At 74.5% G+C, this 55,849-nt stretch carries 53 protein-coding genes (2 of these 53 only partly in view); 31 read left to right on the top strand and 22 right to left on the bottom strand.

What is annotated here, in order from left to right; genetic code table 11:
* From qcrA to ctaE, 3 genes are all read right to left on the bottom strand, one after another.
* Nucleotides 1–58, bottom strand: partial view of a cytochrome bc1 complex Rieske iron-sulfur subunit gene (gene qcrA, locus ACQP60_RS07235; protein WP_429729931.1) — the 5' end (the start) only. The gene continues 989 nt to the left of window position 1, outside the view; 58 of the gene's 1,047 nt are visible here — the first part of the coding sequence; the start codon lies at nt 56–58; the stop codon falls past the left edge of the window.
* Nucleotides 55–834: a cytochrome bc1 complex diheme cytochrome c subunit gene (gene qcrC / locus ACQP60_RS07230; RefSeq protein ID WP_429729928.1), complete on the bottom strand. Its 780-nt coding sequence runs from the start codon at nt 832–834 to the stop codon at nt 55–57. The genes qcrA and qcrC overlap by 4 nt, the downstream gene beginning before the upstream one ends.
* A 67-nt stretch (nt 835–901) precedes the next feature.
* Nucleotides 902–1,555: an aa3-type cytochrome oxidase subunit III gene (ctaE, locus tag ACQP60_RS07225; RefSeq protein WP_429729926.1), complete on the bottom strand. Its 654-nt coding sequence runs from the start codon at nt 1,553–1,555 to the stop codon at nt 902–904.
* Nucleotides 1,556–1,886: 331 nt separating this feature from the next.
* Here ctaE and ACQP60_RS07220 point away from each other — a divergent pair, with 331 nt between their 5' ends.
* Both ACQP60_RS07220 and trpD read left to right on the top strand, forming a co-directional pair.
* On the top strand, nt 1,887–2,303 hold the full coding sequence (locus ACQP60_RS07220) for a response regulator (protein ID WP_429730006.1): 417 nt from the start codon (nt 1,887–1,889) through the stop codon (nt 2,301–2,303).
* A gap of 129 nt (nt 2,304–2,432) precedes the next feature.
* A complete protein-coding gene (trpD, locus tag ACQP60_RS07215) occupies nt 2,433–3,482 on the top strand; it encodes an anthranilate phosphoribosyltransferase (protein ID WP_429730003.1) in 1,050 nt (349 codons plus the stop codon).
* Nucleotides 3,483–3,515: 33 nt separating this feature from the next.
* Here trpD and ACQP60_RS07210 read toward each other — a convergent pair whose 3' ends face one another.
* From ACQP60_RS07210 to ACQP60_RS07200, 3 genes are all read right to left on the bottom strand, one after another.
* Nucleotides 3,516–3,797, bottom strand: a complete 282-nt coding sequence (locus ACQP60_RS07210) for an Lrp/AsnC family transcriptional regulator (protein ID WP_344250490.1) — start codon at nt 3,795–3,797, stop codon at nt 3,516–3,518.
* Nucleotides 3,791–5,611, bottom strand: coding sequence for a DEDD exonuclease domain-containing protein (locus ACQP60_RS07205; RefSeq protein ID WP_429729923.1), 1,821 nt, complete (start codon nt 5,609–5,611; stop codon nt 3,791–3,793). Before ACQP60_RS07205 ends, ACQP60_RS07210 begins: the two co-directional genes overlap by 7 nt.
* Before the next feature lie 119 nt (nt 5,612–5,730).
* Entirely contained in the window at nt 5,731–7,542 is a 1,812-nt protein-coding gene (locus tag ACQP60_RS07200) for an AMP-dependent synthetase/ligase (RefSeq protein WP_429729920.1), read from the bottom strand.
* A gap of 288 nt (nt 7,543–7,830) precedes the next feature.
* Between ACQP60_RS07200 and ACQP60_RS07195 the strand changes: the two genes are divergently transcribed.
* Nucleotides 7,831–8,775, top strand: a complete 945-nt coding sequence (locus ACQP60_RS07195; RefSeq protein WP_429729917.1) for an ROK family glucokinase — start codon at nt 7,831–7,833, stop codon at nt 8,773–8,775.
* Nucleotides 8,776–8,836: 61 nt separating this feature from the next.
* On the opposite strand, the gene ACQP60_RS07190 is transcribed toward ACQP60_RS07195, so the two are convergent.
* Entirely contained in the window at nt 8,837–9,391 is a 555-nt protein-coding gene (locus ACQP60_RS07190; protein WP_429729914.1) for a hypothetical protein, read from the bottom strand.
* A gap of 116 nt (nt 9,392–9,507) precedes the next feature.
* Here ACQP60_RS07190 and ACQP60_RS07185 point away from each other — a divergent pair, with 116 nt between their 5' ends.
* Nucleotides 9,508–10,230, top strand: a complete 723-nt coding sequence (locus ACQP60_RS07185) for a lysophospholipid acyltransferase family protein (protein ID WP_429729911.1) — start codon at nt 9,508–9,510, stop codon at nt 10,228–10,230.
* 21 nt (nt 10,231–10,251) lie between these two features.
* Here the strand turns inward: ACQP60_RS07185 and ACQP60_RS07180 are convergent, their stop codons facing one another.
* A complete protein-coding gene (locus ACQP60_RS07180; protein ID WP_429729908.1) occupies nt 10,252–10,896 on the bottom strand; it encodes a GNAT family N-acetyltransferase in 645 nt (214 codons plus the stop codon).
* Between the two features lie 169 nt (nt 10,897–11,065).
* Between ACQP60_RS07180 and ACQP60_RS07175 the strand changes: the two genes are divergently transcribed.
* Together ACQP60_RS07175 and ACQP60_RS07170 are read left to right on the top strand one after the other, a co-directional pair.
* Complete coding sequence (locus ACQP60_RS07175; RefSeq protein WP_429729905.1) at nt 11,066–12,292, top strand: pyrophosphate--fructose-6-phosphate 1-phosphotransferase; 1,227 nt, start codon at nt 11,066–11,068, stop codon at nt 12,290–12,292.
* A 44-nt stretch (nt 12,293–12,336) separates the two neighbouring features.
* Nucleotides 12,337–13,701, top strand: a complete 1,365-nt coding sequence (locus ACQP60_RS07170) for a class II 3-deoxy-7-phosphoheptulonate synthase (protein WP_429729902.1) — start codon at nt 12,337–12,339, stop codon at nt 13,699–13,701.
* Between the two features lie 15 nt (nt 13,702–13,716).
* On the opposite strand, the gene pknB is transcribed toward ACQP60_RS07170, so the two are convergent.
* Nucleotides 13,717–15,723, bottom strand: a complete 2,007-nt coding sequence (pknB, locus tag ACQP60_RS07165; RefSeq protein WP_429729899.1) for a Stk1 family PASTA domain-containing Ser/Thr kinase — start codon at nt 15,721–15,723, stop codon at nt 13,717–13,719.
* A 48-nt stretch (nt 15,724–15,771) separates the two neighbouring features.
* On the opposite strand from pknB, the gene ACQP60_RS07160 reads away from it, so the two are divergent.
* The gene (locus ACQP60_RS07160) at nt 15,772–16,203 is read left to right on the top strand and encodes an Rv2175c family DNA-binding protein (protein ID WP_429729897.1); all 432 of its coding nucleotides are present in this window, start codon (nt 15,772–15,774) and stop codon (nt 16,201–16,203) included.
* A 58-nt stretch (nt 16,204–16,261) separates the two neighbouring features.
* Here the strand turns inward: ACQP60_RS07160 and ACQP60_RS07155 are convergent, their stop codons facing one another.
* Together ACQP60_RS07155 and ACQP60_RS07150 are read right to left on the bottom strand one after the other, a co-directional pair.
* Nucleotides 16,262–17,368, bottom strand: coding sequence for a polyprenyl synthetase family protein (locus ACQP60_RS07155; RefSeq protein ID WP_429729894.1), 1,107 nt, complete (start codon nt 17,366–17,368; stop codon nt 16,262–16,264).
* Between the two features lie 49 nt (nt 17,369–17,417).
* Nucleotides 17,418–18,056: a hypothetical protein gene (locus tag ACQP60_RS07150; RefSeq protein WP_429729891.1), complete on the bottom strand. Its 639-nt coding sequence runs from the start codon at nt 18,054–18,056 to the stop codon at nt 17,418–17,420.
* Nucleotides 18,057–18,226: 170 nt separating this feature from the next.
* On the opposite strand from ACQP60_RS07150, the gene ACQP60_RS07145 reads away from it, so the two are divergent.
* The 3 genes from ACQP60_RS07145 to ACQP60_RS07135 all read left to right on the top strand — a co-directional run bounded on the left by ACQP60_RS07145 (nt 18,227) and on the right by ACQP60_RS07135 (nt 22,070).
* The gene (locus tag ACQP60_RS07145; protein ID WP_429729888.1) at nt 18,227–19,774 is read left to right on the top strand and encodes a DUF4192 family protein; all 1,548 of its coding nucleotides are present in this window, start codon (nt 18,227–18,229) and stop codon (nt 19,772–19,774) included.
* Nucleotides 19,750–20,106 carry a universal stress protein gene (locus ACQP60_RS07140; RefSeq protein ID WP_429729886.1) on the top strand — a complete coding sequence of 119 codons (357 nt, stop codon included), beginning with the start codon at nt 19,750–19,752 and terminating at the stop codon, nt 20,104–20,106. The genes ACQP60_RS07145 and ACQP60_RS07140 overlap by 25 nt, the downstream gene beginning before the upstream one ends.
* Nucleotides 20,107–20,438: 332 nt before the next feature.
* Nucleotides 20,439–22,070 carry an RNA polymerase sigma factor gene (locus tag ACQP60_RS07135; RefSeq protein ID WP_429729883.1) on the top strand — a complete coding sequence of 544 codons (1,632 nt, stop codon included), beginning with the start codon at nt 20,439–20,441 and terminating at the stop codon, nt 22,068–22,070.
* A gap of 75 nt (nt 22,071–22,145) precedes the next feature.
* Here ACQP60_RS07135 and ACQP60_RS07130 read toward each other — a convergent pair whose 3' ends face one another.
* Complete coding sequence (locus ACQP60_RS07130) at nt 22,146–23,618, bottom strand: FAD-binding oxidoreductase (RefSeq protein ID WP_429729880.1); 1,473 nt, start codon at nt 23,616–23,618, stop codon at nt 22,146–22,148.
* A gap of 132 nt (nt 23,619–23,750) precedes the next feature.
* Between ACQP60_RS07130 and ACQP60_RS07125 the strand changes: the two genes are divergently transcribed.
* Nucleotides 23,751–25,346: a SpoIID/LytB domain-containing protein gene (locus tag ACQP60_RS07125; protein WP_429729877.1), complete on the top strand. Its 1,596-nt coding sequence runs from the start codon at nt 23,751–23,753 to the stop codon at nt 25,344–25,346.
* A gap of 81 nt (nt 25,347–25,427) precedes the next feature.
* Here ACQP60_RS07125 and ACQP60_RS07120 read toward each other — a convergent pair whose 3' ends face one another.
* Nucleotides 25,428–25,643 (bottom strand): DUF7455 domain-containing protein, encoded by a 216-nt coding sequence (locus ACQP60_RS07120; RefSeq protein ID WP_429729875.1) that lies wholly within the window; start codon nt 25,641–25,643, stop codon nt 25,428–25,430.
* A gap of 136 nt (nt 25,644–25,779) precedes the next feature.
* Between ACQP60_RS07120 and ACQP60_RS07115 the strand changes: the two genes are divergently transcribed.
* The 4 genes from ACQP60_RS07115 to ACQP60_RS07100 all read left to right on the top strand — a co-directional run bounded on the left by ACQP60_RS07115 (nt 25,780) and on the right by ACQP60_RS07100 (nt 29,456).
* Nucleotides 25,780–27,906 (top strand): DNA gyrase/topoisomerase IV subunit B, encoded by a 2,127-nt coding sequence (locus tag ACQP60_RS07115; RefSeq protein ID WP_429729872.1) that lies wholly within the window; start codon nt 25,780–25,782, stop codon nt 27,904–27,906.
* An 81-nt stretch (nt 27,907–27,987) separates the two neighbouring features.
* Nucleotides 27,988–28,443: a DUF4430 domain-containing protein gene (locus tag ACQP60_RS07110; RefSeq protein ID WP_429729869.1), complete on the top strand. Its 456-nt coding sequence runs from the start codon at nt 27,988–27,990 to the stop codon at nt 28,441–28,443.
* Nucleotides 28,440–29,054 (top strand): DUF6580 family putative transport protein, encoded by a 615-nt coding sequence (locus ACQP60_RS07105; protein WP_429729866.1) that lies wholly within the window; start codon nt 28,440–28,442, stop codon nt 29,052–29,054. Before ACQP60_RS07110 ends, ACQP60_RS07105 begins: the two co-directional genes overlap by 4 nt.
* A 39-nt stretch (nt 29,055–29,093) precedes the next feature.
* The gene (locus ACQP60_RS07100; protein ID WP_429729863.1) at nt 29,094–29,456 is read left to right on the top strand and encodes a DUF2200 domain-containing protein; all 363 of its coding nucleotides are present in this window, start codon (nt 29,094–29,096) and stop codon (nt 29,454–29,456) included.
* A 26-nt stretch (nt 29,457–29,482) separates the two neighbouring features.
* Here ACQP60_RS07100 and ACQP60_RS07095 read toward each other — a convergent pair whose 3' ends face one another.
* The 3 genes from ACQP60_RS07095 to ACQP60_RS07085 form a co-directional block, all read right to left on the bottom strand.
* Nucleotides 29,483–30,142, bottom strand: coding sequence for a GNAT family N-acetyltransferase (locus ACQP60_RS07095; RefSeq protein ID WP_429729860.1), 660 nt, complete (start codon nt 30,140–30,142; stop codon nt 29,483–29,485).
* 36 nt (nt 30,143–30,178) lie between these two features.
* Nucleotides 30,179–33,754 (bottom strand): methionine synthase, encoded by a 3,576-nt coding sequence (gene metH, locus ACQP60_RS07090; RefSeq protein WP_429729857.1) that lies wholly within the window; start codon nt 33,752–33,754, stop codon nt 30,179–30,181.
* 88 nt (nt 33,755–33,842) lie between these two features.
* Entirely contained in the window at nt 33,843–34,736 is an 894-nt protein-coding gene (locus ACQP60_RS07085; protein ID WP_429729854.1) for an SMP-30/gluconolactonase/LRE family protein, read from the bottom strand.
* Between the two features lie 149 nt (nt 34,737–34,885).
* Here ACQP60_RS07085 and ACQP60_RS07080 point away from each other — a divergent pair, with 149 nt between their 5' ends.
* Nucleotides 34,886–36,001, top strand: a complete 1,116-nt coding sequence (locus ACQP60_RS07080) for a GNAT family N-acetyltransferase (RefSeq protein ID WP_429729850.1) — start codon at nt 34,886–34,888, stop codon at nt 35,999–36,001.
* A 54-nt stretch (nt 36,002–36,055) separates the two neighbouring features.
* Nucleotides 36,056–36,805: a lysoplasmalogenase gene (locus ACQP60_RS07075; protein ID WP_429729847.1), complete on the top strand. Its 750-nt coding sequence runs from the start codon at nt 36,056–36,058 to the stop codon at nt 36,803–36,805.
* Here ACQP60_RS07075 and ACQP60_RS07070 read toward each other — a convergent pair.
* Complete coding sequence (locus tag ACQP60_RS07070; RefSeq protein ID WP_429729844.1) at nt 36,718–37,182, bottom strand: GNAT family N-acetyltransferase; 465 nt, start codon at nt 37,180–37,182, stop codon at nt 36,718–36,720. The two genes, ACQP60_RS07075 and ACQP60_RS07070, sit on opposite strands and share 88 nt — an antisense overlap.
* Before the next feature lie 51 nt (nt 37,183–37,233).
* On the opposite strand from ACQP60_RS07070, the gene ACQP60_RS07065 reads away from it, so the two are divergent.
* A complete protein-coding gene (locus ACQP60_RS07065; protein ID WP_429729842.1) occupies nt 37,234–37,941 on the top strand; it encodes an alpha/beta fold hydrolase in 708 nt (235 codons plus the stop codon).
* Nucleotides 37,942–37,976: 35 nt separating this feature from the next.
* Here the strand turns inward: ACQP60_RS07065 and ACQP60_RS07060 are convergent, their stop codons facing one another.
* A complete protein-coding gene (locus tag ACQP60_RS07060; RefSeq protein WP_429729840.1) occupies nt 37,977–40,460 on the bottom strand; it encodes a DNA gyrase/topoisomerase IV subunit A in 2,484 nt (827 codons plus the stop codon).
* A gap of 156 nt (nt 40,461–40,616) precedes the next feature.
* Here ACQP60_RS07060 and ACQP60_RS07055 point away from each other — a divergent pair, with 156 nt between their 5' ends.
* From ACQP60_RS07055 to ACQP60_RS07030, 6 genes are all read left to right on the top strand, one after another.
* Complete coding sequence (locus tag ACQP60_RS07055; RefSeq protein ID WP_429729836.1) at nt 40,617–43,433, top strand: GNAT family N-acetyltransferase; 2,817 nt, start codon at nt 40,617–40,619, stop codon at nt 43,431–43,433.
* Nucleotides 43,434–43,589: 156 nt separating this feature from the next.
* Complete coding sequence (locus ACQP60_RS07050) at nt 43,590–44,390, top strand: DUF899 family protein (protein ID WP_429729833.1); 801 nt, start codon at nt 43,590–43,592, stop codon at nt 44,388–44,390.
* A gap of 358 nt (nt 44,391–44,748) precedes the next feature.
* Nucleotides 44,749–45,348, top strand: coding sequence for a DUF5998 family protein (locus ACQP60_RS07045; protein ID WP_429729830.1), 600 nt, complete (start codon nt 44,749–44,751; stop codon nt 45,346–45,348).
* Nucleotides 45,345–46,562, top strand: coding sequence for an alkaline phosphatase family protein (locus tag ACQP60_RS07040; protein WP_429729827.1), 1,218 nt, complete (start codon nt 45,345–45,347; stop codon nt 46,560–46,562). Before ACQP60_RS07045 ends, ACQP60_RS07040 begins: the two co-directional genes overlap by 4 nt.
* Nucleotides 46,563–46,613: 51 nt before the next feature.
* Complete coding sequence (locus tag ACQP60_RS07035; protein WP_429729824.1) at nt 46,614–47,234, top strand: DinB family protein; 621 nt, start codon at nt 46,614–46,616, stop codon at nt 47,232–47,234.
* A gap of 41 nt (nt 47,235–47,275) precedes the next feature.
* A complete protein-coding gene (locus ACQP60_RS07030; protein ID WP_429729821.1) occupies nt 47,276–47,935 on the top strand; it encodes a thymidine kinase in 660 nt (219 codons plus the stop codon).
* A gap of 6 nt (nt 47,936–47,941) precedes the next feature.
* On the opposite strand, the gene sepH is transcribed toward ACQP60_RS07030, so the two are convergent.
* Nucleotides 47,942–49,141 carry a septation protein SepH gene (sepH, locus tag ACQP60_RS07025; protein ID WP_429729818.1) on the bottom strand — a complete coding sequence of 400 codons (1,200 nt, stop codon included), beginning with the start codon at nt 49,139–49,141 and terminating at the stop codon, nt 47,942–47,944.
* Nucleotides 49,142–49,305: 164 nt separating this feature from the next.
* On the opposite strand from sepH, the gene ACQP60_RS07020 reads away from it, so the two are divergent.
* The 3 genes from ACQP60_RS07020 (at nt 49,306) to ACQP60_RS07010 (ending at nt 51,454) form a co-directional block, all read left to right on the top strand.
* Nucleotides 49,306–49,968, top strand: a complete 663-nt coding sequence (locus ACQP60_RS07020) for a trimeric intracellular cation channel family protein (RefSeq protein ID WP_429729814.1) — start codon at nt 49,306–49,308, stop codon at nt 49,966–49,968.
* A gap of 86 nt (nt 49,969–50,054) precedes the next feature.
* A complete protein-coding gene (locus ACQP60_RS07015; protein WP_429730001.1) occupies nt 50,055–50,891 on the top strand; it encodes an inositol monophosphatase family protein in 837 nt (278 codons plus the stop codon).
* Nucleotides 50,892–51,154: 263 nt separating this feature from the next.
* Nucleotides 51,155–51,454, top strand: coding sequence for a DUF4193 domain-containing protein (locus tag ACQP60_RS07010; protein ID WP_429729811.1), 300 nt, complete (start codon nt 51,155–51,157; stop codon nt 51,452–51,454).
* 107 nt (nt 51,455–51,561) lie between these two features.
* On the opposite strand, the gene ACQP60_RS07005 is transcribed toward ACQP60_RS07010, so the two are convergent.
* Nucleotides 51,562–52,032, bottom strand: a complete 471-nt coding sequence (locus ACQP60_RS07005) for a DUF3093 domain-containing protein (protein ID WP_429729808.1) — start codon at nt 52,030–52,032, stop codon at nt 51,562–51,564.
* Between the two features lie 51 nt (nt 52,033–52,083).
* On the opposite strand from ACQP60_RS07005, the gene dut reads away from it, so the two are divergent.
* From dut to ACQP60_RS06985, 4 genes are all read left to right on the top strand, one after another.
* Complete coding sequence (dut, locus tag ACQP60_RS07000; protein WP_429729805.1) at nt 52,084–52,578, top strand: dUTP diphosphatase; 495 nt, start codon at nt 52,084–52,086, stop codon at nt 52,576–52,578.
* Between the two features lie 106 nt (nt 52,579–52,684).
* Nucleotides 52,685–53,455 (top strand): DUF3710 domain-containing protein, encoded by a 771-nt coding sequence (locus ACQP60_RS06995; protein ID WP_429729803.1) that lies wholly within the window; start codon nt 52,685–52,687, stop codon nt 53,453–53,455.
* A 46-nt stretch (nt 53,456–53,501) separates the two neighbouring features.
* Nucleotides 53,502–53,870, top strand: coding sequence for an OB-fold nucleic acid binding domain-containing protein (locus ACQP60_RS06990; RefSeq protein WP_429729800.1), 369 nt, complete (start codon nt 53,502–53,504; stop codon nt 53,868–53,870).
* Complete coding sequence (locus ACQP60_RS06985; RefSeq protein ID WP_429729798.1) at nt 53,867–54,691, top strand: DUF3159 domain-containing protein; 825 nt, start codon at nt 53,867–53,869, stop codon at nt 54,689–54,691. Before ACQP60_RS06990 ends, ACQP60_RS06985 begins: the two co-directional genes overlap by 4 nt.
* On the opposite strand, the gene ACQP60_RS06980 is transcribed toward ACQP60_RS06985, so the two are convergent.
* Nucleotides 54,688–55,461 (bottom strand): potassium channel family protein, encoded by a 774-nt coding sequence (locus ACQP60_RS06980; RefSeq protein ID WP_429729795.1) that lies wholly within the window; start codon nt 55,459–55,461, stop codon nt 54,688–54,690. The genes ACQP60_RS06985 and ACQP60_RS06980 overlap by 4 nt on opposite strands.
* A protein-coding gene (locus ACQP60_RS06975; protein ID WP_429729998.1) for a potassium channel family protein crosses the window boundary here: on the bottom strand, nt 55,461–55,849 show its 3' portion. It continues 265 nt past the right edge of the window; 389 of the gene's 654 nt are visible here — the last part of the coding sequence; its start codon lies off the right edge, out of view — the gene reads right to left on this strand; the stop codon is at nt 55,461–55,463. The genes ACQP60_RS06980 and ACQP60_RS06975 overlap by 1 nt, the downstream gene beginning before the upstream one ends.

The raw sequence follows: 55,849 nt of genomic DNA, 5'->3' as shown, positions 1-55,849 counted from the left end.
TCCCGTCGCCGTCGTGCCGGGTCAGGTCCCGACCCTGGGGGTTCTGGTTCTCGCTCACGAGGACTTCGCTCCGATCCACACCGCGCCGCCGATGATCAGCCCGATGCCGATGATCCAGGCCCAGAGGCCCTCGCTGACCGGCCCGAGCGAACCGAGGGTGAGGCCGCCGGCCGAGCCCTGGTCCTGCTCGTCGAGGAAGGCGATGATGTCGCGCTTCTCCTCGGGGGTGATGTTGGCGTCGTTGAACACCGGCATCGACTGCGGGCCGGTGAGCATCGCCTGGTAGACGTTCCGCTCCGAGGTGTCGAAGAGCGGCGGCGCGAACTTGCCCTCCGACAGCGCGCCACCGGCGCCGACGGCGTTGTGGCACATCGCGCAGTTGGTGCGGAAGAGGGCCATGCCGTTGGCGGGGTCGCCCTTGCTCCCGTCCACCTGCTCGTCGGTGGGGATGGCCGGGCCGGCGCCGAGGGACGCGACGTACGCGGCGAGCGCGGCGGTCTGCTCCTCGTCCATCTGCCGAGGCTTGGCCTCCGCCTGGGGGCCGTTCATCTGCATCGGCATCCGGCCGGTGGAGACCTGGAAGTCGACCGCGGCCGCGCCGACGCCGACGAGCGACGGCGCCTCGGTGGTGCCCTCCGCGTTCGGGCCGTGGCAGGTGGCGCAGTTGGCCTGGAAGAGCTTCTTCCCGGTCTCGATGTCCGCGGTGCTGGCGGTGTCGGCCTGGGCCGGGCTCGGGGCCAGGGCGGCGTAGACGCCGCCCGTGACCAGCAGCGCCAGCAGCAACAGCACGACCGGCGCGAACCGGTGGTGCCTGCGGGCGGCGAGTGCCTTCACGAAATGATCCTCGTCTCGCAGATCGAAGGTGCAGGGTCATGGCCGGCGGCGACGCCGGCCGGGGGGTTCAGCGCAGGAGGTAGATGACGGCGAAGAGGGCGATCCACACCACGTCGACGAAGTGCCAGTAGTAGGACGTGACGATGGCGGTGGTGGCCTCGTGGTGGCCGAAGTTCTTGGCGGCGAAGGAGCGCCCCAGCAGGAACAGGAAGGCGACGAGACCGCCCAGCACGTGGAGACCGTGGAAGCCGGTGGTCAGGTAGAAGACCGAGCCGTACGGGCTGGACGAGATGGTCAGGCCCTCGTGCACCAGCTCGGTGTACTCGAAGATCTGGCCGCCGATGAAGAACGCGCCCATGAGGTAGGTGAGGGTCATCCACTCGTGCATGCCCCACTTGTTCACCTGCAGCAGGGAGCCGGAGCGCACCGGCTTGAACCGCTCGGCGGCCCACACGCCCATCTGGCAGGTGACGGACGACAGCACCAGCACGGTGGTGTTGATCGTCGAGAAGGTGATGTTGAGCTTGTCCGCCTGCGCGGCCCACTCCGCCTCGGGCATCACCGACCTGACGGTGAAGTACATCGCGAAGAGGCCGGCGAAGAACATGAGCTCGCTCGCGAGCCAGACGATCGTCCCGACCGACACGGGGTTCGGACGGTTGACGCTCACGTGCTGGTGGGCATGGGGGGCAGCAGCCGTTGCGGTCGACACGTCAGCCATTATGGCCGACATACGGCCGGTTCGAGCCACTCGGGCGGGCCTGGCGCGAAGTCGATGTGCACAGAATCTGCGGAAACTCGCCACTCTGCCCCCATGAGGTGACGGATCGCCGGAGAGTGCCAGTAAAAGACCACGTTCGGCACCTGCCCGAGGTGACGCGAGTGTGCCACGATGCCAGCAAACGTCGACGTCCGACGGCCGCGCTGCGGGGGCCGGGCGTCGCCTCCGTGCCCGAAGCCGTGCACGTCCGCGAAGGGGAGCCAGACAGTTGAAGGATCAGACCGACCAGACGGACCCGACGACGACCAGCCCGACCAGCCCGACAGGCGCGATCGCCCCGACGGCCCGGACGGGTCCCGCGGCCCGCGGACCGCGCATCCTGCTCTACAGCGACGACCGGACCGTGCGCGCCCACGTCCGCACCGCGGTCGGCCCCCGCCTGCGAGCACACGCCCCGGAGATCGCCTGGGCCGAGGTGGCGACGCCGGCCGCGCTCGTCGCGGCGGCCGACCGCGGCGGGTGGGACCTGCTCGTCCTGGACGGCGAGGCGGACAAGTCCGGTGGCATGGGACTGTGCCGTCAGCTCAAGAACGAGGTCTACCGGTGTCCGCCCGTCGTGGTCCTCACCGGCAGGGCGGACGACGGATGGCTAGCATCGTGGTCGCTCGCCGACGCCGTGGTGCCGAGGCCGCTCGACGCGATCGAGCTGCAGCGCACCGTGGCAGGCCAGCTCGCCGCGACGGTCTGAGGGGCGCACCCGCCAGGGGACGTGCCCGGGGCGTCCGGACCGAGCGTCCACCGAACCGGAGGGAACCTGGTGTCCACGAACGACAGCCCCGCGCCCGCGCAGCCCGTGCAGGAGTCACCCGAGCAGGCCCTGCCCGAGCAGACGTGGCCCGGGCTGCTCACGCAGCTCATCGCCGGCCACGACCTGACCGCGCAGGACACCGCCTGGGCCATGGACGCGGTGATGTCGGGCGAGGTCTCCCCGGCCCGGCTCGCGGCCTTCCTCGTGGGGCTGCGTGCCAAGGGCGAGACGGTCCAGGAGCTGACGGGGCTCGCGGACACGATGCTCGCGCACGCCCGCCGGTTCACCGTCCCGGGACCGAGCGTCGACATCGTCGGCAGCGGCGGGGACCGTGCGCACACCGTGAACATCTCGACCATGGCGGCGGTCGTCGTGGCCGGCACCGGGGTGAAGGTGGTCAAGCACGGCAACCGTGCCGCGTCCTCGTCGTCGGGCTCGGCCGACGTGCTCGAGGCGCTCGGCGTGCGCCTCGACCACGGCCCCGAGCGGGTCGCGGAGCTCGCCGACCAGGTGGGCATCACGTTCTGCTTCGCGATGGTCTTCCACCCGTCGTTCCGCCACGCGGGCGTGGCGCGCAAGGAGCTCGGCGTCGCGACGGCCTTCAACTTCCTCGGGCCGCTGACCAACCCGGCGCAGCCCCGCGCCACTGCCGTGGGTGTCGCCGACGCCCGGATGGCGCCGCTGGTGGCGGGCGTGTTCGCCGCGCGCGGCACGCGGGCGCTCGTGTTCCGCGGCGACGACGGCCTGGACGAGCTCGCCGCGACGGGCGGCTCGACCGTGTGGGACGTCCGTGACGGTCAGGTCACCGAGGTGCACCTCGACGCCGCGGCCGAGCTCGGCCTCCGGCGCATCGAGGTGGCCGACCTGCGGGGCGGGGACGCGCAGCACAACGCCGGCGTGGCACGCGACGTGCTCACGGGCGTCGACCAGGGTCCGGTGCGCGAGACGGTGCTGCTCAACGCGGCGGCCGCCCTCGTCGCGGACGGCAGCCTGCCCGGCACGGACGCCGGAACGCTCGTGGAGCGGCTCGCGGCGGGCATCGGCCACGCCGCCCGCAGCATCGACGACGGCGCCGCCGCCGCCGTGCTGGAGCGCTGGGCGGCCGCGACCCAGGACTGAGGTCGCTCGACGTCGGGCGTGGCCGGGTCGTCGTCAGTCGTCGAGGCCTAGCGCGAACGCCTGCTCGAGGTCCACGTGCGAGTAGGTGCGGAACGCGATGAGCGTCTCCGTGCGCACCACCCCGGGGACCTTGCTGATCCCGTCGGCGATGACGTCGGCGAGCTCCTCGTGCTCGCGCACGCGCACCATGGCGACCAGGTCGGCCTTGCCGGTGACGGAGTAGACCTCGCTGACACCCTTGAGGTCGGTGACCTGGGTGGCGACCTCGGGGATCTGGTCGGCCTCGGTGTCGATGAGCACGATGGCGGTCAGCATGCCGTCATCGTAGCCACCGGCGCCGGGTCCGCGACGTGCCCGGCGGTCTCGTCGTGCGCACCCGATCCTGCCCAGAGGCGCGAGACGGTCGAGGCGACCGCGCCGAGGTCGGCGTGCGCGGCGGCGGAGCGCACCGGGCACGCCCAGGGGTCGCTCACGTGCACCAGCCGCACTCCTGGCTCGTCCAGCCAGGCCAGCACGAGGGCCGCCTCCTCGGGATGGCACGCGGGAGCGGGCGCCACGGGCGGGTCGACGGACTCCGCCGTCGCGCGCAGCGCGTCGACCACGGGGAGTGGATCCTCGTCGGGGCCGGTCACGGCGGTCGCCGCGAGCCGCGCGTGCTTCACCACGACGAGCTCCCAACCGCCCGCGACGGTGGGTCGCGCGGCGACGAGCTCGGCGCACCGCGCCACGGGGTCCAGCCGCTGGGCGCGGGCCGCGCCCTGGACGAACGCCCTCAGCCGGTGGGTGACCGTCCCCGCCTCCTCGAAGCGCTCCTGGGCCGCGAGCCGCCCCACCCTCGCGGCGAGGGCGTCGACGACGGCCGAGGGATCGGACGTGAGCGCGGTGCGCGCCGCGTCGGCGACCGCGTCGTACCCGTCGTCCGCCGTGCCGGTGGCCGTGCACGGCGCGGAGCAGCGCCCCATCCCCGCGAGGGCGCACGGGCTGCCCGCGGTGCGTGCGACGCGCGGCAGCCGCGCCGTGCACTGCCGCAGCGGCAGGGCGTCGTGGACCGCCTCGACGGCGGCCAGCGCGGCCTGCCGGGAGGTGAACGGGCCGATGTGCGGGGTCCCGGCACGGACGTCGCGCACCACCGACAGCCGAGGGTAGGCCTCGTCCGTGAGGCGCACCCACGACTGGCGCTCGGGATGCTTGGAGCGCCGGTTGTACCGCGGGGCGTGCTCGGCGATGAGGCGCAGCTCGCGCACCTGCGCCTCGAGCGGCGTCGCGCAGACGACGGGGGTGACGGCGTGCGCGATCCGCACCATCTCCGTGATCCGCCCGCGCTTCTCCGCGGCCGTGAAGTACGAGCGCACCCGCTTGCGGAGGTTCGTCGACGTGCCCACGTACAGCACCTCGTCCCCGGGCCCGCGGAACAGGTACACGCCCGGGGCCTCGGGCAGACCGTCGGCCAGGGTCCGCTTGCGGCGCACGTCCGGGGGCACGGGGTCGGCGGCGCCCGCCAGGTCCTCGAGGTGGGTGATGCCCAGGGGCGCCAGGCGTTCCAGGAGGGCGTGCAGCACGTCGACCGTCGCCCGCGCGTCGGCGAGCGCCCGGTGCTCGGGCGTGACCCGCGCCCGGAAGAGCGCGGCCAGGGTGGACAGCTTGTGGTTCGGCGCCTCGTCGCGGGTGACCACCCGGCGAGCGAGGGGCACGGTGTCCACCACCCGGAACCCCGGCCAGTCGTACCCGAGCCGGTCGCAGGCGGCCCGCAGGAAGCCGACGTCGAACGGCGCGTTGTGCGCCACGAGCACGGCGTCGCGGGCGAACTCCAGGAAGCTCGGCAGGACGAGCTCGACCGGGGGAGCGGTGGCGACCATGGAGGTGGTGATGCCCGTGAGCCGGGCGACGAAGGCCGGCACCGGGTGACCCGGGTTCACGAGCGACTGCAGCTCGCCGAGCACCTCTCCGCCCCGGACCTTGACCGCGCCGATCTCCGTGATGCCCCCGTCGGCCGCGCGCCCGCCGGTGGTCTCGAGGTCGACCACGACGAACGTGACGTCACGCAGGGGGGTGCCGAGGTCCTCGAAGGAGGGCTGGAGCGCGGTCGGCGGCGCGGTGGCGCCGGTCGGGGGTGGGGTGCTGCTCGGCATGCCCGGACCGTAGCGGCGGCCTCCGACAGGGGGCGCGGTCGGGCCGCTTGGACGGCCACGAGCCCGCCGGGACGGGGGTCTCGGCGGGCTCGAGGGCGGTCGTGCGGGTGGTTCCGGGGTCAGCTCGCGGACTTCTGCCGGGTGTCGACGTACAGCTCGTCGATCTCGGCGGCGAAGTCCTTGACGAAGACGTGCCGGCGCACGCTCTGCTTGGGGGTGAGGTAGCCGTTCTCGACCGTGAGGTCGCCCGGCAGGACGGCGAACTTGCGGATCGACTCGGCCTTCGACACCGCCTGGTTGGCGCGGGTCACGGCGGCGTCGAGCGCGGCCAGCACGTCCGGGTCGGTCGCCGCCTGCGCGGGCGTCAGCTCGGGCTTGTCGTGCATCTTCAGCCAGCCGGGCAGCCCCTCGGCGTCGAGCGTGATCAGCGCGCCGATGAACGGGCGGTTGTCGCCGACGACGACGCACTGGCTCACCAGGGCGTGCGCCCGGATCCGGTCCTCGAGCATCGCCGGCGCGACGTTCTTGCCGCCTGCCGTCACGATGATCTCCTTCTTGCGGCCCGTGATCGTGAGGAACCCGTCGTCGTCGAGCTTGCCGAGGTCGCCGCTGCGGAACCAGCCGTCGTCGAACGCCTCGGCGGTCGCCTCCGGGTTGTTGTGGTAGCCGCGGAATACCTGGATGCCGCGCAGCAGCACCTCACCGTCAGGGGCGATCCGGACCCCGCAGCCGGGCAGCTGCGGCCCGACCGAGCCGATCTTGATGGCGTCGGGGCGGTTCACGCTGGTCGGGGCGGTGGTCTCGGTGAGCCCGTAGCCCTCGAGGATCGTGACGCCGAGCCCACGGAAGAAGTGGCCGAGCCGCTCGCCGAGGGGGCCGCCGCCGGACACGGCGTACTGGGCCTGCCCGCCGAGCACGGCGCGCAGCTTGGAGAACACGAGCGCGTCGGCGACCTTGTGCTGCAGGCGCAGCCACAGCGACGGGCCCGACGGCGTGTCGAGCGCGCGCGAGTAGGCGATGCCGGTCGCGGCCGCCCAGTGGAAGATCTTCAGCTTGCCGCCGGCGGCGGCCTTCTGCTCCGCCGCGTTGTACACCTTCTCGAAGACGCGCGGCACCGCCAGGATGTAGGTGGGCCGGAACGCCTCCAGCCCGGCGGTGACCGTCTTGAGGTCCGCCCAGTGCCCGAGCACCGTGCCGCTCGCGATCGCGAGGATCTCGATGTAGCGCGCGAACACGTGCGCCAGGGGGAGGAACAGCAGCGTGCGCCCGCCGTCCTTGAAGACCTCGGGGACGGCGGCGACGGCGTTCACGCCGAGCAGGGCGAGGTTGCCGTGGGTGATCTCGGCACCCTTCGGGGTGCCGGTCGTGCCGGAGGTGTAGATGATCGTCGCGACGTCGGCGAGGCCCGCGATCCCGCGGCGCCGGGCGATCTCGTCGTCGGCGACGTCGGCTCCCGCGGCCGTGAGCTTGGCGATCGCGCCGTCCTCGATCTCGAGGACCTCGCGCAGCGCCGGGGCGCGGTCGGAGACCTCCGCGACGGTGGCGGCGAGGCCCGAGTCCTCGACGACGAGCAGCGTGATGCCGGAGTCGGTGAGGATCCACTCCACCTGCTCGGCCGACGACGTCTCGTAGATCGGCACGGGCACCGCGCCGGCGGCCCAGGCGGCGAAGTCCAGGAGGGTCCACTCGTAGCGGGTGTGCGACATGATCCCGACGGGGTCGCCGGGCTGCACGCCCTTGGCGACGAGCCCCTTGGCGACGGCCACCACCTCGGCGTCGAACTGTGCGGCCGAGACCGGCTGCCAGCCGTCGCCGGAGGGACGCTCGGCGAGCGTGGCGCGCGGGTCGCTCGCCACGCGGGTGGCGAGGAGGTCGTTGAGGTTCGACGTGGCAGGCAGCTCGACCGCCTGCGGAATGGTGATCTCGTCCATGCTGACTCCATCGTCCATGCTCAGTGCATTGGCCCGGGGTACGTTCCCCGGCCGCCACGATACCGGGTCTCACGAGTGGTCCAGGACACGGTTCGGTGACGGTCCGTGGCCGTCGTGGACGCCACGGCGCCGCCCGGGCGACGGCCCGGTGATGGACGAGCGTCGCACCCTCCGGTCGCGGTGGCTAGTCTGGTCCCTGCGCGCACCGCGCGCCCCCGCGCCGCGACGGCGACCGGGTGATGCGCCGTGCGGACGCGGCGTCCCGACACATGAACGCGAGGTTCCTGCATGCACGCCATCGGAGTCGACATCGGCGGCACGAAGATTGCCGTGGGTGTGGTGGACGAGGCGGGCACGATCCTCGCGAAGGTGCGGCGCGAGACGGTCGCCGACGACGTCGCCTCCATCGACCGGGCGATCGCGGACGCGTGCACCGAGCTGGCCAAGGAGCACGAGATCGGCGCGATCGGCCTCGCCGCGGCGGGCTTCGTGAGCCCGGACCGGCGGTCCGTGCTCTTCGCCCCGAACATCGCCTGGCGCGAGTACCCGCTGGCCGAGCGGATCGAGTCCCTGCTGGAGATCGACGTCCCCGTGGTCGTCGAGAACGACGCGAACGCCGCCGGGTGGGCGGAGTTCCGCTTCGGGGCCGCGCGTGAGGCCACCGACATGCTCATGCTGACGGTCGGCACCGGGCTCGGCGGCGCGATCGTCGTGGACCGTGAGCTGGTGCGCGGCAAGTGGGGCGTCGCGGCCGAGGTCGGCCACATGCGCGTCGTCCCCGGCGGCCACTACTGCGGCTGCGGGCACGAGGGCTGCTGGGAGCAGTACGCGTCCGGCACGGCCCTGGTGCGCGACGCGAAGCAGGCCATGATCGCCCAGCCGGAGCGGGCGGCGCGCCTGGTCGAGCTCGCGGGCGGCGACGTGTCAGCGCTCGAGGGGCCGCACGTCACGCAGGCGGCGCAGGAGGGCGACGAGCTCTCGGTCGAGCTGCTGGCGACGCTGGGCCGGTGGATCGGCGAGGGCTCGGCGTCCGTCGCCGCGCTCCTGGACCCCGAGCTCATCGTCATCGGCGGCGGCGTCGGCGCGGCCGGCGACCTGCTGCTCCTGCCCGTGCGCAAGGCCTACGAGGCCCAGCTCTCGGCTCTCGGGCACCGCCCGGTCGCGCAGATCGAGCTCGCCGAGCACGGCAACGAGGCGGGCATCATCGGCGCCGCGGACCTCGCCCGGCGCTGACCCGGGGCCGCGGGTTCCGCCCGGGCTGGGCAGGTCGGTCCGGCAGGTCGGCCCGGGCGGGTCAGACGACGGCGCCCGTGCCGTGGTCGTCCGGGTCGCGGCGGTGCGGCATCCGCCAGAGGAGGACGCCCAGCGCGACGAGGAACAGGACGCCGGCCACCGGGCCGGACCAGCCCGGGATGCGCAGGGCCGGGACGGCGGCGCGCAGCACGACGCCGAGCACGACGAGCACCGGGACCCCGACGACCACCGCCCACGCGAGGGTGAGGAGCGGGTCGTGGGACAGGACCGGCTCCGGCTCCGGCGGCGTAAAATGAGACTCCGTCTCTTCGAGCTCCTCGATGTCGGGCGTGACGGGCCAGTCGCGGGGACCGGGGATCACCACCCGCCCGGGCGGTACGGAGTCGTCGCGCGGGTCGGCCGCCTGCCCGGTCCGGGTGCCGCCCGCGGTGCCGACCCCGGTGTCGCCCGCCGGCTCGTCCGCGCCCTCGGCGTCGGCGCGCTCGTCGAGCGGCCCCAGCTGCGCGACGATGTCGGCCCAGCGGGCCTCGACGGCGTCGTCGGGCAGGTCGTCGTCCGGCAGGTCCGGTTCGGCGTCCGGGTTCGGTGCGGGCATGGGTTCACTCTATTGTCGTGGGCGAAGCAACGCGTCGGCGGTCCGTCCGCCGGCGCCACGGCCCGTCGACGGCGGTCCGCTGACCGGTGGCTGCCGAGACTGGGCGAGGAGGACAGTTGTTCTACTGGGTGATGAAGAACGTGCTGGTGGGGCCGTGGCTCCGGCTGGCGTTCCGCCCCTGGACGAAGGGCGTCGAGAACGTCCCGACCTCCGGTCCGGCGATCCTCGCGAGCAACCATCTCGCCGTCATCGACTCGTTCGTGCTGCCGCTCGTCCTCGACCGCCAGGTCCAGTTCCTGGGCAAGTCGGACTACTTCACCGGCGGCGGCGTGCGTGGGCGCCTCGTGGCCGGCTTCATGCGCGGCGTCGGGACGATCCCGGTGGACCGCTCGGGCGGGAAGGCCAGCGAGGCCGCGCTGAACACGGGGCTGCGGGTGCTGAACGACGGCGACCTGTTCGGCATCTACCCCGAGGGCACGCGCAGCCCCGACGGCCGGCTGTACCGCGGCAAGACCGGCGTCGCGCGGCTGGCCCTCGAGTCCGGCGCCCCCGTGATCCCGGTCGCGATGGTGGGCACCGACGTCGCGCAGCCGCTCGGCAGGTCGATCCCCAAGCCGATGCCGATCGGCATGGTCTTCGGCGAGCCCCTCGACTTCAGCCGCTACCGCGGGATGGAGGGCGACCGCTTCGTGCTGCGCTCCGTGACCGACGAGATCATGTACGCGATCCTGCGGCTGTCGGAGCAGGAGTACGTCGACGTGTACGCGGCAACGATGAAGGCGCGCCTCGCGGCGGCGGCGCAGCACCAGCCGCCGGAGGAGCCCTCCGCCGACTCCTGACCGGTGACCCCGCCACCCGGCTCACGCTGAGGCCACGGTGAGGCTCAGCCACGCGTCCGGCGGCACCTCGGGTCGTCCGGGCACCGGGCGGTGGGCGATCGCCCAGCGGTCGCCCGCGACGTCTGCCGCGACGCGCGGCCAGAACGCCGCCGCGGCGGCGTTGGCGTCCTGGAACGCGATCTCCCACGGGCCCGGGACGTCGCGCAGCACCGCGGCGGCGACGTCGCGCCCGATGCCGTGCTGCCGGGCCGCGCGCACCACGAAGAACGCGGACAGCACGAGGGTCGGTGCGTCGAGTCCCCGGACCAGGGCGAACGCCACGGGTCGCTCGCCCGCCCGCTCGCCCGTCCGCTCGGTGCCGTCGGCGACCGTCGCGAGGTAGCCACGCCAGGCCGGGGGAGCGGAGTCCGTCCGCCTCCCCGCCGGGTCGCGGTCGGTGTCGCGGTCGATCTCACCGAGGGCGGCGTGGAGGCGGTCGTCGCGGAACCGGCCGTCGGGTCCGGGGAGCTCGCCCGAGACGGCGGACATGTCGTGGCGGAACAGCAGCCACAGCCGTTCGAGCAGGGCGCGGTCCGCCGGCGTGGCACGACGGACGCGGACAGGGGTCCCCGCGAGGCGGGCGACCGGGTCGGGGAGCGCCGGTGTCGTCGATCGCTGTGTCGTCATACGCAAGAGCCTCCCGGCGCCGGACGGCGGGGAGGCTCGCCCGACATCATCGCACGCCCGGGCGCCGCCGCGCACGGCACGTTCGCCCGCCGGACGGCCGGGGCCGTGCCCGGGGAGGTGCTCCTAGGATGGGAGGGCTCCCGTCCCCCACCGAGAGGTAGCCCCTGTCATGTCGGTTCGTCGCGTGGCTCTCCTGACCGCCGGCGGCTTCGCGCCCTGCCTGTCCTCCGCCGTCGGCGGCCTCATCGAGCGTTACACCGAGCTCGACCCGTCGATCGAGATCATCGCCTACCAGTACGGCTACCACGGGCTCCTCACGGGCACGAAGATCGTGGTCGACGAGGAGGGCCGCAAGCAGGCCGGCATCCTGCACCGCTTCGGCGGCTCGCCCATCGGCAACTCGCGCGTCAAGCTCACCAACGCCGCGGACTGCGTCAAGCGCGGCCTGGTCCAGGAGGGTCAGAACCCGCTGGAGGTCGCGGCCGAGCAGCTCAAGGCCGACGGCGTGGACGTGCTGCACACCATCGGCGGCGACGACACGAACACCACGGCCGCGGACCTCGCCGCGTACCTGCACGACAACGGCTACGAGCTCACCGTCGTCGGCCTGCCGAAGACGATCGACAACGACGTGGTGCCCATCAAGCAGTCCCTGGGTGCCTGGACGGCGGCCGAGGAGGCCGCGGGCTTCGCCGCCAACGTGATCGGCGAGCACCGCTCCGGCCCGCGCATGCTCATCGTGCACGAGGTCATGGGTCGCCACTGCGGCTGGCTCACCGCCGCCGCGGCCAAGGAGTACCGCACGTGGCTCGACGGCCAGGAGTGGGCGCCCGCCCTCGGCCTCACGCGCGAGCGCTGGGACGTGCACGCGGTGTTCCTGCCCGAGCTCGAGATCGACATCGACGCGGAGGCCGCCCGCCTGCGCGCCGTCATGGACGAGATCGGCAACGTCAACATCTTCCTGTCCGAGGGCGCGGGCATGAACGAGATCGTCGAGCAGCTCGAGGCCGCCGGCGAGGAGGTGCCGCGCGACCCGTTCGGGCACGTCAAGCTCGACACGATCAACCCGGGCCAGTGGTTCGCGAAGCAGTTCGCCGAGAAGCTGGGCGCCGAGAAGGTGATGGTCCAGAAGTCGGGCTACTACTCGCGCGCCGCGGCCGCGAACCCCGAGGACCTGCGCCTCATCAAGTCGATGACCGACCTGGCCGTCGAGTGCGCGCTGCGCGGCGAGCCCGGCGTCATCGGCCACGACGAGGAGGACGGCGACCGCCTCAAGGCGATCGCGTTCCCGCGCATCGCCGGCGGCAAGGCGTTCGACGTCAGCCAGCCGTGGTTCGGCGAGATCCTCGAGGGCATCGGCCAGCCGCTGGTGCCTGCGAAGCCCGCCGCGCACTGACGCGCCACCCGCCGAGCACCGATCCGTAGGCAGGAGCAGCCCGCATGACCACCGCCGTCGACACCGTGGTGCCCGGGAGCGATCCCGAGGGACTGGACAGGTTCCGGACCCTCGAGGCGCGCCAGCAGCCCGTGTGGCCGGACGCCGCGGCGCTCGCGGCGGTGGCGGGCCGGCTCTCCCAGGCCGCACCGCTCGTGGTGCCGGCCGAGGCCCGGCTGCTCACGGAACGTCTCGCCGCGGCGGGCCGCGGCGAGGCGTTCCTGCTCCAGGGCGGGGACTGCGCGGAGACGTTCGCCGACGCGAACGCCACCCGCATCCGCAACAAGATGCGGACCATCCTGCAGATGGCGGTGGTGCTCACGCACGGCGCGAGCACGCCCGTGGTGAAGATGGGCCGGCTCGCGGGGCAGTACGCCAAGCCGCGCTCGTCGGACGTCGAGACGCGTGACGGTGTGACGCTGCCCGCCTACCGCGGCGACATGGTCAACGGGCACGAGTTCACCCCCGAGTCCCGCACGCCCGACCCGGTGCGCCTCGAGCAGGCGTACCGGATCTCGTCGGCGACGGCGAACGTGGTGCGGGCCTTCACGCAGGGCGGCCACGCCGACCTGCGCCGGGTGCACGAGTGGAACCGCGGGTTCATGCGCAACCCCGCCTACGCGCGGTACGAGCGCACGGCGGCGGAGATCGACCGCGCGATCCGCTTCATGGAGGCCTGCGGGGCGGACTTCGACGCCCTGCGCTCCGTGGAGTTCTACCTCAGCCACGAGGCGCTCATCCTCGACTACGAGCGGGCCCTCACCCGGGTCGACGCCCGGAGCGGCGAGGCGTACGCGACGTCGGCCCACTTCCTGTGGATCGGGGAGCGCACCCGCCAGCTCGACGGAGCGCACGTCGAGTTCCTCTCGCGGGTCGCCAACCCGATCGGGGTCAAGCTCGGCCCGACGACGTCGCCCGACGACGCGCTCGCGCTCGCGGCGCGGCTCAATCCCGGCAACACGCCGGGCCGGCTGACGTTCGTCAGCCGGATGGGCGCCGGCAAGGTCCGTGACGTGCTGCCCGAGGTGGTCGAGAAGGTGACGGCCGCGGGCGTCGCCGTCACGTGGGTCACCGACCCCATGCACGGGAACACGATCACCTCCGACAGCGGCTACAAGACGCGCCGGTTCTCGGACGTGCTCGACGAGGTCACCGGCTTCTTCGAGGTGCACCGCGCGCTGGGCACCGTGCCCGGCGGCCTGCACATGGAGCTCACCGGCGACGACGTCACCGAGGTGCTCGGCGGCAGCGAGGAGATCGACGACGCCGGGCTCGCCCTGCGGTACGAGACGCTCGTCGACCCGCGCCTCAACCACCAGCAGTCGCTCGAGATGGCGTTCCGCGTGGCGGAGATGCTCACGAGCTGGTGAGCACGCCGCGGCGGCTCACCAGACGGTGAGGGTGACGGTGCTGCCCTTCGGGGCCTCGCCGGTCGTGTCCTGGAAGCGGACGGTGTCCAGGATGCCGCCCAGGTAGGCGTTCTCCTTGACCTGGAAGCCCGCCTTCTCCAGCGTCTTGCGGGCCTGCTCGGTGTGCTTGCCCACGACGTTCGGCACCTTCACCAGGGGCGGGCCCTGCGAGACCGTCAGCGTGACGGTGTCCGTGCGGTGCGCGGTCGTCCCCTCCTTCGGGTCCTGCGCCAGCACGTGCCCCTTCGGGACGTCCTCGGAGTACTCCGGGTCGGCCAGCTCGACGACGAGACCGAGGCCCTCGAGGTCGGCGACGGCCGCGTCCTTCTCCCTGCCCACCTGCTGCGGCACCTGCACCGGGGCCGGGCCGTCGGAGACCGTGAGCGTCACGACCGTGTCGTGCCGCTGGCGCGAGCCCTCGTCGACCGACACGTCCAGCACCTCGCCGCGCCCGGCCTCGTCGTCGTACGACCGGGCGGGGTCGCCGACGGTGAAGCCGGCGTCCTCCAGCGCGGCGGTGGCGTCCTTCTCGTCGGCGCCGACGAGGTCGTCGGGCACCGTGAGCATCTGGACGCCGCGGGACACCACCAGCTCCACCGAGCCGTCCTTGCGCACGCGGTCGCCGGGAGCGGGCACGGTCGTCACGACCGAGCCCTCGGGGACGTCGTCGTCGAACGCCCGGCTCGTCGTCGTGTCGAGTCCCGCGCCCTCCAGGGCGGTGCGGGCGTCGTCGACCGTCACCCCGGCCACCCCGGTCGGCACCGAGGTCCACGCGCCGGGGCCGTCGGCGAACCACCACCACGAGCCCAGCCCGCCGCCGGCGAGCACGAGCACCAGGGTGAGGGTCCACGCGACCGCGCGACGACGGCGGGAGGGACGCCGGTACGCCTCCGTGGGCTGCTCGACGAGCCGGTCCGTGGGCTGCGCCGGTGCGCTCGCGGACACCTCCTGGAAGAACGCCGTCGGGATCTCGTCGACCGCGTCCGTCGCCGTGCGCGCGTCGTCCTCGTCGTCCAGCACGGCGTCGCCGGGGTCGTGCTGGGCGTCCGGCCCGGCGGGGTCGGCGCCGGCGACGTCGGCCGGTCGCTCCGCGCGGCGGTCGAGCACGTCGGCGTCGAGCGCCGCGCGCAGCGCGGTGACGGCCGCGAGGGCCTCGCCCGCGTCGGCAGGACGCCGCCGCGCGTCCCGCGCGGCGAACGACGCGACGAGCTCGTCGACCTCGGCGGGCAGCCAGTCCACGAGCGCCGACGGTGCGGGCAGGTCCTCGTGCACGTGGTGGAAGGCCACCTGGATCGGCGTCTCGCCCGCGTAGGGCAGGGTCCCGGTGACCAGCTCGTACACGAGGACGCCGACCGCGTAGACGTCGGTGCGGGCGTCGCAGGTGCCGCTGGTGATCACCTCGGGCGCCAGGTACGCGACCGTGCCCAGCACCGTGCCGGTCGCGGTGGTGGTCACCTCGGTGACGGCGCGGGCGAGGCCGAAGTCGGCGACCTTGACCCGTGTGCCCGTGTCGATGTCGTCGCCGACGACGAGCACGTTCTCCGGCTTGACGTCCCGGTGCACCAGCCCCTTGCGGTGCGCGGCGGCGAGGGCGGCGAGCACCTGCGCGACGACGTCGAGCGCGCGGCCCAGGGTGAGCGCCCCGGCGGAGTGCAGCTCGCGCCGCAGGTTGGTGCCCGGCACGTACTCCATGGCGAGGTAGCTGGTGTCGCCGTCGACGCCCTGGTCGTAGACCGCGACGACGCCGGGGTGGGTGAGGCGGGCGGCGGCGCGCGCCTCCCGGCGGAACCGGGACACGAACGCGGCGCCGTCGACGCCGTCCGCGAGGTGCGGGTGCATGACCTTGATCGCGACCTCGCGGTCGAGGCGGCGGTCGGTGGCCCGGTACACGGTGGCCATGCCCCCGCGGGCGACGCGCGCGACGATCTCGTACCGCCCGTCGACCAGGCGGCCGAGCATCGGGTCGGTCGTCGTGATGGCCACGCGACGAGTGTAGGGGCGCCTGGTTCGGCAGGCCCGTAGGCTGGCCCGGTGAACGACACCACCGCGCCGGAGCCCGGCGCCCCCACCCCTGGCAGCACCGGCGAGAGCGTCGACGACCGTACCGCCCTGGAGTCCCTCGTGGACGAGTGGCTCACGCTGCCGGACGTGGCGGAGGTGCTCGGCACCGAGGTGAGCAAGGTGCGCGGCCTGGTGTCCGAGCGGACCCTCGTCGGCGTCAAGCGGGGCGAGCGGAACACGTTCCAGGTCCCTGCCGCGTTCCTCGTGACCGACGACGGGGCGCCCCACGTGCTGCACACCCTGCGCGGCACCGTGCTGGTGCTCTCGGACGTCGGGCTGGACGACGCCGCCATCCTGCGCTGGTTGTTCGAGGTCGAGCCGTCGATCGGCGCCACCCCGATCGGGGAGCTGCGCGCCGGTCGTCGTGCCGAGGTCCGACGGGTGGCCCAGGCGCTGCTCTGACGCCAGGTCCCTGCTGTCGGAGTGCTGTCGGGGTGCCGGGGGAGGGCCGGTCCGAGGGTCAGGCCGCCCGGTCGACGGCGGCCCGCGCCAGGTCCAGGAGGACCTCGCGGCCGGGTGCGGCGAGCTCGGCCGCGGAGAGCGCGGAGAGCGCGTCGTCCGCGAGCGTGCCGATGAGGGTCTCGACGCCGTCGAGCGCACCCGACCCGGCGATGACACCGCGCAGCCGCTCGACGGTGGCCGCGTCCAGGGTCGGGTCGCCGAGGCGGGCGACGACGAGGTCGCGGTCGGCCGGGCCCACGGCGGCGAGCGTGCGGGCCATCAGGACGGTGCGCTTGCCCTCGCGCAGGTCGTCGCCGGCGGGCTTGCCCGTCACGGACGGGTCGCCGAACACGCCGAGGACGTCGTCGCGGAGCTGGAACGCCTCGCCGAGCGGCAGGCCCGCGTCGGAGACCGCTGTCACACGCGCGCCCGACGCCCCCGCGAGGACCGCGCCGAGGACGAGCGGGCGCTCCACCGAGTAGCGCGCCGACTTGGCGCGCAGCACGCCGCGGGCGCGCTCCTCGTCGGCGGCGGGGTCCAGGCCCCAGGGCTCGGCCTGCACGAGGACGTCGAGGTACTGACCCACGACGACCTCGGTCTGCATCGCGTCGAACAGCGCGCGGGCCGCCGACGCGCGCTCGGCGGGGAGGTCCGCCACCGCGGCCGCGAACTCGCGCTGGCACGCCACGAGGCACAGGTCGCCGAGCAGGATCGCGGCGGCCGTGCCGAATCTCTCGGCCGAGCCGGACCAGCCCGCCCCGGAGTGCCGGGCCTCGAAGGCGCGGTGCGCGGTGGGCTCGCCGCGCCGCGTGTCCGACGCGTCCATGACGTCGTCGTGCAGCAGGGCGGCGGCCTGGAACAGCTCGAGCGCCGCGCCGGCCCGGACCACCGCGTCCCGCTCGGGGCCTGCCGCGGCGCCGCCGTGGGCGCGGTAGGACCAGTAGCAGAAGGCGGCGCGCAGCCGCTTGCCGCCGCGCAGCAGGACGGCGGCCTGGTCGGTGAGCGCGGTCGCCGGGGCGCCGATGGCGGCGACCTCCCGGGTGAGCGCGTCGAGGTGCTCCTCGACCCTGCGGTCGACGTCGGTGCGGAGGTTCTCGAGGTCGACCAGCGACGCGGCGGTGGGCATGCCGACAGCCTAAGGGCCCGGCCGTGCGGTCCCGACGGGGCGGGGTCCGTCAGCCGGCGACGACCGAACCGCTGACCGTCACGAGGCGGCGCTCGCCGTCGTCGAGCACGCCGAGGGTGACGGACTCCACGACCGGTCCCGCGTCCTTCTTCTTCCCCTTCGGGGTGCTCTCCCGGCCGAACGTGGTCTGGGCGGTGAGGCCGGAGAAGCTCGCCGACCCGGACTCCTCGAACCCTGCCTCGCGCAGCCGCTTCGCGAGCTGGTCGATGACCTCCTGCGTGCTGCGCGGCGTGCTGAGGTTGAGGGTGACGTCCGTGAGGCCGTCCTTGCGCGGGGTCGCCGAGCTGGCGAGCACCGCGGCGTCCTCGGGAGCCCCGAGCAGCTTCTCGGGGAACCCGTCGGCATACCCGCCGACGGCGGTGTCCGGGTCGAACGTGGGCAGGGCGGACGCGTCGTCCGGCGCCGGCTCGGCGGTGGGGGCCCCGGTGGTCCCGCGCACCCCGACCCCCGAGCCGTCCTGGCCGGTCGCGGCGACGTCGTCGCCGGGGGTGCCGGAGCTGCCGAGCAGGCCGCACCCGGACAGCGCGAGCACCGCGGTGAGCGCTGCGGCGCCCGCGCCACGAGCCGCTGCCGCGGGCGCGGGGCGCGACCGGACCGCGCGGCGCGGACGACGGGGGAGCGAGGACACGGCGCCTACCGTAGCGGCCCGCGTGACCGGGGCCGTACGGGGCCGGACAAGGGGGGGGCGTCGGACGAGGCACGGCGCCGCAGGCCGTAGAGCCTGCCCCCAGTGTGGAGCCGTCCACATGGCGCCGTGCGGCGACCCCGGGAGCCGTCGCCGTGGTCTGGGATCGACCCATGGACGCCGCTTACGCCACCGACCGCGCCGGGGAACCCGGCCTCGCCTTCGACACCCCGCTCGTGCTCCGCTCGTCCCGGGACCTGCTCGCCGCCGTCCCGTACCTGCTGGGGTTCCGACCGCGGGAGTGCGTGGTCGTCGTCGCGGTCACGGGAGAGGGGCGGGTGGGTCTCGTCGCGCGCACGCCCCTGCCTGACCTCGGCGATCCCCCCGGGAGCGCGGCCGTCGGTGGGGGTCACAGCGGCGGCGCGACGCACGACGGGACGGACGGGGCGAAGGGCGCGCTGGTCGTCGTCGCACGGGCGGCCGCCCGTGCGGGTGCCCGCCTGGCGCTCGTCGTGGTCTACACGGCGGCCCCACCCGACCTGGTACGGCCCCGCGGGCTGGCCGTGGCCGCGGCGCTCGAAGAGCTGCTCGCTCCGACCGTCGACGTCGAGGCCTGGCTGGTCGGCCCGGACGGCTACCGGGGTCTCGACTGCGTGGACCCGGCGTGCTGCCCGGCGCGGGGGCGCCCCGCGAGCGAGCTGGAGCACGGCGAGGTGGGCGCGGCGTTCGTGCTCGCCGGCCGGGCCATCGCGGACTCGGAGCAGGAGGCGCACCGGATCCGCCCGCTGTCGCCGGGCGTGCGGGACCGCGTCGCCAAGGCGGCCGGGCGCGCGGAGCGGTCCCGTGCGGCGGCGCACGACGTGCCACCAGACCTGTCCGGCGACGAGTCCGGCGTCCCGTCTCGTGCCTCTTCCCGTGACGCGGTCGCCGGGTCCGCCCGGGACGCGTCCGCCGAGGCGGCTCGCGGTGCGGCAAGGGGACGGGCTCGGCGGACGGCCGGGCGATCCGTCGGTGACGCGCCCGGCCGCTGGAGGGCCGAGGCGTACGGCGTCTGGTGCGACCTGGTGCGCCAGGCGGCGACGGAGCTGCGCACGACCGGGGCCGCCGACGTCGAGCTGCCCCCGGCGCGGCTCGGTCGCCTGGCCGTGGCGCTCGCGGACGTCCGGGTCCGCGACGCCGTGCTGCTGTCGCTGGTGCCGGGCGCTCGGGAGACGGCCGACCGCACGGCGGGAGTGGGAGGTGACGCCGCCGCCCGCGACGTCGAGGCGGCCACGGCGCGGGCGATCGCCCGGGTGGTGGACCCGCGGGTCGGGGTGCCGCCCGACGGCGCGTCGGCCGACGCGGCACGGCTCGTGCTGGAGCAGGTGGTGGCGGGCGCGCCCCGGCGGTGGCACGCCCCGCCCCTGGCGCTGCTGGGCTTCCTGGCGTGGTGGCGCGGCGACGGGTGGCTGGCGGCACGGCGCGTGCGCGAGTCGGCGGGGCAGGACCCGTCCTATCGTCTGGCGGCGCTCGTCGCCGGCGTGCTCGAGGCCGCCGTGCCGCCCGGGTGGGTGGGCGCGGGCCGCGGTCCCGTCGCGTGCGGTGCGGAGGTCGGTGCGGGGGCCGCAGCGGAGGTCGGTGCTGAAGTCTCGGCTGGTGGCGCTGCACGGGAGGGGTGGCCGGTGTGGCCGGGCCCACCGTCGGGTAGCGTGCCCCCATGGCGATCGTCGTCGGACTCCTGAGCACGGCCGAGGGACAGGCGGCACTCGCCGCAGCGAAGCGCGAGGCGCACGAGCGGTCGGTCCCGCTCACGGTCGTCGTCACCCGGGACGACGGCGGGCCCGAGAGGCAGGCGGTCGAGGACGACCTGTCCGCGTCCGGGCTCACCTACTCCGTGGTGGGCGGTACCGGCGACCTCGCGGACGACCTCGTCCGCACGGCGCAGGAGGCGCACGCCGAGCTCATCGTCGTCGGCCTGCGCCGCCGCAGCCCGGTGGGCAAGCTGATCCTCGGGTCGGGTGCGCAGCGCATCCTGCTGGAGGCACCGTGCCCGGTCCTGGCGGTCAAACCGTGACGACACGCGCGCCCCGTGCGCCGCGTGGTGTGACGCTCGCGACCGTCCCGGTGCGGGCCTGCGCGGCGAGCGGGGGACCCCCGTGGCGCGGCTCCGCGCGGAGTTTCGCCCGCGGTTCCGCCCGTGCGGCCGGGAATCTTCGCGGCGTCCCGTGCGTTGAGCCAGCACCGGGGAACGGACGACGTGGGTACGGGACTGGGCGCAGGAGCCCGTGGTGCCCTTCCGTCGCGGATGTCGCCGGTACAATAGAGGTGTCCGCCTGAGCCACGACAGTCCGAGTCGGAGGCCTTGACGGCGATGCACCGTCCCCTCGAATGCCGAAAGGTCGGTTTGTGGCGTCCACTGCGCAGAACCCTGCACTTCCCCGAGAGTTCGAGCACCCTGCCCTGCAGGGGCTGCTCGCCCGAGGCACCGCCGACGGTCGGGTCGACGCCGAGAGCTTCCGCGCTGCCTGCGAGAACGCTGCGGTGGCGGACCCCAAGCGTCTGAAGGCGGTCCTGCGCGCCTTCGCGACCGCGGGCGTCGAGATCGGCGTGCCCACGGCCACCAAGGTGGCCGCGGCCAGCGCGAGCCGGAGCACGACCGCCCGCGCGAAGGCGCCGTCGACCCGGTCCGCCGGCGCCGTGAAGACGTCCACGGTGGCGGCCTCCGCCGTGAAGTCCGCGTCGACCGACGACGAGCCGGCCGAGGCGACCTCGACCAAGGGGACCGGCGCGAAGAGCGCGACGAAGGGCGCCACGACCAAGGCGGCGGGGACGAAGACCGCGACCAAGGGCGCCAAGCCGACGCGCGGTCGCAAGGCGGCGTCGAAGGACGAGCCCGCCCCCGAGGACGTCGAGGACGTCGAGCTCGACGACGTGACCGACGTCGACGACGAGCCGGAGAACGACCCCGCCGAGCAGAGCGCCACCAAGGGCGGGAAGCCCGGCGCCGCCAAGGACGGCAAGGGCGAGGACGAGGAGACCGGCTTCGTCGTCTCGGACACCGACGACGACGACCAGCCCGCCCAGCAGGTCGTCACGGCGGGTGCGACCGCCGACCCCGTCAAGGACTACCTCAAGCAGATCGGCAAGGTCGCGCTGCTGAACGCCGAGCAGGAGGTCGAGCTCGCGAAGCGCATCGAGGCCGGCCTGTTCGCCGAGGAGCGCCTGTCCAAGGACTACGCCACCTTCGACAAGACGAAGGCGAGCGCCGAGGAGCGCAAGATGTACCGCGACCTGCGGTGGATCGCCCACGACGGCAAGCGCGCCAAGAACCACCTGCTCGAGGCGAACCTGCGCCTCGTCGTCTCCCTCGCCAAGCGCTACACCGGCCGCGGCATGCTGTTCCTGGACCTGATCCAGGAGGGCAACCTCGGTCTGATCCGCGCCGTCGAGAAGTTCGACTACACCAAGGGCTACAAGTTCTCGACGTACGCCACCTGGTGGATCCGGCAGGCGATCACGCGTGCCATGGCCGACCAGGCCCGCACCATCCGCATCCCGGTGCACATGGTCGAGGTCATCAACAAGCTGGCCCGCGTGCAGCGGCAGATGCTCCAGGACCTGGGCCGCGAGCCCACCCCGGAGGAGCTGGCCAAGGAGCTGGACATGACCCCCGAGAAGGTGGTCGAGGTCCAGAAGTACGGCCGCGAGCCCATCTCGCTGCACACCCCGCTGGGCGAGGACGGCGACAGCGAGTTCGGTGACCTCATCGAGGACTCCGAGGCGGTCGTCCCGGCGGACGCCGTGAGCTTCACGCTGCTGCAGGAGCAGCTGCACCAGGTGCTCGACACCCTCTCGGAGCGTGAGGCGGGCGTCGTCTCCATGCGGTTCGGCCTGCAGGACGGCCAGCCCAAGACGCTGGACGAGATCGGCAAGGTCTACGGCGTCACCCGCGAGCGGATCCGTCAGATCGAGTCCAAGACGATGTCCAAGCTTCGGCACCCGAGCCGGTCCCAGGTGCTGCGCGACTACCTGGACTGATCTCGCGAAGCACACGAAGGGCCCCGGTGCCGGTCGATTCCTCGGCCGGCACCGGGGCCCTTCGTCGTCCCGGGGTCAGTCGGCGACGTCGGGGGCGCCCTGGACGACGGACCAGCGGGACGACGGCGCCAGCACGCCCAGCGGGTCGAGCCGTCGGCGCATCGACACCAGGCGCTCGTACGTGCCCGCGCCGAACGCGGTGCGCAGCAGCTGCGCCGAGACGGCGTCGCGCGGCCCTGCGAAGTTGAGCAGCGACCCGCCGGTGCTCCACGGACGCATCGCGTCGTGTACGGCTTGCACGTGCGCCGCGGCGTCCGGCGGCCCCACGGGCGCGCCCAGGGAGCCCACGAACAGGGTGCAGGCGGCGTCGCGGCCGGCGACGGCGTTCGGCACGACGGCGGGCCGTCGTACCGCGCCACCCAGGAGTCGGATCTCGGCCATCATCACGGGCGATGTCGGGGGCACGGCGGCAAGGAAGGCGTCGACGGCGTCGGAGGTCAGCTCGCGCAGCTGCCCGCCCCGCTCGACGAACGGCATCGGGTCCTCCGGGTCGGCGTGGATCTCGCCGATCCGTGCGTAGGGCAGCTCGCCCACGGTGTCGAGGATCGGGCGCGCGAGCGCCCGCAGCTCGTCGAGCAGGCCGTCCGCCGCACCGGTACTGGTGCCGTCGTCGCCGAGGTGCCGCACGTACCGGACGACGAGGACGGCGCGGCCGCGCAGCGGCTCGGGGAGGTCGGGCAGCGGCGGCAGGTTGAGACGCGCGACGGACGTGGAGACGGACTCCGGCAGGTCGCCCACCAGCTCCCGCCAGCGGTGCAGCACGGCGGCGGCGTCGGCGGCGTCGAACCACAGCGTGCCGCCGTGCACCGCGCGCAGCGGGAACAGGTCGAACGTCATCGACGTGACGACCCCGAAGGCTCCGCCGCCGCCCCGCAGCGCCCAGAACAGGTCCTCGTTGCGGGTGGGCGACGCGGTGACGAGGGCGCCGTCGGGGGTGACGACGTCGAGAGAACGGACGTGATCGGCGGCGAAGCCGAACGTCCGCGCGAGCGGCCCCAGGCCTCCGCCGACGGTGTAGCCCACCACCCCGACGTGCGGCGAGGAGCCGCACAGGCCTCCGAGCCCGTGCGGGGCGCCGGCGTCCAGGACGTCGCGCCACGCCGTCCCCGGTCCTACGGTGGCGGTACGTGCCCCGGGGTCGAGCTCCAGGCCGGCCAGGGCCGACACGTCGAGCAGGACGTCGGCGGGGCCGGTCGGGGCGGCGCTGTGGCCGGTGGAGCGGACGCCGACGCCGAGGCCGTGGGCGGCCGCCGTCCGTACCGTCCGGGCGACGTCCTCGGGCGTCCGGGCGAGCACGACGAGCGCAGGCCGGTGCGCGAGCGCGAGGTTGAAACCGCCGAGCGCGGCGTCATAGGCGGGCTCTCCCGGGAGATGGACGGTGCCGGCCAGGCCGGACCGCAGCTCGTGGCCCACGGTGCCGGCCATCGTGATGAGGTGCCGGTCGCTCGGGTCGTCGAGCGTCGCGGCGGTGGGGGCAGTGCTGGACATCGGGCTCTCCTTCGGTGGGTGGTGCCGCAGGAGAGGGAGCCGCACGTGGTCCGGCGGTGACGGACGGGTGCCCGGGGCCCGGGTGAACTCTGCGCGTTCCCCTCGACGGTGCCGGTGTGGGAGGGTGTGCGCGTGCTCCCGACCACGGCCTCGATGAGGCGGCCCCGGATCCTCGCGCTGCTCGCCCTCGTCGTCGCCCTGACGCTCGGGGTCGGGTCGGTGCTCGTCGCGCCGCCGGCGCAGGCGGCGACCTGGTCCCTGACGGCGTCGGGGGCGGGCACGACGACGGCGGCCACGGGCAAGACGCTCTCGGTGCGCTACCTCAAGGCCGGCAAGCCCGTGAGGGGCGCGACGGTGACCCTGCAGCGCAAGAAAGGCAGCTCGTGGGTCAAGGTGCGTACCGTGCGGACGGGTACGAAGGGACGCGCGTCGACCACGGTGAAGCCCACCGCCACGACGAGCTACCGCTTCCGGACCAGTCACGCCACGAGCGGGACCCTCACGGTACTCGTCGTGCCGGTGCGGTTCGCGATCTCGGGGTCGGGGTCCGGGCACGGCGTCGGGCTGGCGCAGTGGGGGGCGTACCAGCAGGCGCGCTCCGGCCGCACGGCGGCGCAGATCCTGGGCTACTACTACCCGGGCGCCACGGTCTCGACGGCGAACGACCCGCGGACCACCCTCGACGTGCAGGTCCTGGGGCCACCGTCGGACAGCCGGACCAGCACGGTGCTGGCGGTCGGATCCGGCGCCTGGCGGCTCAAGGACGGCGCGAACACGGTGGTGGCGAGCGGCGACGCCGCGTCGACGGTCACGGTGGGCGTGACGTCCGCCGGGGTCACCGCGAAGGTGACCAAGGGCGGCACCACGATACGGAGCGTGACCGCTCGCTCCAGCCTCACCTTCGAGTGGTCCGGCACCCGGTACTACCAGCCCACGGGGACGAAGGCGGTGGCGACGGTCGCGGGCGCCCAGGGCACGTACCGCAACGGGCGCCTGGTGGTGACCAAGCGGTCGAACCGGCCGAACGTCGTCAACGAGGTGATCATCAACACCGAGTACCTCTACGGCCTGGACGAGATGCCCTCCGGCTGGGGTGCGACGTCCAACCGCGGGGCGGCGGCCCTGCAGGCGCAGGCGGTCGCGGCCCGCAACTACGCGATCGTCGAGAAGGTCAAGGGGCTCAAGTCCACCTGCGGGTGCCACGTGTACGACGACACCCGCTCCCAGCACTACACCGGCTGGAGGAAGCAGGGTGGCAGCTGGGGCTCGACCTGGGTCGCGGCGGTGGACGCGACGGTGCAGGCGCAGGCCGGGACCGTGACGGTGCTGCGCGACGCCGACGGGGGCTTCGCCGAGACCCCGTACTTCGCGTCCACCGGCAGCGCGGGCGGCCGCCGCGGCACGGCGACCAACGCGGAGGTCTTCGGCACGACGGCGCTGCCCTACCTCAAGCACGTGCAGGACACGTACTCGGCGAACGCGCCCGGTAACCCGTACCTGACCTGGAGCGACTCGGTCACGCAGGCCAAGGCCCGGTCGATCTTCGGGCTGTCGTCGGTGCGCTCGATCACGGTGACATCACGGTGGTCCAGCGGGCAGGTCAAGACCCTCACGGCCACCTCGGCGACGGGGAAGAAGGCGTCGCGGACCAAGACGGCGGACGGGTGGCGCACCACCCTCGGAGTGCGGGGGTCGTGGGTCGGCGCGCTCTCCGGCCGCCCCAGTTGAGCCCCGCCCCCGACGGAGCACGGACGCACGAGAGCCCCGCACCGGGGTGCGGGGCTCTCGTGGTTGGTCTTTCCGGGCGGGTCAGCGCGCCCCGTGCTCCTCGTGGAGCCGGTCCGTCTCGTCCTGGACGTGGACGGCGACACCCTGGTAGGCGTCCGCGTGCGCGCGTGCGTGGTGCCCGCAGAAGAGGAGCTCTCCGACAGGCAGGACCACTCGCACGTACGCCTGGGCGCCGCAGCGGTCGCAGCGGTCGGCGGCGGTCAGCGGCTGGGTCGGTTCGGTCGTCGTGGTGCTCACATGACCATCCAACCAGACCGGTGGGCCGGAGCATCCCGGACCCGGGCCGGGTTCGCTCCGGGCATAGCGGCGTGGAGCACAGTCCGACGGCGTGGAGCGCACGGGAACACCTGTTCGGTCGTCTACCCTCGTTCCCGTGACTGCCACCTCCGAGTCCGGGTACACCGCGCGCCACCTCACCGTCCTCGAGGGCCTCGAGGCCGTCCGCAAGCGCCCCGGCATGTACATCGGGTCGACGGACTCGCGCGGCCTGATGCACTGCCTGTGGGAGATCATCGACAACTCCGTCGACGAGGCCCTCGGTGGGCACGCGACGAACATCCGCGTGGTGCTGCACGCCGACTCGTCGGTCACGGTCGAGGACGACGGCCGCGGCATCCCGGTCGACGTCGAGCCGAAGACCGGGCTGACGGGCGTGGAGGTCGTCTTCACGAAGCTGCACGCGGGCGGCAAGTTCGGCGGTGGCTCGTACACGGCGTCGGGCGGTCTGCACGGCGTGGGCGCCTCCGTGGTGAACGCGCTCTCGGCGCGCCTCGACGTCGAGGTGGACCTGGGCGGCAAGACCCACCGGATGACGTTCCACCGCGGCGAGCCGGGGGTCTTCACCGACCCGGCCACCGGCCCGTCGCCCGACTCCCCGTTCGAGCCGTTCGTGTCCGGGTCCGAGCTCGCGGTCGTCGGGAAGACGAAGCGCGGCGTCACCGGCACGCGCGTCCGCTACTGGGCCGACCGCCAGGTGTTCCCCAAGACGGCGGTGTTCAGCTACGACGAGCTGGTCACGCGCGCCCGCCAGACGACGTTCCTCGTGCCCGGCCTGAAGCTCACGGTGCGCGACGAGCGCGGGCTGCCGGGCACCCCGGGCGAGACCGGCCCGCACGAGGAGGTGTTCCAGCACGACGGCGGCGCGGTCGACTTCGTCGAGTTCCTCGCGCCCGACGCCCCCGTGACGTCGACGTGGCAGCTCAAGGGCAGCGGCCACTTCACCGAGACGGTGCCGGTGCTGGACTCCCGCGGGCACATGTCGCCGCAGGAGGTGCAGCGCGACTGCGAGGTGGACGTCGCCCTGCGGTGGGGCGGCGGGTACGACACCGAGGTCCGCACCTTCGTCAACATCATCGCGACGCCCAAGGGAGGCTCCCACCTGTCCGGGTTCGAGCAGGGCCTGCTCAAGACCGTCCGCAAGCAGATCGAGGCGAACGCGCGCCGCCTGAAGGTCTCCACGAAGGACGCGGCGGAGCGCATCGAGAAGGACGACGTCCTCGCCGGACTCACGGCGGTCGTCACGGTCCGGCTCGCCGAGCCGCAGTTCGAGGGGCAGACGAAGGAGGTGCTCGGCACCGCACCGGTGCGCGCGATCGTCTCCCGCGTCGTCGAGAAGGAGCTGGGCGCCCTGCTCACGTCGTCCAAGCGCGACGAGAAGGCGCAGGCGGCCCTGCTGCTCGAGAAGGTCGTCGCCGAGATGCGCGCCCGCGTCACGGCCCGCAAGCAGAAGGAGATCTCCCGGCGCAAGAACGCGCTCGAGGCGTCGTCCCTGCCGGCGAAGCTCGCGGACTGCCGCAGCGACGACGTGAACCGCAGCGAGCTGTTCATCGTCGAGGGCGACAGCGCCCTCGGCACGGCCAAGCTGGCCCGCTCGAGCGACTTCCAGGCGTTGCTGCCGATCCGCGGCAAGATCCTCAACGTCCAGAAGGCGTCGATCAGCGACATGCTCCGCAACGCGGAGTGCGCCGCCATCATCCAGGTGCTCGGTGCGGGCTCCGGGCGGTCGTTCGACCTGGACGCGGCCCGCTACGGCAAGGTCGTGCTGATGACGGACGCCGACGTCGACGGCGCGCACATCCGCACCCTCCTGCTCACCCTCTTCTACCGGTACATGCGGCCGATGCTCGAGGCGGGCCGCGTGTTCGCCGCCGTCCCGCCGCTGCACCGCGTGGAGGTGCTGGGCAGCGGACGGCGCAAGAACGAGTACGTGTACACGTACTCCGAGGCCGAGCTCACCGCCACGCTGAAGAAGCTGGACCGGGCCGGGCGCCGGTACAAGGAGGACATCCAGCGGTACAAGGGTCTGGGGGAGATGGACGCCGACCAGCTCGCCGAGACCACCATGGACCCGCGGCACCGCACGCTGCGCCGGGTCACGGTCGAGGGGGCCGAGGCCGCGGAGCGCGTCTTCGAGCTGCTCATGGGCAGCGACGTCGCACCCCGCAAGGAGTTCATCGTCGCCGGGGCGAGCACGCTCGACCAGTCCCGCATCGACGCCTGACCTGGTGCGGCTCGCCGTCCGGGTCCGTCCGCATGGCGGCCCGAGCGGCGGGTGCCAGCCGGTGGTGGGTACCCTCTGGCCGTGAAGATCCCTGGCTCGACCTCTCGTCCGGCGACGCGTCCGGCAACTCGTCCGGCATCGTCCCGCCTGCTGGCGCTGCTCCCGGCGACCGCGCTGGCGACGGCCCTGCTCGCCGGGTGCTCCGGCGATCCCGCGCCCGACTCCGGCTCCTCGGCAGCGGCCAGCGCCTCGGTCGACCCGACGCAGCAGGTCGCGGAGAACCTCAGCACGTTCTCCTACCAGGGCGAGGACGGGAAGACGGCGCTCGAGCTGCTCGAGCAGCACGACCCGGACGCTCAGGTGCAGGGCGAGGGCGAGAACGCCTTCGTCACCGCGATCCGCGGCCGTGAGGCCGACCCGGCGACCGAGTTCTGGGGGCTGTACGTCGACGACGAGATGGCCACGGTCGGCGCGGGGTCGCTGGAGACCAAGGACGGGCAGACCATCACCTGGAAGCTCGAGGAGATCGAGAAGTGACGGCCACGACGTCCCGCCTGGACACCCCGCTCACCGCCCGCGAGCTGGTGCACCGCTGGTGGCGCCCCGCGCTGGCGGTGCTGCTCGTCGCGGGCGCCGTCGTCTGGCGGCTGGTGAAGACCGACCTGGGCGCGCCGCCGAACCTGGAGCTCTCGACGGCGGCGGCGTTCGCCGCTGCCGGGCTGCTCCGCGACCGGGTCGCGATGCTCGCCCCGCTGGTCGTGGTCGCGCTGAGCGACGTGCTGCTCGGCAACTCGTCGGTGCTCGTGTTCACCTGGACCGCCTGGGCCGCGATCGGCGTCGGCGCGTGGTGGGCCGGTCGGACGCGGGGCACCACCGGCCGCCTGGTCGCCGCGCTGGGCTTCGGCGTCGGCAGCTCGCTCTTCTTCTACCTGTGGACCAACGCCGGCGTGTGGTGGGTGGGCCGGGGCACGTTCTACCCCGCGGGCATCGACGGCCTGCTGGCCAGCTACGTCGCCGGGCTGCCGTTCCTGCGCCCGATGCTGCTGGGCAACCTGGTGCTCGTGCCGCTCGCCGCCGGGCTCGTCGCGCTCGTGAGCCGGCTGGAGCGGGCCTCCGTGGCGGCCCGCGGCGCCGTCGTCGCGCGGTAGCCTCGAGGCAGAACCGACCGCCACGACAGGAGGCGACCGATGCCTGCCGACCGGATCCGGCGCATGCCCTTCGCCAGCGTGTACCCGCTGTACGTGCAGAAGGTGGAGCGCAAGGAGCGCAGCACGGACGACCTCGACCGCGTGCTGACGTGGCTCACCGGCTACGACGACGCCGGCCTCAAGACGGCGGTCGCCGACGAGGTGGACCTCGAGACGTTCTTCGCCCAGGCCCCGGCGATGAACCCGAACGCCTCGCTCATCACCGGCGTGATCTGCGGCGTGCGCGTCGAGGACATCGACGACCCGCTCATGCAGCAGATCCGGTGGATGGACAAGCTCGTGGACGAGGTCGCCAAGGGCAAGAAGATGACGTCGATCCTGCGGGGGAGCGCGGCGGCCTAGCGAGGCCGCCACGTGGCGCCCCGCCGTCAACGCCGTGGCAGGCGAAGGCCCATCGTGAGCCCCCACGGGTGGTGCTCCACCGTGCGGAAGCCCAGGTGCTCGTAGAACCCGATGGCGCGGACGTTGCGCCCGCCGACGCCGAGGTGGATGCCGGGCGCGCCGGTGGCGGCGACGGCGTCGAGCACGGCCTCGAGCACGCGGCGGCCGCGGCCGCCGCCCTGCGCCTCGGGCAGCAGGTCGACGTGGAGGTGCGCGGGGTACGCGTCCAGCCAGGGCGCCGCGGTGCGCGACGGGGCGTGGATCATGCGGAGCAGCCGTGCGTCCGGCGAGTCGTCGTCCTCGGCGGGAGCGGCGTAGCGCGCCCGGAGCGCAGGCCACCAGCTCTCCTCGCAGCGGCGCTCGAAGTCCGCGGTGCTCGACGTGGCCACGCAGTACCCGACGGCGGTACCGTCCGCCCGGCGCAGGACGCGCGCCAGCTCCGACTCCAGCTCCAGGTACGCGCCGAGGTAGACGTGACCGAGCAGGTCGCCGTCGGCGTACAGCCCCGTGGCGTCCCCGCCGGAGTCGCCCGTGCGCAGACACACCTCGTAGAGGGTGTCGCGGTCGGTGGGCCGGTACCGGTCCACCGAGATGGCCGGGCGGGCCTGCGTGGACACGGTGTCGTGCCCGGTCTGCGGCGTGCTCATGGTCGCATCGTCCTTGTTCTGGGCGGAGATCCGGGCTCAGACGCTGAAGTACTTCGCCTCGGAATGGTGGAAGACGAAGGCGTCGGTGGACTGCTCGGGGTGCAGCTGCAGCTCGTCGGACAGCGTCACGCCGACGCGCTCGGGGCGTAGCAGCTCGACCACCTTGCGGCGGTCCTCCATGTCGGGGCACGCGGGGTAGCCGAGGGAGAACCGGGCGCCGCGGTACTGCAGCTTGAACAGGCCCTCGACGTCGGTGGGCTCCTCGTCGGCGAACCCCAGCTCGTCGCGCACGCGCGAGTGCCAGAACTCGGCCAGCGCCTCCGTGAGCTGCACGGAGAGGCCGTGCAGCTCCATGTACTCGCGGTAGGCGTTCGCCTCGAACAGCTTCGCGGTGTGCCCCGAGACGGCGTCGCCGACGGTCACGAGCTGCACGGGGAGCACGTCGAACCGACCGGTCTCCTCGAAGAACGACCGCGGCCGGACGAAGTCCGCCAGGCACAGGTGCCGGTCGCGGCGCTGCCGCGGGAACCGGAACCGCAGCCGCTCGGTGCCCGGCTCACCGCCGGAGCCGCCGTCGGGCCCGTCGTGGTGGGCGACCACGACGTCGTCGCCCTCGGACCACACGGGGAAGTACCCGTACACCACCGTGGGGTCCATGATCTGGTCGGTGCGCACGCGCTCGAGCCACGCGGCGAGCCGCGGCCGGCCCTCGGTCTCGACCAGCTCCTCGTACGAGGCGCCGTCGTCCCCGCGCCCCGGCTTGAGCCCCCACTGCCCCATGAACGTCGCGCGCTCGTCGAGGAACGCGGCGTAGTCGGCGAGCTGGATGCCCTTGACGATGCGCGTGCCCCAGAACGGCGGGGTGGGCACGGGGTTGTCGGCGGCGACGTCGGACCTCGCGGGCAGGTCCTCGGGCGCGGTCTCCGTGACCGTGACGACGCCGTGCCGGCGCTTGCGCAGCGCGGGCAGTCCTACGGACTCCGGGTCGGCCCCGCGCGCGATGGCGACGAGCGGCTCCATGAGCCGCAGCCCCTCGAACGCGTCCTTCGCGTACCGCACGGTGCCGGGGAACGCGGAGGCCAGGTCGTCCTCGACGTAGGTGCGGGTCAGGGCCGCGCCGCCGAGCAGCACCGGCCAGCGCTTCTCCAGCCCGCGGGAGACGAGCTCCTCGAGGTTCTCCTTCATCACGACCGTCGACTTCACGAGCAGGCCCGACATGCCGATGACGTCGGCGTCGTGCTCCTCGGCCGCCTCGATCATCGCGCTCACCGGCTGCTTGATGCCGATGTTCACCACCGTGTAGCCGTTGTTCGTGAGGATGATGTCGACGAGGTTCTTGCCGATGTCGTGCACGTCGCCGCGCACGGTGGCCAGCACCACGGTGCCCTTCGAACGGCCCTCGCCGCCCTCGACCTTCTCCATGTGCGGCTCGAGCAGCGCCACGGCGGTCTTCATCACCTCGGCGGACTGCAGCACGAACGGCAGCTGCATCTGGCCGGAGCCGAACAGCTCGCCGACCACCTTCATCCCGCCCAGCAGGTGGGTGTTGACGATGTCGAGGGCCTTCATCCCGCTCGCCAGGGCCTCGTCGACGTCCTCCTCGAGGCCCTTGCGGGCGCCGTCGACGATGCGGCGCTCGAGGCGCTCGCCGACGGGCAGCGCGGCGAGCTCGGCGGCGCGCTGGTCGCGCAGGGCGGTGGCGTCGACGCCGGAGAACAGCTCGAGCAGGTGCGCCAGCGGGTCGTGGGTGAGGTTGCCCTCGTCGTCGTACCGGCGCCGGTCCCACACCAGGTCCTCCGCCGCCTCCCACTGCTCGTCGGGGATGGCGTTGCGCGGCAGGATCTTCGCGGCGTGCACGATGGCGGAGTCCAGGCCCGCCTGCGTCGCCTCGTGCAGGAACACCGAGTTCAGCACGGTGCGAGCGGCCGGGTTGAGGCCGAACGACACGTTCGAGACGCCGAGCGTCGTGTGCACGCCGGGGTAGCGCGTGGTGATCTCGCGGATCGCCTCGATCGTCTCGATGGCGTCGCGCCGGGTCTCCTCCTGGCCGGTCGCGATGGGGAAGGTCAGGGCGTCGACGATGATGTCGTCCACCCGCATGCCCCAGTCGCCCGTGAGCTGCTCGATCAGCCGGGTGGCGATCGCGACCTTGCCGTCCTTGGTGCGCGCCTGCCCCTCCTCGTCGATGGTCAGCGCGACCACCGCCGCCCCGTGCTCCTTGACCAGCGGCATGATGCGCGCGTAGCGCGAGCCCGGCCCGTCGCCGTCCTCGAAGTTCACCGAGTTCACGACGGCGCGGCCGCCGAGCAGCTCGAGCCCGGCCTGCAGCACCGCCGGCTCGGTGGAGTCGATCACCAGCGGCAGCGTGGACGCCGACGCCAGCCGCGAGACGACCTCGCGCACGTCCGCGACGCCGTCGCGCCCCACGTAGTCCACGCACACGTCGAGCAGGTGGGCGCCGTCGCGCGTCTGGGCGCGGGCGATGTCGACGACGTCGTCCCAGCGGCCCTCGAGCATCGCCTCGCGGAACGCCTTGGAGCCGTTGGCGTTGGTGCGCTCGCCGATCGCCAGGTAGGACGTGTCCTGGCGCAGGTCGGTGTGCGAGTACAGGGACGCGACGCCGTTCTCGCGCTGGGGGTGGCGGTCGGGCAGCTCCCGGCCGCGCACGGCCTCGACCACCTGGCGCAGGTGCTCCGGCGTCGTGCCGCAGCAGCCTCCCACGAGCCCGAGACCGAACTCCTGCACGAACTGCGTGTGCGCCGCGGCCAGCTCCTCGGGCGTCAGCGGGTAGACGGCGCCGTTCGGCCCCAGCTCCGGCAGGCCCGCGTTGGGCATGCAGGTGACCGGCACCTCGGAGTGCCGGGCCAGGTGGCGCAGGTGCTCGCTCATCTGGTCCGGACCGGTGGCGCAGTTCAGGCCGATGGCGTCCACGCCGATCGCCTGCAGCGTGGTGAGCGCGGCCCCGATCTCGGACCCCATGAGCATGGTGCCGGTGGTCTCGACCGTCACGGAGACGATGACCGGCACGGAGCGCCCGACCTCGGCGATCGCGTCGTGGCAGCCGGTCACCGCGGCCTTCGCCTGCAGCAGGTCCTGGCTGGTCTCCACCAGCAGCGCGTCCGCGCCGCCCTCGAGCAGCCCGGCGGCCTGCTCGGCGAACGTCGCGCGCAGGTGCGCGTACGTGGTGTGCCCGAGGCTCGGCAGCTTGGTGCCCGGACCCATCGAGCCGAGCACCCAGCGCGGGTGGTCGGCGGTGGCGAACGCGTCGGCGCGGTCGCGGGCCAGGGCGGCGCCGGCCCGGGCGAGCTCGCGGATGCGGTCGTCGATGCCGTAGTCGGACAGGTTCGACCAGTTGGCGCCGAAGGTGTTCGTCTCGATCGCGTCGACGCCCACCCCGAGGTACTCGTCGTGCACGGCGCGGATGATGTCCGGCCGCGACACGTTGAGGATCTCGTTGCAGCCCTCGTGACCCTCGTAGTCGTCGAGGGTCGGGTCCGCGGCCTGGATCATCGTGCCCATGGCGCCGTCGGCCACCACGACGCGGGTGCGCAGGGCCTCGCGCAGGGCGGTGGAGCGGGCGTCGGCGGCGGCAGGGTCGAGCGTGGTCGTCACCCGTGCAGCGTAACGGCGCGGGGGGCCGCTCGGACGGCGCGTCCACCGCCGCGAGCAGGCCTGCGAGCAGACGCCCCGGGCGGACCGCTCAGAGCAGCGGGGCGCCGTTCACGGTGAGCAGGATCGAGTACACCGACGTGGACGCGGTGACGAAGAGGCGGTTGCGCTTGCGGCCGCCGAACGCGAGGTTCGAGACCTCTTCGGGCAGGTGGAGCCGCCCGAGGAGCGTGCCGTCGGGGTCGAGCACGTGCAGGGCCTCGCCGGCCGCCACCCAGACGCGGCCCGCCGTGTCGACGCGCACGCCGTCAGGGCCGCCGTCGAGCTCGGCGAACACCTGCCCGCCCGCGAGCCGGCCGCCGTCGACGGAGAAGACCCGCAGGTGCCGGCGGTGCGTGTCCGCGACGTACAGGAGCGTCCCGTCCACCGACAGCGCGAGGCCGTTGGGCCGGTCGAAGTCCGTGGCGACGGCGGTCACGTCGCCCGTGACGGGGTCGACCCGGTAGACGTGGCAGCCGTCGATCTCCGGCTCCGCACGCTCGCCCTCGTAGTCGGTCGTGATCCCGTACGGCGGGTCGGTGAACCACACCGCTCCGTCGGCGGACACCACCACGTCGTTCGGGCTGTTGAGCCGCCGTCCGCCCCAGCGGTCCGCGAGCACCGTGGTCGAGCCGTCGTGCTCGGTCCGTTCCACGCGGCGCGCGCCCTGCCGGCACGTCACGACCCGCCCCTGGCGGTCGATCGTCCGGCCGTTCGGGTAGCGGGCCGGCGACTCGAGGACGCTCACCGACCCGTCCGCCTCGTCCCAGCGCAGGACGCGGTCGTTGGGGATGTCGCTGAACAGCAGGTACCGGCCGGCGGGCACGTACAGGGGGCCCTCCGTCCATCGGCCACCCGTCCACAGCCGCTCGAGGCGGCCGTCGCCGCGCACGGCGGCGAAGCGCTCGTCGAGGCGTTCGTAGACGGCGGGGACGGTCTCGGTCATCGCGGGCTCCGGCGGGTCGTGGTGCGCGGTCCGTGCAGGTCAGAAGCCTGCGCGGTGGCTGCACGGTGCCACACGACGTCGCACCGCGACAACCGGTGCGGCCGCGAAAAGCCGTGCGCACGACGCGGCGGCCCGCCTACCGTGGGCCCATGGCCAGGACCGATCTGCGCGCGTCCCTCGCCGAGCGCGCCGCCGCCCCCGCCGTGCTGCCGGCGCTGACCGCGGGCGGGCTGACGTGGCGGCCCGCGACCCGGGACGACGTCGACGCCCTCCTCGAGCTGCGCAACCTCGTCGCGGAGACGGACGGCGAGCCGTACCGGGAGTCGAGGGAGGAGCTGCTGGAGATCCTCGACGCCCCGTGGCACCGGCTGGACACCGACTCCGTCCTCGGCCACGACGCCGCGGGCGCCTTGCGCGCCTACGGCTACGTCGAGACCATGCCGGGCGACACCGCGCGGGTGCGGGCCTTCCTGTGGGGCGCGGTGCACCCGGACCGGCGCGGCGAGGGCATCGGCCGGCAGCTGTTCGCCTGGCAGGAGGCGCGGGCGCGCCAGCTGCTCGCGGCGACCGGCAAGGACCTGCCCGGCCGCCTCGCGGGGTTCCTCGAGGACACGGCGCCTGCCGCCAAGGTGCGGCTCTTCGAGCGGGCGGGCTTCACGCCGCGGCGGTTCTACTCCGACCTCGAGCGGGACCTGCGCGACCTCGCCGCGCACCCGCTGCCCGTCGTCGAGCTCGACGACGGGCTCCGGCTCGTCCCCCTCGGCGAGGAGCACGACGAGCCCGCCCGCCTCGCGCACAACGACGCGTTCCGCGACCACTGGGGGAGCGAGCCGCAGACTCGTGAGCAGTGGAGGAGCGGGCGCAGCACGTACGCGCCGGAGTGGTCCTTCGTCGTCGTGGACCCCGCGCCGGACGTCGACGCGCTGCTGGCCGACCCCGCCACGGACGCCGAGACCGCCGCCGCGCTCCGGGCAGGGGAGCCGCTCGTCGTGGGCTACCAGATCGCGGCCCGCTACACGGCGGACTTCGCGGTGCGCGGCTACCCGTTCGGCTACACCGACATCCTCGGCGTGCGCCGCGGGTACCGTGGCCGCAAGGTCGCCGTCGCGCTGCTCGCCGCGGCCATGCGGGCGTTCGCCGCCGACGGCATGGCCGTCGCCGCGCTCGACGTCGACACGCAGAACCCGAGCGGCGCGCACGGGCTGTACGCGAGCCTGGGCTACCGCAAGCGGCACGGGTCGCGGCTGCTGACGATCGAGCTCTGACGGCCGCGGCGGAGCGGGTTTCGGCCTGACGGCCGAGGGGCCTAGGCTGCCCGCGTGACCGACGTCGTTCATCCCGGGCTGCTCCCGGCGCCGCCCCAGCGGCTGCTGCCCACCGTCACCTCCCGCGCTGCCGCCGTCGCGCTCGCGATGATCACCGTGCTGCACCTCGTGGCCCAGGTGGCCGAGGCGAGCACGTGGGCCCGGGTCACGCAGGTCTGCCTCATGCCGCTGCTCGCGGTGACGCTGTGGTGCGCCGCGCCGGCTCCCCGCTCGCGGCTGGTGCGCCTGGTCACGGTGGCCCTGGGACTGTCCTGGCTCGGGGACACGGCGCCCGCGGCGTTCGAGGGCGACGCCGCGTTCCTCGTCATGGTGGGCTTCTTCCTGCTCGCCCAGGTGGCGTACGCCGTCGCGTTCTGGCCGACGCGGGGGGCGAGCGTCGTGCGCCGGCCGGTGCTGCTCGCGCCCTACGTGCTCGCGGCCGTGGCGCTCGTCGCGGCCTGCGCCCCCGGCGCGCCCGGCCCGCTGCTGGCGGCCGTGGTCGTGTACGGCGTCTGCCTCGTGACGATGGCGGTGCTCGCCACCGGCGTGCACCCGCTCGCCGGCGCGGGCGGCATCGTCTTCCTGGCGTCGGACGCCATGATCGCGCTGGGCGCCTTCACCGGCTGGTTCGACCCGCCCGCCTCCGGCTTCTGGGTGATGCTCACCTACGTCGCGGGTCAGGCGCTCCTGGTGGCCGGGGTGCTCGCCTGCAGCTGCAGCCAGCTGTCGGGCTCGGGGACGGGCGTGAAGCCCGCGCGCTCGTAGATCCGCCGCCCCTCGTCCGACGCGCGGAGCAGGACGCGCTTCAGGCCGAGCGACTCGACGTCGGCCAGGGCGTGCGCGACGACGGCGCGGCCCAGCCCGTGGCCGCGGTGGGCGGGATCGACGATGACGTCCGCGAGCCAGCCGAAGGTCGCGCCGTCGGTGACGAGGCGCGCGTAGGCGGCCAGGTCGCCCGTCGCAGTGAGGACGGCGTAGCTGCGCGACCCCGCCATGGCGCCGCGCTGCACCTCGAGGGTGCGGCCCTCGGCCCAGTAGGCGTGCGCGGCGAGGAGCGCGTGCGCACGGGTCGCGCCGATCCGCTCCGGGTCCGTGGTGAGGGTGAAGCCTTCGGGCAGGTCGTGCGGCGAGAGGTCCGGCATGGCGCCAGTGAAGCAGCCGCTCGTGTCGGTGGTCACACCTAATCTCGGGACATGGACATCATCCTGGTTCCCGGGTTCTGGCTCGACGGCTCCGCGTGGGACGAGGTGGTCCCGGTGCTCGAGGCCGCCGGGCACACCGCGCACCCGATCACCCTGCCCGGGATGGAGTCGGTCGACGCCGACCGCTCCGGCATCCATCTCGCGGACCACGTGGGAGCAGTGGTCGCCGCGATCGACGCGGTGCCCGGCGACGCGCCCGTGGCGCTCGTCGGGCACTCGGCGGGCGGCGGGCTGGTCTACGCGGCCTCCGACGCCCGTCCCGACCGGGTGGCGCACGTCGTGTACGTCGACTCGGGACCGTTCGCCGAGGGGCAGGCGGTGAACGCCGACCTGCCCGCGGACGTCGTCGACCACGCGCTGCCCGCGTGGGACGAGCTCGAGGACGCCGACCTCGTCGGCCTGGACGACGACCGGCGCGCCCGGTTCCGGGCGCGCGCGGTCCCGCAGCCCGGCGGGACGGTCCGGGAGGGGCACCACCTCGGGGACGACGCCCGCCGGCTCGACATCCCGTCGACGGTCGTCGCCTGCGAGATGCCCGGCGAGGTGCTGCGAGGCCTGATGTCCGAGGGGCACCCGTTCGTCGCCGAGCTCGCCCGGCTGCACGACTACGAGATCGTCGACTTGCCCACCGGCCACTGGCCGATGTTCACACGGCCCGCGGACCTGGGCGCGGCGATCGTGGACGCCGTCGCGCGCTGAGCCGCGGCGTCAGCCGACCACGTCAGCCGATCACGTCAGCCGATCGCGGCGACGGGTGCGGCCAGCGGCTGCCCCGAGCCGTCGCGCCGGTCGGTGCTCTCGGGCAGCTCGACCGGCTGGCCGGCCCCGCCGACGGCGCGCGCCGGACCCTCGCCCACCCAGGCCAGGACGAGGCCGTCCTCGCCCTTGAGGAACCGGTGGGCACGGACCCCGCCGGTGCCGCGGCCCTTGCCGGGGTACAGCTCGTAGGGCGTGACCTTGGCGGAGCCGCCGCCCGTACCGGGCAGGGCGCCCGACGTCCCCGCCACCGTCACGACGGTGTGCAGGTCGCGGGTCGCGGCCCGCGCGACGCCGAAGAAGACGACCTGCTGGCCGGCGCCGAGGCGGATCCCCGCCATGCCGGCCGCGGCCCGGCCCTGCGGGCGCACGGCGGAGGCGTCGAAGTGCAGCAGGCTCGCGTCGGAGGCGACGAAGACGAGCTCGTCGTCGTCCCCCACGGGGGCGGCACCGACGACGCGGTCGCCGTCCTTGAGCGCGATGACGTCCCACTCGTCGCGGTTCGTGGGCACGTCGCCCGCGGCGACGCGCTTGACGACGCCGTTCGCGGTGCCGAGCGCCAGGGTGGGTGCGTCGTCGTCCAGGGCGACCACGGTCAGCGCGGTCTCGCCGGGCGCGAGCGCGACCAGCTCGCTCACGGGGATGCCGCCCGACAGCGACGGCGGGCCGTCGGTCGGGGGGAGCGCGGGCAGGTCGAGCACGGACACCCGCAGGAGGCGGCCCGCGGACGTGACCAGGCCGACGTCGCCACGCGTGGTCGCCGCGACGTCGCCGCGCATCGCGTCGTGGGCGTGTCGGCGGCCGGCGCGCTCGAGCGGCGCGTCCGCGGCCTCGCCCGACGTGCGGGCCAGGAGCCCCGTGGCGGACAGCAGCGCCCGGGTGGGGGAGTCCGCGATCTCCAGGCTGATGGCCGGCGCCTTGCTGCGGCCGTTCGTGGCGGCGGGCGCGGTGGCGCCGCCGGCGGAGTCGAGCAGCACGGTGCGGCGCGGGGTGCCGTAGGTGGAGGCGACCTCGCCCATCTCGGCGCTCACGACGGCGCGCAGGCGGGTGTCGTCGGCGAGGATCTCCTGGAGCTCGGCGATCTCGCGCTCCAGCTCCGACTGCTCCTTCTCCAGCTCGATGCGGGAGAACTTGGTCAGCCGCCGCAGCTGCAGGTCGAGGATGTACGTCGCCTGGGGCTCCGAGAGGTCGAAGACGCTCATGAGGCGCTCGCGCGCCGCGCCGGCGTCGTCGGAGGTGCGGATGACCTGGATGACCTCGTCGATGTCGACGATGGCGAGCAGCAGGCCCTCCACCAGGTGCAGGCGCTCCTGCCGCTTGGCGAGCCGGAACGTGGAGCGGCGGCGCACCACGTCGATGCGGTGCTCCACCCACACGCGCAGCAGCTCGAGCAGGCCGAGCGTGCGCGGCTGGCCCTCGACGAGGGCCACGTTGTTGATGCCGAACGAGTCCTCGAGCGGCGTGGTGCGGTACAGCTGCTCCAGCACGGCGTCCGGGTCGAAGCCGGTCTTCACCTCGACGACCAGGCGCAGGCCGTGCGTGCGGTCCGTGAGGTCCTGCACGTTGGTGACGCCCTGGATCTTCTTGGCCTTCACGCCGTCGGCGATCTTCTCGATCACCTTCTCCGGGCCCACGCCGTAGGGGAGCTCCGTGACCACGATGCCCTTGCGGCGCGGCGTGACGTTCTCGACGCGGGCCGTCGCGCGCGTGCGGAAGGTGCCGCGACCGGTGCGGTAGGCGTCGCGCACGCCGTCGAGCCCGACGATCTTGCCGCCCGAGGGCAGGTCCGGGCCGGGCACAAAGCGCATGACGTCGTCGAGCGTCGCGTCGGGGTGGGCGATGAGGTGCTGGGCCGCGGCCACGACCTCGACGAGGTTGTGCGGCGCCATGTTCGTCGCCATGCCGACGGCGATGCCGGACGCGCCGTTGACCAGCAGGTTCGGCACGGCCGACGGCAGCACCGACGGCTGCGTGAGCTTGTTGTCGTAGTTGGGGACGAAGTCGACGACGTCCTCGTCCAGGCCGGCGGTCATCGCCATCGACGGCGGGGCCAGCCGGGCCTCGGTGTACCGGGGGGCCGCGGGGCCGTCGTCGAGCGAGCCGAAGTTCCCGTGCCCGTCCACCAGCGGCAGGCGCATCGAGAAGTCCTGCGCGAGGCGCACCAGCGCGTCGTAGATGGCGGTGTCGCCGTGCGGGTGCAGCTTGCCCATCACCTCGCCGACCACGCGGGACGACTTCACGTGCGCCCGGTCGGGCCGCAGGCCCATGTCGGACATCATGTACAGGATGCGCCGGTGCACCGGCTTGAGCCCGTCGCGGGCGTCCGGCAGGGCGCGGGAGTAGATGACGGAGTACGCGTACTCGAGGAACGACGTCTCCATCTCCGCCGCGACGTCGATGTCGACGATCTTCTCGTCGAACGGCTCGTCGGTGGCGGGTGCGCTGCTGCTCTTGCGCGCCATGCGGTGCGGCTCCTGAGTGTCGAAGGACGGCTCGGTCGAGAGTCCGGTGGGGGCGGGCGTCCGTCGCGGACGCCCCAGACTCTAGTCGCCGGTGCCCACAGGGCCGCGCAGGCGCGGCGACGCGCCCGCGTCACAGGGCCCGGATAGCCTGCACGGGTGGACGTACCCGACACTCCGGACGAGCGGCCGGGCACCCGGTCGGACCCCGAGTACCCGGTCGCGTGGGAGGCCGACGTCGTGCTGCGCGACGGCACGACCATGCACGTGCGGCCGCTGCGGCCCGACGACGCCGCCGCGATCCAGCGCTTCCAGGAGGCGCAGTCCGAACGGTCGGCGTACTTCCGCTTCTTCGCGCCCGTGCGGCGCCTCACCGACCGCGAGCTGAACCGGCTCACGCACCTCGACCAGCGCGACCGCGTGGCGCTGGTGGCCGTGCGTCCCGGCGTCGACGACGCCGGGAACCCGCGCGACGACGTGCTCGGCGTCGCCCGGTACGACAAGGTGGCCCCGGCGGAGGCGGAGGTGGCGTTCAACATCGCCGACGCGATGCAGGGCAAGGGCCTGGGCTCGGTGCTGCTCGAGCACGTCGCCGCGGCGGCGCGCGAGCGCGGCGTGCGGCGCTTCACGGCCGACGTCCTGCCCCAGAACTCGTCGATGCTCGCCGTCTTCCGCGACGCCGGGTACGCGGTGAGCCAGCACCTCGACGACGGGGTGGTCACGGTGGCGTTCGACCTCGACCCCACCGAGCGGTCCCGGGAGGTGATGGCCGACCGCGAGCACCGCGCCGAGGCGCGCTCGATGCAGGCGCTGCTGTCCGCCCGCCGGGTCCTGCTCGTCGGGCCCGGCCCGGCGGGGCCCGGGGGAGCGACGCCGGAGCACCACCTCGCGCAGCGGGTCGTGGACGCCGCCGCCGCAGACCCGGGGGACACCCTGCTCACGGTGCTCGGCGCGCCGGGGCCGGTCCCCGACGCCCCGGGGCTCGCGGTCGCGGGGTCGTGGGACGACGCGCTGGAGGGCGGCGACGAGGTCGGGCCTGACGACGCGCATGAGGAAGGGCACGACGGCGAGCAGGGCGTCGACCTCGCGTTGTTGTCGGTGCCGCCGCCCGACGCCGTCGACGCGGTGCGCCGCCTGGCCGGGCGCGGCGTGCGCGGCGTCGTCGTGCTCGCCGCCGGGTACGCGGAGACGGGGCCGGACGGCCTGGCCCGCCAGCGCGAGCTCGTGCGCGCCGCGCACGCCGGCGGGATGCGGGTGGTCGGCCCCGCGTCGTTCGGCGTGCTCACGACGACGCCGGGTGCGCAGCTCCACGCGAGCCTCGCCGAGCGCCCGCCCCGCGCCGGCGTGGTCGGCATGTTCTGCCAGTCGGCGCCCGCCGCCGTCACGCTCACCCGGACGCTCGAACGCCGTGGCCTGGGCGTCTCGGCCCTGGTCTCCGCCGGGCACCGCGCCGACGTGTCGGGCAACGACCTCATGCAGTACTGGCAGGACGACCCCCGCACCGCCGTGGTCTGCCTCTACCTCGAGTCGATCGGCAACCCGCGCAAGTTCTCCCGGATCGCGCGACGGCTCGCCGGGGTCAAGCCCGTCGTCGTGGTGGTCGCCGGGCAGTCGGGCCAGGTCGTGCCGCCGGGGCACGCCGTGCGCGCCACCCGTGCCCCGCGCCGCCTGCTCGACGAGATGCTGCGGCAGTCCGGCGTCATCCGGGCGGAGAACACCCACCAGCTCATGGACGTCGCGCAGGTGCTCGCGCACCAGCCGCTGCCCGCCGGCGGGCGGGTGGGCATCCTCGCGTCGTCCGCGGCGCTCGCGGCCCTCGTGGCGGAGGCGGCGGCCGCCGCGGGCCTCGTCGTCGCGGCGTCGTCCGACTTCCTCCCGCCGGATGCCACCGACGAGCAGATCGCCCAGGTGACGGGCGCCCTGTACGCACCGGGGGCGTGCGACGTCGTCGTGGTCGTCGACGTGCCCGTCGTCGTGCCGCGGACCGGGGCGGTGGCGCGCGCCGTCGCCGAGGCGGCCGCGCGCACCGGGCGCACCACCGTCGCGTCGATGCTCGGCCTGAGCGGCCTGCCCGACGAGCTGGCGGCGACCGGCCCCGACGGCACGCCCGTGCGCATCCCCGCGTTCTCCACCCCCGAGGACGCCGTGACGGCCCTCGGCAAGGTCGTGACGTACGCGCGCTGGCGCACGGAGGACCGCGGCACGCACGTGCGCCCCGAGGGCATGGACGCGCGGCGGGCGCGCAAGCTCGTCGAGGGCTGGCTCGCGGCCGACGGCGGCGACGGCCGCGTGCTGACCCAGGACCAGACGGCGGAGCTGCTCGACTGCTACGGCGTGCGGCTGTGGCGGTCGCGCACCGTGCGCACGGCGGAGGAGGCCGTCGCCGCGGCCGACGCGCTCGGCTGGCCGGTCGCGCTGAAGACCGCGTCGACCGCGCTGCGCCACCGCACGGACCTGGGCGGCGTGCGCCTCGACATCGCCGACGCGGCCGAGCTGCGCGCCGACGTCGAGCGCATGCGGCAGGTCGCGCTGGAGGTCCTGGGGGAGGACGACCCCGCCATGGAGGTGCAGCCCATGGCGCCCGTGGGGGTGCCGTGCGTCATCCGCTCCGGCGAGGACCCGCTGTTCGGCCCGAAGGTGTCCTTCGGGCTCGCGGGCGACGCGACCGACCTGCTCGACGACGTCGCCTACGGCATCCCGCCGCTGACGGACGTGGACGTGGCGGCCATGGTGCGCACGGTGCGCGCGGCGCCGCGGCTGTTCGGGTACGGCGGCGCGCCCGAGGCCGACATCGACGCGCTCGAGGACGTGCTCGCGCGCGTGTCCGTGCTGGCCGACGACCTGCCCGAGCTGGCGTCGCTGGAGCTGTACCCCGTCGTCGCCGGCTCGGTGGGCGTCAGCGTCCTGCACGCCGTCGTCCGGCTGCGGTCGGCGGCCCAGCGGGCCGACGCGCCCCGGCGGGCCCTGCCCGGCTGAGGCCTCAGGCGATCCGGGCCGATCCGGGCCGATCTCGTCGAGGCTGTCGGTCGGCCCGCCCCTCGTTCGTCGACCGGGTGGAGCGTGCCGACGATTCTCGGCGCGCTCGCCAGTCCGCCGCGATGCCGGCGGTCCGACGACGTCGAGGAGAGTGCCATGAGCATCACCGAGAGCCACGCCCGCCGCGGCGAGGAGAGCCACGCAGCGCCAGCCGTCCCGCCCGTCGTCGACCGGGCGGCCTGGCAGGCCGCCCGCGACGAGCTGCTCGTGCGGGAGAAGGCGCACACGCGGGAGGGCGACGCCATCGCGGCGGCCCGCCGGCGGCTGCCCATGACGGAGGTCGACGCGGGCGCCACGGTGGTCGGGGCCGGCGGACCGACCACCCTGCTCGACCTGTTCGACGGACGCGAGGAGCTCGTCGTCTACAAGCACATGTGGCACCCGGGCGAACCGTTCGAAAACCAGTGCGAGGGCTGCACGCTGACGTACTTCCCCGCGCAGGACCCCGCCTACCTGAACGCCCGCGGCGTGTCGCTCGCCGTGCTCGCCCAGGCGCCGTACGGCGAGCTGGCGCCGTTCGTCGCGTTCATGGGGTACCCGCAGCACTGGTACTCCGTGGTCGACGTGGCGGACCCGGACGTGAACGGGGAGGACTTCGGGACCTGGATGTGCTTCCTGCGCGTCGGCGAGCGGGTGTTCCTCACGGGAACGCTGACCGGGCGCGGCGGCGAGGCCACGATGCCGGCGCTCGCCCTGCTGGACCTGACGCCGCGCGGGCGCATGGAGGCATGGCAGGACTACCCGGACGGCTGGCCGCAGGGCAAGGCGCCCTGCTGGTTCTGGCGTGCGGACGCCGACGGCGTCGGGAACGAGGGCGCCGGCGGGCGTCCGACGATCCAGTGGACCCGTCCCGGAGCCACGCCGGTGGCCTCGGTGGGCCACGAGCACCACCACTGAGACCGGAGCGCGCACCGTCCACGCCGTGCACACCGTGCTCGCGGCGGGCATGGCCGCGATGCTGCTCGGCATGGGCCGACACGATGCTGACGGGCGGCACGCTGCTGCGCCCGTGGGCACGCGCCGGGCCACCACGGCGCGGCGGCGCTCGGGACCGCGCCCGTGCCGGTGCTCGCGGCCGCGGTGGCGGTGGGTTACGCCGTCGCCTGCGCGGTCGAGGCCCGCCGGCGGGCGACGTCCTGCTCCGCGCCGAGCTCGCGGCGGCGGCCACCTCGACCCTCGCCATGGCGGCGATGCCCTGGCTGGCGCCCTAGAGGCCCGAGCGCACGCGGGCCCCCGGGGATGGGACAATGCCCGGGTGCCGCATGCCACCGCCCGTGAGAACCTCCGTGCCGACCTGTCCGCCCACGTGCGCCGGGCCGGGTACTACCCGGACCTCGTGGAGGACGTCCTCGACGTCGCGCTCGCCGACGAGGACGTGCTCGCCCACCTCGTGCAGGCAGAGACGACCTTCGACGACGCCGTCCGCCGCCACCTCACCGTGCTGGCGCTCACGCCCACGCGCCTGGTCACCGCGCACGTCGACGACCACGAGGGCGACGCCGCCCACCCGTCGTCGGCGGCCGCGACCACGGAGGCCGTGCCGCTGAGCGAGATCCGGTCCGTGGCGCTCACGCACATCGTGGCCGAGCCGGCGGAGCACCGCCCCGGCGACAGCGCGTCCGAGCTCACGCTCGCGATCGGCTGGGGCGCCGTCTCCCGCGTCGACCTCGAGCCGGCGCAGTGCCCGGACCCGAACTGCGAGGCCGACCACGGCCTCACCGGCACGCTCACCCCCGACGACGTCGTCGTGCGCGTCAGCGGGGCCGCGGAGGGCCGGGACGCCCTGCGCCGCGCGATCGCGTTCTCGCGCTCCCTGTCGGCCGCGACCGGGGCGGGCGGGCGCGTCGGCCGATGACGGCGACGCTCACGCTCCCCGACGGCCTGCTCGCCCCCTCCTACGGCACGGGGTCGCTCGCCGCGGTCCTGCCCGCCGTCGCGGGCGCCCTGGGGACGGACCTCACGACCGCCACCGGGCTGCGATCGACCGACTGCCGCGACGCGCTCGGGCTGCCGTCGGGCGTGCGGCGCGCGGTCGTCGTCCTGGTCGACGGCCTCGGCCTGGCGAACCTCGCCGAGCGCGGAGGGCACGCGCCGTTCCTGCGCTCGCTGGCCGCGGACGGCCGGTCGGTGCTGTCGAGCTTCCCCTCGACGACGGCGGCCGCGCTCGCGACGTTCGGCACCGGCACGTCCCCGGGGCGCACCGGCCTGCTGGGCTACACGCAGCGCAACCCCGCCACGGGCGGCCTCGCCACCACGGTGTCCTGGACCGAGCAGTCCGACCCGTACCGCCGCACCAAGCTCTCCGGACCGATGCGCGCGGAGCCCGAGGACGTGCAGCGCGAGCCCACGGTGCTCGAGAGGCTCGCCGCCGACGGCGTGCGCGTCGTCGCGCCCGGACCCGCCCGCTTCGCCGGCTCCGGCATGACCCGCGCGGCGCTGCGCGGCCCACGCTACGTGCCCGCCGAGGGCCTCGACGCCCAGGTCGGCGCCACGGTCCGCGAGCTGCGCGAGCCCGGCCTCGTGTACCTCTACCACGGGGCCGTGGACAAGGCCGGCCACCAGCACGGGCCGCAGTCGTGGCAGTGGGGTGACGCGCTCGAGGAGACCGACTCCGAGCTGCGCCGCCTCGTGCGCTCCGTGCCGAAGGGCACGCTCGTTGTCGTCACGGCCGACCACGGGCAGGTGACGGCCGACCTGTCACGCCAGCACGACGTCGCCGCCCATCCGGAGCTCGCGCGGGACGTGGCGCTGCTGGGCGGCGAGCCGCGTGCCGGCCACGTGTACGTCGCGCCCGGCGCCGACCCGCGGGACGTCGCGGCGCGCTGGGCCGCGGTGCTCGGCGACGACGCGCTCGTCGTCCTGCGCGACGACGCCGTCGCGGCCGGCTGGCTGGGCCCGGTGGCCGAGCACGTGCTCCCCGCCGTGGGCGACGTGCTGGTCGCGGCCCGCGGCGCGGCGACCGTCGTCGACTCGCGCCTGCACCCCTCCGGAGCCCGCGAGATGCCGGGCGTGCACGGGTCGCTGACGCCCGCGGAGATGGTCGTGCCGCTGCTGGTCGCCCAGGCGTAGGCGCCGCGATATCCCGTGGCCGCCGGCGGGCCCCGGTGCCACGATGTGGCGATGGAGCAGCGCAGGCAGGACGGCCAGCAGTATCCCGCGCCCGCGTCCCGGTGGACCCGTGCGACGGTGTACCCGGACATGTGGGTGGACCCGGACGACGACCCGCGGGAGAGCGACGTCGACCTGGTCGACGAGCGGGCGATCCTGCTCGACGCGCTCCGCTCGTACCGGCTGACCGTCGAGATGAAGTGCGCCGACCTCGACGCGGAGCAGCTCGCCCGCCGCTCTGTCCCGCCGTCGACGATGTCGCTGCTGGGCCTGGTGCGGCACCTCACGGAGGACGAGCGGCACGTGCGCCGCATCATGACCGGCGAGGACGCGCCGTGGCTGTACCGGAGCGAGGAGCACCGCGACGGCGACTGGGACGGCGCGGTCGCCGACCCCGCCGTGGTCGACGAGGCGTTCCACCGCTGGCGCGAGGAGATGGCGGCCACGGACCGGATGGTCGACGGGATCGACGACCTGGGCGCGACGAACGCCGGCCTCTCCGACCTCGGCGCCGAGCCGGGCGGTGAGATCACCCTGCGCGAGCTGCTGCTCAGCCACGTCGAGGAGTACGCGCGGCACTGCGGGCACGCGGACCTGCTGCGGGAGTGCGTGGACGGGCGGGTCGGCCAGTAGCCCGCACGCGGCTCGGTCCCGGCGTCTGACAGGATCTGCCCATGGCCGAGCTCGTCTTCTTCTCCGGGACCATGGACAGCGGCAAGTCGACGCTGGCGCTGCAGACCGACCACAACCACGCGGCGCGCGGACGGACCGGGCTGATCTTCACGCGCGACGACCGTGCGGGCACCTCCCGCCTGTCGTCGCGGCTCGGGCTCGAGGTCGACGCCCGCGAGGTCACCGACGACACCGACTTCTGGGACGTCGTCGCCGCCGAGCGGCAGGCGGGTCGCGTCGTGGACTACCTCGTGTGCGACGAGGCGCAGTTCTACTCCCCGGCCCAGGTGGAGCAGCTCGCCCGGCTGGTCGACGAGGTGGAGCTGGACGTCTTCGCCTTCGGCATCACGACCGACTTCCGCACCCGGCTGTTCCCCGGTGCCGCCAGGCTCATCGAGCTCGCGGACCGGGTCGAGGAGCTGCAGGTGCGCTCGCTGTGCTGGTGCGGCGCGCGGGCCACGCACAACGCCCGCACGGTGGGCGGCGTCATGGTCGTCGAGGGCGACCAGGTGGTGGTCGGCGACGTCGCGGGCGCGCCCGACGGCGGCCCGGTCTCCTACGAGGTGCTGTGCCGGCGCCACCACATGCGGCGCATGACGCAGGCCGACGCCCGACGGCGCGCCGCCGTCACGGACCAGCTGGACCTGGGCGACGGCGCGTAGCGCAGGTCAGGACGAGGGCCGGCCGCCGCCGAAGACGATCTCGTCCCAGCTCGGCACCTGCGCCCGGCCCTTGCGGCCCGAGCGTCGCGCCCCCGCGGGCTTGTCGCTGCGGGGCGCGGGCGCGGCAGGCTGCGGCCCGGCGGCCCCCTGCGCGGGCGGCCCGCTCGGCGCCGGGGCGTCGTCGACGACGTCGGCCCGGGCCTCCGCGGGAGCGCCGTCCACGCCGTTCGTGCCGTCAGCGTCGTCGGTGCCGTCGCTCTCGTCGGCGTCGAGCGGCAGCACGCCCGGCACGGGACGACGCGCGGAGGACGGGTGCGTGGACCGGTCCGGCGGCGCGGGCCGGCCCGCCCGGCGCGACCCCAGGTCGACGATGCTCGCGCCCGCCGGGTCGGTCTCGTCCGGCGCGGGGGAGTGCGCGGCCGGGGGCGCGCTGACCTGGCCGACGGGGATGGGGGTCGGCGCGGGCACGACGTCGTCGTCCGTGGAGCGCGACGGCGGCCGGCGGCGGTCGCCGGGCCGCTGACCGCGCCGCCCGGCGAGGTCGTCCAGGAGCAGCGCGGTGGTGTCGTCGTCCACGTGCCGGCGCGGCGTGACCGTCCGGCCCCCGGTCGACGGCACGCCGAGCACGTCGGGCGAGACCGGGTCGTCGGGCTGGCCGAGCCAGCGCGCCTCGTCGTCGAGCGGCGTCACGACGCGGCCCTTGGGGTCGAAGGTCCAGCGCGCGGAGCGGTCGCGATCGCCGGCGGAGAACCGCACCTCGACCACCCAGGGGGCCGTGCCGTCCCGGCGGGCGGACCAGTGCGCCTCGTCGGAGGTCACGCCGCGTGCCGCGAGCCGCGTGTCGGCGACCTCCCCGAGCGTCGTCGTCTCGTCGTCGCCCGGCAGCCGGTGGGCGCGCACCTGCCCGACGGCGTGGTCGCGCTCCGCGGCCACGGGCCACTCGTAGCGCTGCACGTGCTCGACGGGCAGGCCGGACTCCTCGGCGAGCTCCTCGACGGTGGCGCCGGCGCGCAGGCGCGCCTGGAGGTCGCGCGGGCGCAGCGTCGTGGCCGCCTGGGCGCGCAGGGCCTCCGTGCGCGGCCGGTCGCGTCGGACCGCGGCACGCAGCGCCTCCGTGATGGGCAGGGTGCTCTCGGTGCCGTCGGGGCCGCGCAGGACCAGGCGCTCACCGTCCTCGTGCAGCCTCACGAGCTCGAGCTCGGCCATGCTTCCTCCCTCACAGGTCGCCCTCGGGAACTCCGTCGGGGCGGGTCCGCCTGTTCGAGGGTGCCACCGGCGCGGGGCGGCGCCGCGCAGGCGCGTCGGTGTGCCGTCGATTGGCGCGCCCACCGACGAGCCGCCCGCGGGCGGGGCTGGGAGGATGACGTCCCGTGGACGCGTTCACCTCCGGCCCCGTCTCCTACCTGGAGCTCGTCGCCGTCTTCGTCGCGGCGGTCTCCGGCGGGCTCGCCGCCGTGCGCAAGCGGTTCGACGCGTTCGGCGTCCTCGTCCTCGCGTGGGTGACCGGGCTCGGCGGCGGCATCCTGCGCGACGTCCTCATCGGCGACACGCCCCCGGTGGGCATCTCGAGCTGGCGGCTCGTCCTGGCCGCGCTCGCCGCGGGCGTGATCATCTTCTTCTTCCACCCGGGCCTGGAACGGATGCGGCGCTCCGTCCTGGTGCTCGACGCCGCGGCGCTGTCCCTGTTCGTGCTGCAGGGCACGACCAAGTCCCTCGACCTCGGCGCGGGGGTGCTCGCGTCGATGGTGGTGGGGGTGCTCACCGCCGTGGGAGGCGGGATCCTGCGCGACGTGCTGGTGGGCGAGGTGCCGCTCGTCTTCGCCGACCGCCAGCTCTACGCCGTGCCCGCGCTCGTCGGCGCAGGGCTCACCGCCGTGCTCTGGCACGAGGGCGTGCTGCAGCCGTGGACCGCCCTCGGGGTGGTGGCGCTCGTCTTCGGGTTCCGGCTCGCGTCGCTCGCGCGGGGCTGGACCGTGCCGCACCCGGGGCCGGGCTGGACCGCCCGGTGGGGGCGCCGGTCCGGCAAGATGTAGCCGTGGAACCACGAGCGGAGAGCTTTCCGACGGACCGGCTCCCGGGTGAGGTCGACCTCGACGTCGACCTCGATGTCGACCTCGATATCGACGTCGAGGCGTTGCGGGCGCTGGCCCGCAGCCTCGCGTGCGAGGCGGGCGAGCAGGTGCGCGCCGGGCGCCCCGAGCGCGTCGAGGTCGCCGCCACGAAGTCGAACGACGTCGACCCGGTGACGGACATGGACCGGGCGGTCGAGGCGCAGCTGCGCCGGCGGATCGCCGCGGAGCGGCCGAACGACGCGATCCTCGGCGAGGAGGGCGACGACGTGGCGGGGACGTCGGGGCTCACGTGGGTGCTCGACCCGATCGACGGCACGGTCAACTACCTGTACGGGGTCGCGTCGTACGCGGTCTCCGTGGCCGTCGTGGCGGGGCCCGTCGACCCGGAGCGCTGGACGGCGCTCGCGGGCTGCGTGCACTCGGTGGTCGACGGGCACACGTGGACCGCGGCGCGCGGCGGCGGGGCGGAGCGTGACGGCCGGCCGCTGCGGGTGAACCGACCGGAGAGCCTGGCCCGGTCGCTGCTGGGGACGGGCTTCGGGTACGCGCCCGAGCGGCGGGCGCGACAGGGCGAGGTCCTGGCCCACGTCCTGCCCCGGGTGCGGGACATCCGGCGCCTCGGGTCGGCCGCGATCGACCTGTGCCTGCTCGCCGAGGGCGGGCTCGACCTCTACTACGAGCGCGGCCTCAACCCGTGGGACCTGGCGGCCGGCGCCCTCGTCGCCGCCGAGGCCGGCGCCTGGGTGGGCGGGCTGCGCGGCCGGGGGCCGGGCAGCGCCATGACGGTCGCCGGCGCGACCCCCGTGGTGACCGAGCTCGTCCGCCTGCTCGAGGACGCCGACGCCGACGGTGCGGAGGCGCCCGCGAAGGGCGCGGAGGGCTGACGAGGTTCGGGCCTTCCGGGATCGCGTGCGGGGGTGAAAAAGCGCGCCAGGCCGCCCGTCACGCCGAGGGCGAACACCCCGGCGCGGGGATGCGTCGTCGCAGGTCAGCGGGCGATCGCGAGGCTGTGACACGAGGAACAGCGCGTGGTGTCGCGCGCCCGCCCGAAATAGTGCACAATCCGTGGGCCGACCGGGAACAAAACCCGGTCACCGAGCATTATCAGCGCGTACCGACACCGACACCACGGAGCGTGACCACACAGATGGCAACCGACTACGACGCCCCCCGCAAGAACGACGAGGACGTGGAGCAGGACTCGATCCAGGAGCTCCAGGCGCGTCGTTCCGACAAGTCGTCGGGTGTCGTCGACGAGGACGAGACGGAGGCCGCGGAAGGCTTCGAGCTTCCCGGCGCCGACCTGTCCGGCGAGGAGCTCGCGGTCCGCGTCCTGCCCCGCCAGGCCGACGAGTTCACCTGCACGAGCTGCTTCCTCGTCCACCACCGCAGCCAGCTGGCCTACGAGAAGAACGGCCAGATGATCTGCACGGAGTGCGCCGCCTGACCGACTGCCGGGTCGGGCGCGAGCACCACGGACGACACGGGCCGTCACGTCGAGGACGTGACGGCCTTCGTCGTCCCCGGGGGCGTGCTCGAGGTCGGGCGCCGAGCTCAGCGCGCGAGCGCGGCGGCCAGCTCCTGCGGCCGCCGCGTCGACAGCAGCCAGTAGGGGGTGGGGTCCAGCGGGTCCTCGAGATCCACGCGCACGCCGGTGTGCGCCCAGGCGCGCAGGCACACGAACGCCCGCGCGTCGAGGGCGGGGCCGAGCGCGGTCCGCATCGCCTCGGCGTCGTCCAGGGTGGTCACCTCGCCCAGCAGGTCGAGGGCGATCTGCGCCTTGCCGGCGCGCAGCCGGCCGTCCGCGACCTCGATGACCGGCGCGGTCGCGACCAGGGCCCAGAGCGTGCCGGCCGCGGCGAGGACGCCCACGACCGCCGCGACCGCGTGCGCGAGCGGCCACAGCGTCACCCCGACGATCACACCCAGCCCGACGGCGCCGCACCAGGCCGCGGGGCCGGGCGAGAGGCGCTCCCGGAAGGCCGGGCCGGTGACGGGGGACGGGTGGGGCGCGTGCTCGCTCATGGGCCCATCATCCCAGCACCGCGCCAGGCAACGGTCGGCTACGCTTCCCGGGTGCCTGACACCGCCAGCCAGCCGAGCACCGACCCCAGCACCGACCCCAGCACCGTCGACGTGCTCGTCACGCTGCTCGACGACGTCCCGACCCCCTCGTACGCGCACCCGGGGGACGCGGGCGCGGACCTCGTGACGACGGTCGACGTGGAGATCCCCCCGCAGGGCCGCATCGTCGTGCCCACGGGGGTGGCGATCGCGCTGCCGGAGGGGTACGCGGCCTTCGTGCACCCCCGTTCCGGCCTCGCCGCGAAGCACGGGGTGACCGTGGTGAACGCGCCCGGCACGATCGACGCGGGCTACCGCGGCGAGATCAAGGTGATCCTCCTCAACACGGACGTCTCCGAGCCGGTGCGGCTGCGCCGCGGCGACCGGGTGGCGCAGCTCGTGGTGCAGCGGGTGGAGCACGCCCGCTTCCTCGTGGCGACGACGCTGCCGGGGTCGCACCGCGGCGAGGGCGGCTTCGGGTCGAGCGGCGGTTTCGCCGGCGGCTGACGCCCCCGGACACGGACCGGGGGCGTGCGCGAACCGGTCTACTGTGGGAGACGGGTAGGGCTCGCCCGGCCACCGGGCGAGCAGGACGACGAGAAGGAGATCCTCCGTGGGGCTGTTCCGGCGCAACGCGTCGAAGAAGGGGACCGACGAGGCCGGCGAGCCCGCGGGCGCCCAGGACGCGACGCCCGCCACGGGCACCGCCGGCGCCGCCGGTGACGAGGCGGCGGAGCGCCCCGAGCGCGGCCCGTTCGACTCGACCCAGGTCACGGGCATGGGCCCGCGCGTCGACCTCGGGGCGATCTGGCTGCCCGTGCTGCCCGGCCTCGAGCTGCGCATGGAGGTCGACAAGAAGACCCAGAAGGTCACCGGGGTCTCGACGACCCTCAACGGCTCGGGCCTGCAGGTGCAGGCGTTCGCCGCACCCCGCACCGAGGGGATCTGGGACGAGGTGCGTGCTGAGATCGGGGCATCCATCACCCGCCAGGGCGGCACCGTCGACGACGTGCCCGGCACGTTCGGGCGCGAGCTGATCGCGCGCATCCCGGCCACGGGTCCTGACGGGAAGCCTGCCGTGCGCCCTGCCCGTTTCGTGGGCGTGGACGGTCCTCGCTGGTTCCTGCGGGGCGTGCTCTCGGGGCGCGCGGCGGTGGACCCCGAGGCCGCGAAGCAGCTCGAGTCCGTGTTCGCGAACGTCGTCGTGGTGCGGGACGGCAACCCCCGCCCGCCCCGCGACCTGCTGACCCTCACCCTGCCCAAGAGCGCGCGCCAGGGCGCCGCGCCGGGGGAGGGCGCCACCGCGGGCCCCGAGGGCGCCGCACCGCAGACCCCGTCGTTCGACCCGCTCACCCGCGGGCCGGAGATCACCGAGATCCGGTGACCGACCCGGCCGCGAGGCCGGCTCGTCCACCAGCCTGGAGCTGTTGATGTCCCTGCGAACCGCCGTCCGGCACGCGCTGGCCTCGGCCGACGAGGTCGCCGCCGACGAGGAGCGTCACGAGGCCGCGGCCCACCGCGGCTGCACCCCGGTCGCCGACCTGGGTGACCGCCGTCGGGCGAGCGCCGCCGGCGTGCTGCGCTCGGTCGTGCTGCGCCCGCGCGAGGGCGTGCCCACCGTGGAGGCCGAGCTGTACGACGGCTCCGGCTCCCTCGACCTGGTGTGGCTCGGGCGCCGGGCCATCGCGGGCATCGACCCCGGCCGCCGCATCCGGGTCGAGGGCCTGGTGTGCGACATCGACGGACGGCGCACGATGTTCAACCCCCGGTACGAGCTGCGCGCGCGGGCCGGCGAGTGAGCGACGGGTACCCCGCGGCGGGCGAGCGGCCGGCGCCGGACGGGCGCGGCGTGCGGGCGGTGACGGGCGACTCCTTCTCGTTCGGGCAGGCCGTCGGCGGCGTGCGCGGCGTGGTCGAGGCCGTGCTGCCCGGCCTGCTGTTCGTCGTCATCTACGTCGTCGCGTCGATGGGCGCGTCGTCCGGCGACGGCGAGCGCGGCGCCCTCACCTGGGCCCTGGTCGCATCGGTGGGCGCGGCCCTCGTCGCGGTGGTGGTACGCCTCGCGCAGCGCACGCCGATCACGCAGGCGCTGGGCGGGCTGCTCGGCATCGGCGTGGGCGTGTTCTGGGCGTGGCGCTCGGGCGAGGCGCAGAACTTCTACGTGTGGGGGCTGTGGACCAACGCGGCCTACCTCGCCGCCATCCTCGTGTCCCTGGCCGTGCGCTGGCCCGTCGTCGGGCTCGTGGTGGAGGCGGTGCGCGGCGGGTTCGCCGACGTCGCCGCCGAGCGTTCCCGCGGTGAGACCACCGCCACCGCGGCGGACGGCGCGGCGGAGCCCACTGGCGACGGTGCGACGCCGAACCCGCTCGCCGCGCTGGTGGCGTGGCGCAAGGACCCGGAGCTCGTGCGGCGCTACACCCTCGCCACCTGGTTCTGGGCGGGCCTGTTCGCGGTCCGGCTCGCGGTGAAGGTGCCGCTGTACTTCGCGGACAGCGTCGGCTGGCTGGGCACCGCCCACCTGGTGCTGGGCGTCCCGCTGTGGGGCCTGGTCCTCTGGCTCACCTGGGTGGTGGTGCGCGGCGCGCACGCCGAGCGGCCCGCCACGCAGGAGGCGGGCTAGCGGCCCTCGTCGGACCCGGCCGACCCTTCGGGGGCGTCGTCGCCGTCCGGGACGGCGAGCTCGGGCGCCACGAGCGGGTCGCTCGTCGCGACGGCCGCCACGGCCGGTCCGCCGTGGGCGAGCAGGTGCTGGAGCGACTCCTCGTCCGCCTGGGTGCCCATCACGAGCACGAGCTCGTCGCCGGACTCGAGCGTGTCGTCCACGGTCGGCGCCAGCGGCTGGGCCCCGCGCACGATGCACGCGAGCACCGTGTCGGTGGGCCACACGACGGACCCGACGCGGGCCCCGACCAGCGGCGAGTCGTCCGGCAGGGTCACCTCGACGATGTCCGCGCCGGACTGGTGGAAGGTGAAGATCCGCACCAGGTCCCCGACGGCCACCGCCTCCTCGACCATCGCGGTCATGATGCGCGGGGTCGACACGGCGACGTCGACGCCCCAGGAGCCGTCGAACATCCACTCGTTCTTGGGGTTGTTCACGCGGGCCACCGTGCGGGGCACGCCGAACTCCGTCTTGCACAGCAGGGAGAACACGAGGTTCGCCTTGTCGTCCCCGGTCGCGCCGACGACGACGTCCGCGCTCGTGACGTCCGCGGCCTCGAGGGAGGACAGCTCGCAGGCGTCGGCGAGCAGCCAGTCGGCCTCGGGCACCTGCGCGACCCGCATCGCGGCGGGGCTCTTGTCGATGAGCACGACCTCGTGGTCGTGCGACAGCAGCTCGCGGGCGATCGACCGGCCCACCGACCCCGCCCCGGCGACGACGACGCGCATCAGCTCTCCTCCTGCCGCGGCTCGTGGGTGAGGACCCGTTCGACGGCGGCAGCGTCGTCGCCGCGCATGAGGACGTGCAGCACGTCGTTCTCCTGCAGCACCGACGACGGCGTCGGCAGGATGCCGTCGGTGTAGCGGGAGAGGAACGCGACGCGCGCGCCGGTGGCCTCCTCGATGCGGTGCACCGTCATGCCCGCCCAGCCGGGGTGGTAGTCGATCTGCGCGAGGCGGACCTGCCCGGACGGGTCGCGGTACTCGTCCGTGGCGCCGAGCGGGAGCATCCGCCGCAGCACCTGGTCGGCGGTCCACCGCACGGTCGCGACGGTGGGGATGCCGAGACGCTGGTAGATCTCCGCGCGCTGCGGGTCGTAGATGCGGGCGACGACGT

Source organism: Isoptericola variabilis, assembly GCF_050311655.1.
GTDB lineage: Bacteria > Actinomycetota > Actinomycetes > Actinomycetales > Cellulomonadaceae > Isoptericola > Isoptericola variabilis.
The sequence above is the reverse complement of the archived record's forward strand: the minus strand, read 5'-3'. Positions and strand labels throughout refer to the sequence as shown.

Coding starts and splice junctions, on each gene's coding strand:
- ctaE (WP_429729926.1), bottom strand. CDS start 1,555: ATGGCTGACGTGTCGACCGCAACGGCTGCTGCCCCCCATGCCCACCAG.
- ACQP60_RS07210 (WP_344250490.1), bottom strand. CDS start 3,797: ATGCTGACCGCCATCGTGCTCATCGACACCGAGGCCGACCAGATCCCC.
- ACQP60_RS07205 (WP_429729923.1), bottom strand. CDS start 5,611: ATGCCGAGCAGCACCCCACCCCCGACCGGCGCCACCGCGCCGCCGACC.
- ACQP60_RS07200 (WP_429729920.1), bottom strand. CDS start 7,542: ATGGACGAGATCACCATTCCGCAGGCGGTCGAGCTGCCTGCCACGTCG.
- ACQP60_RS07195 (WP_429729917.1), top strand. CDS start 7,831: ATGCACGCCATCGGAGTCGACATCGGCGGCACGAAGATTGCCGTGGGT.
- ACQP60_RS07190 (WP_429729914.1), bottom strand. CDS start 9,391: ATGCCCGCACCGAACCCGGACGCCGAACCGGACCTGCCGGACGACGAC.
- ACQP60_RS07180 (WP_429729908.1), bottom strand. CDS start 10,896: ATGACGACACAGCGATCGACGACACCGGCGCTCCCCGACCCGGTCGCC.
- ACQP60_RS07175 (WP_429729905.1), top strand. CDS start 11,066: ATGTCGGTTCGTCGCGTGGCTCTCCTGACCGCCGGCGGCTTCGCGCCC.
- ACQP60_RS07170 (WP_429729902.1), top strand. CDS start 12,337: ATGACCACCGCCGTCGACACCGTGGTGCCCGGGAGCGATCCCGAGGGA.
- ACQP60_RS07155 (WP_429729894.1), bottom strand. CDS start 17,368: ATGCCCACCGCCGCGTCGCTGGTCGACCTCGAGAACCTCCGCACCGAC.
- ACQP60_RS07145 (WP_429729888.1), top strand. CDS start 18,227: ATGGACGCCGCTTACGCCACCGACCGCGCCGGGGAACCCGGCCTCGCC.
- ACQP60_RS07140 (WP_429729886.1), top strand. CDS start 19,750: ATGGCGATCGTCGTCGGACTCCTGAGCACGGCCGAGGGACAGGCGGCA.
- ACQP60_RS07130 (WP_429729880.1), bottom strand. CDS start 23,618: ATGTCCAGCACTGCCCCCACCGCCGCGACGCTCGACGACCCGAGCGAC.
- ACQP60_RS07100 (WP_429729863.1), top strand. CDS start 29,094: ATGCCTGCCGACCGGATCCGGCGCATGCCCTTCGCCAGCGTGTACCCG.
- ACQP60_RS07095 (WP_429729860.1), bottom strand. CDS start 30,142: ATGAGCACGCCGCAGACCGGGCACGACACCGTGTCCACGCAGGCCCGC.
- ACQP60_RS07085 (WP_429729854.1), bottom strand. CDS start 34,736: ATGACCGAGACCGTCCCCGCCGTCTACGAACGCCTCGACGAGCGCTTC.
- ACQP60_RS07080 (WP_429729850.1), top strand. CDS start 34,886: ATGGCCAGGACCGATCTGCGCGCGTCCCTCGCCGAGCGCGCCGCCGCC.
- ACQP60_RS07070 (WP_429729844.1), bottom strand. CDS start 37,182: ATGCCGGACCTCTCGCCGCACGACCTGCCCGAAGGCTTCACCCTCACC.
- ACQP60_RS07065 (WP_429729842.1), top strand. CDS start 37,234: ATGGACATCATCCTGGTTCCCGGGTTCTGGCTCGACGGCTCCGCGTGG.
- ACQP60_RS07060 (WP_429729840.1), bottom strand. CDS start 40,460: ATGGCGCGCAAGAGCAGCAGCGCACCCGCCACCGACGAGCCGTTCGAC.
- ACQP60_RS07050 (WP_429729833.1), top strand. CDS start 43,590: ATGAGCATCACCGAGAGCCACGCCCGCCGCGGCGAGGAGAGCCACGCA.
- ACQP60_RS07040 (WP_429729827.1), top strand. CDS start 45,345: ATGACGGCGACGCTCACGCTCCCCGACGGCCTGCTCGCCCCCTCCTAC.
- ACQP60_RS07035 (WP_429729824.1), top strand. CDS start 46,614: ATGGAGCAGCGCAGGCAGGACGGCCAGCAGTATCCCGCGCCCGCGTCC.
- ACQP60_RS07030 (WP_429729821.1), top strand. CDS start 47,276: ATGGCCGAGCTCGTCTTCTTCTCCGGGACCATGGACAGCGGCAAGTCG.
- sepH (WP_429729818.1), bottom strand. CDS start 49,141: ATGGCCGAGCTCGAGCTCGTGAGGCTGCACGAGGACGGTGAGCGCCTG.
- ACQP60_RS07010 (WP_429729811.1), top strand. CDS start 51,155: ATGGCAACCGACTACGACGCCCCCCGCAAGAACGACGAGGACGTGGAG.
- ACQP60_RS07005 (WP_429729808.1), bottom strand. CDS start 52,032: ATGAGCGAGCACGCGCCCCACCCGTCCCCCGTCACCGGCCCGGCCTTC.
- ACQP60_RS06990 (WP_429729800.1), top strand. CDS start 53,502: ATGTCCCTGCGAACCGCCGTCCGGCACGCGCTGGCCTCGGCCGACGAG.
- ACQP60_RS06980 (WP_429729795.1), bottom strand. CDS start 55,461: ATGCGCGTCGTCGTCGCCGGGGCGGGGTCGGTGGGCCGGTCGATCGCC.